At 48.5% G+C, this 56,931-nt stretch carries 57 protein-coding genes and 1 riboswitch (1 of these 58 only partly in view); of the genes, 43 read left to right on the plus strand and 14 right to left on the minus strand.

The window, feature by feature from the left end; all coding sequences use genetic code 11:
- Window positions 1–371: 371 nt before the first annotated feature.
- From GVJ32_RS09640 to GVJ32_RS09730, 19 genes are all read left to right on the plus strand, one after another.
- Window positions 372–764, plus strand: a complete 393-nt coding sequence (locus tag GVJ32_RS09640; RefSeq protein WP_435808077.1) for a flagellar basal body-associated FliL family protein — start codon at window positions 372–374, stop codon at window positions 762–764.
- 10 nt (window positions 765–774) lie between these two features.
- A complete protein-coding gene (locus GVJ32_RS09645; RefSeq protein ID WP_159239858.1) occupies window positions 775–1,722 on the plus strand; it encodes a flagellar motor switch protein FliM in 948 nt (315 codons plus the stop codon).
- A 9-nt stretch (window positions 1,723–1,731) separates the two neighbouring features.
- The gene (gene fliN / locus GVJ32_RS09650) at window positions 1,732–2,133 is read left to right on the plus strand and encodes a flagellar motor switch protein FliN (RefSeq protein WP_200841394.1); all 402 of its coding nucleotides are present in this window, start codon (window positions 1,732–1,734) and stop codon (window positions 2,131–2,133) included.
- Complete coding sequence (fliO, locus tag GVJ32_RS09655) at window positions 2,133–2,621, plus strand: flagellar biosynthetic protein FliO (RefSeq protein WP_159239859.1); 489 nt, start codon at window positions 2,133–2,135, stop codon at window positions 2,619–2,621. Before fliN ends, fliO begins: the two co-directional genes overlap by 1 nt.
- Window positions 2,618–3,364, plus strand: coding sequence for a flagellar type III secretion system pore protein FliP (gene fliP / locus GVJ32_RS09660; RefSeq protein WP_435808076.1), 747 nt, complete (start codon window positions 2,618–2,620; stop codon window positions 3,362–3,364). The genes fliO and fliP overlap by 4 nt, the downstream gene beginning before the upstream one ends.
- 55 nt (window positions 3,365–3,419) lie before the next feature.
- On the plus strand, window positions 3,420–3,689 hold the full coding sequence (gene fliQ, locus GVJ32_RS09665) for a flagellar biosynthesis protein FliQ (RefSeq protein ID WP_159239860.1): 270 nt from the start codon (window positions 3,420–3,422) through the stop codon (window positions 3,687–3,689).
- 7 nt (window positions 3,690–3,696) lie between these two features.
- Window positions 3,697–4,473: a flagellar biosynthetic protein FliR gene (gene fliR / locus GVJ32_RS09670; protein WP_159239861.1), complete on the plus strand. Its 777-nt coding sequence runs from the start codon at window positions 3,697–3,699 to the stop codon at window positions 4,471–4,473.
- Window positions 4,474–4,476: 3 nt separating this feature from the next.
- A complete protein-coding gene (gene flhB, locus GVJ32_RS09675) occupies window positions 4,477–5,604 on the plus strand; it encodes a flagellar biosynthesis protein FlhB (protein ID WP_159239862.1) in 1,128 nt (375 codons plus the stop codon).
- A 133-nt stretch (window positions 5,605–5,737) separates the two neighbouring features.
- Window positions 5,738–7,843, plus strand: a complete 2,106-nt coding sequence (gene flhA, locus GVJ32_RS09680) for a flagellar biosynthesis protein FlhA (protein ID WP_200841395.1) — start codon at window positions 5,738–5,740, stop codon at window positions 7,841–7,843.
- 81 nt (window positions 7,844–7,924) lie between these two features.
- Window positions 7,925–9,274, plus strand: coding sequence for a flagellar biosynthesis protein FlhF (flhF, locus tag GVJ32_RS09685; protein WP_159239863.1), 1,350 nt, complete (start codon window positions 7,925–7,927; stop codon window positions 9,272–9,274).
- A 140-nt stretch (window positions 9,275–9,414) separates the two neighbouring features.
- Complete coding sequence (locus GVJ32_RS09690) at window positions 9,415–10,242, plus strand: MinD/ParA family protein (RefSeq protein WP_159239864.1); 828 nt, start codon at window positions 9,415–9,417, stop codon at window positions 10,240–10,242.
- Window positions 10,239–10,970 carry an RNA polymerase sigma factor FliA gene (locus GVJ32_RS09695; RefSeq protein ID WP_159239865.1) on the plus strand — a complete coding sequence of 244 codons (732 nt, stop codon included), beginning with the start codon at window positions 10,239–10,241 and terminating at the stop codon, window positions 10,968–10,970. Before GVJ32_RS09690 ends, GVJ32_RS09695 begins: the two co-directional genes overlap by 4 nt.
- A 50-nt stretch (window positions 10,971–11,020) precedes the next feature.
- Entirely contained in the window at window positions 11,021–11,473 is a 453-nt protein-coding gene (locus GVJ32_RS09700; protein ID WP_159239866.1) for a DUF2802 domain-containing protein, read from the plus strand.
- 132 nt (window positions 11,474–11,605) lie between these two features.
- Window positions 11,606–11,941 (plus strand): DMT family transporter, encoded by a 336-nt coding sequence (locus tag GVJ32_RS09705; protein ID WP_159239867.1) that lies wholly within the window; start codon window positions 11,606–11,608, stop codon window positions 11,939–11,941.
- A gap of 75 nt (window positions 11,942–12,016) precedes the next feature.
- A riboswitch (TPP riboswitch) is annotated at window positions 12,017–12,132 on the plus strand.
- A gap of 53 nt (window positions 12,133–12,185) precedes the next feature.
- Entirely contained in the window at window positions 12,186–14,324 is a 2,139-nt protein-coding gene (locus GVJ32_RS09710; protein ID WP_159239868.1) for a TonB-dependent receptor, read from the plus strand.
- A 64-nt stretch (window positions 14,325–14,388) separates the two neighbouring features.
- Window positions 14,389–14,652 carry a YkoF family thiamine/hydroxymethylpyrimidine-binding protein gene (locus GVJ32_RS09715; protein ID WP_159239869.1) on the plus strand — a complete coding sequence of 88 codons (264 nt, stop codon included), beginning with the start codon at window positions 14,389–14,391 and terminating at the stop codon, window positions 14,650–14,652.
- Complete coding sequence (pnuC, locus tag GVJ32_RS09720) at window positions 14,645–15,265, plus strand: nicotinamide riboside transporter PnuC (RefSeq protein ID WP_159239870.1); 621 nt, start codon at window positions 14,645–14,647, stop codon at window positions 15,263–15,265. The genes GVJ32_RS09715 and pnuC overlap by 8 nt, the downstream gene beginning before the upstream one ends.
- Window positions 15,266–15,267: 2 nt before the next feature.
- Window positions 15,268–16,131, plus strand: coding sequence for a choline kinase family protein (locus tag GVJ32_RS09725; protein ID WP_159239871.1), 864 nt, complete (start codon window positions 15,268–15,270; stop codon window positions 16,129–16,131).
- A gap of 40 nt (window positions 16,132–16,171) precedes the next feature.
- The gene (locus GVJ32_RS09730) at window positions 16,172–16,705 is read left to right on the plus strand and encodes a protein tyrosine phosphatase family protein (RefSeq protein WP_200841396.1); all 534 of its coding nucleotides are present in this window, start codon (window positions 16,172–16,174) and stop codon (window positions 16,703–16,705) included.
- Here the strand turns inward: GVJ32_RS09730 and GVJ32_RS09735 are convergent.
- Together GVJ32_RS09735 and rimO are read right to left on the minus strand one after the other, a co-directional pair.
- Complete coding sequence (locus GVJ32_RS09735) at window positions 16,677–17,390, minus strand: 16S rRNA (uracil(1498)-N(3))-methyltransferase (protein WP_159239872.1); 714 nt, start codon at window positions 17,388–17,390, stop codon at window positions 16,677–16,679. The genes GVJ32_RS09730 and GVJ32_RS09735 overlap by 29 nt on opposite strands.
- On the minus strand, window positions 17,390–18,715 hold the full coding sequence (gene rimO / locus GVJ32_RS09740) for a 30S ribosomal protein S12 methylthiotransferase RimO (protein WP_159239873.1): 1,326 nt from the start codon (window positions 18,713–18,715) through the stop codon (window positions 17,390–17,392). The genes GVJ32_RS09735 and rimO overlap by 1 nt, the downstream gene beginning before the upstream one ends.
- A gap of 314 nt (window positions 18,716–19,029) precedes the next feature.
- On the opposite strand from rimO, the gene ybaK reads away from it, so the two are divergent.
- The 3 genes from ybaK to GVJ32_RS09755 are packed head-to-tail and all read left to right on the plus strand — an operon-like array spanning window position 19,030 to window position 21,133.
- Window positions 19,030–19,494: a Cys-tRNA(Pro) deacylase gene (gene ybaK / locus GVJ32_RS09745; RefSeq protein ID WP_159239874.1), complete on the plus strand. Its 465-nt coding sequence runs from the start codon at window positions 19,030–19,032 to the stop codon at window positions 19,492–19,494.
- A 58-nt stretch (window positions 19,495–19,552) separates the two neighbouring features.
- The gene (locus GVJ32_RS09750) at window positions 19,553–20,278 is read left to right on the plus strand and encodes an SIMPL domain-containing protein (RefSeq protein ID WP_159239875.1); all 726 of its coding nucleotides are present in this window, start codon (window positions 19,553–19,555) and stop codon (window positions 20,276–20,278) included.
- A 48-nt stretch (window positions 20,279–20,326) separates the two neighbouring features.
- Window positions 20,327–21,133 carry a 2-keto-4-pentenoate hydratase gene (locus tag GVJ32_RS09755; protein WP_159239876.1) on the plus strand — a complete coding sequence of 269 codons (807 nt, stop codon included), beginning with the start codon at window positions 20,327–20,329 and terminating at the stop codon, window positions 21,131–21,133.
- Between the two features lie 5 nt (window positions 21,134–21,138).
- On the opposite strand, the gene GVJ32_RS09760 is transcribed toward GVJ32_RS09755, so the two are convergent.
- A complete protein-coding gene (locus tag GVJ32_RS09760) occupies window positions 21,139–21,642 on the minus strand; it encodes a DUF2244 domain-containing protein (RefSeq protein ID WP_159239877.1) in 504 nt (167 codons plus the stop codon).
- A gap of 76 nt (window positions 21,643–21,718) precedes the next feature.
- Window positions 21,719–22,711 carry a dehydrogenase gene (locus tag GVJ32_RS09765; protein WP_159239878.1) on the minus strand — a complete coding sequence of 331 codons (993 nt, stop codon included), beginning with the start codon at window positions 22,709–22,711 and terminating at the stop codon, window positions 21,719–21,721.
- Between the two features lie 60 nt (window positions 22,712–22,771).
- Between GVJ32_RS09765 and GVJ32_RS09770 the strand changes: the two genes are divergently transcribed.
- The 3 genes from GVJ32_RS09770 to GVJ32_RS09785 all read left to right on the plus strand — a co-directional run bounded on the left by GVJ32_RS09770 (window position 22,772) and on the right by GVJ32_RS09785 (window position 27,763).
- A complete protein-coding gene (locus GVJ32_RS09770; RefSeq protein ID WP_235035106.1) occupies window positions 22,772–25,258 on the plus strand; it encodes an FAD-binding oxidoreductase in 2,487 nt (828 codons plus the stop codon).
- Window positions 25,259–25,489: 231 nt separating this feature from the next.
- Window positions 25,490–25,912 (plus strand): GreA/GreB family elongation factor, encoded by a 423-nt coding sequence (locus GVJ32_RS09775; RefSeq protein WP_159239879.1) that lies wholly within the window; start codon window positions 25,490–25,492, stop codon window positions 25,910–25,912.
- Window positions 25,913–27,310: 1,398 nt separating this feature from the next.
- Window positions 27,311–27,763, plus strand: coding sequence for a MarR family winged helix-turn-helix transcriptional regulator (locus GVJ32_RS09785; protein WP_159239881.1), 453 nt, complete (start codon window positions 27,311–27,313; stop codon window positions 27,761–27,763).
- Between the two features lie 38 nt (window positions 27,764–27,801).
- On the opposite strand, the gene GVJ32_RS09790 is transcribed toward GVJ32_RS09785, so the two are convergent.
- Entirely contained in the window at window positions 27,802–28,365 is a 564-nt protein-coding gene (locus tag GVJ32_RS09790) for a VOC family protein (RefSeq protein WP_159239882.1), read from the minus strand.
- 156 nt (window positions 28,366–28,521) lie between these two features.
- On the opposite strand from GVJ32_RS09790, the gene GVJ32_RS09795 reads away from it, so the two are divergent.
- Genes GVJ32_RS09795 through GVJ32_RS09805 form a run of 3 tightly spaced genes read left to right on the plus strand, consistent with a single transcriptional unit; the run spans window position 28,522 to window position 31,147 of the window.
- Window positions 28,522–29,736, plus strand: coding sequence for an acyl-CoA dehydrogenase family protein (locus tag GVJ32_RS09795; RefSeq protein ID WP_159239883.1), 1,215 nt, complete (start codon window positions 28,522–28,524; stop codon window positions 29,734–29,736).
- A complete protein-coding gene (locus GVJ32_RS09800; RefSeq protein ID WP_200841397.1) occupies window positions 29,733–30,752 on the plus strand; it encodes a phosphotransferase family protein in 1,020 nt (339 codons plus the stop codon). The genes GVJ32_RS09795 and GVJ32_RS09800 overlap by 4 nt, the downstream gene beginning before the upstream one ends.
- Window positions 30,753–30,754: 2 nt before the next feature.
- The gene (locus GVJ32_RS09805; RefSeq protein WP_159239884.1) at window positions 30,755–31,147 is read left to right on the plus strand and encodes a DUF6285 domain-containing protein; all 393 of its coding nucleotides are present in this window, start codon (window positions 30,755–30,757) and stop codon (window positions 31,145–31,147) included.
- A gap of 374 nt (window positions 31,148–31,521) precedes the next feature.
- On the opposite strand, the gene GVJ32_RS09810 is transcribed toward GVJ32_RS09805, so the two are convergent.
- On the minus strand, window positions 31,522–33,075 hold the full coding sequence (locus GVJ32_RS09810; protein ID WP_159239885.1) for an HNH endonuclease family protein: 1,554 nt from the start codon (window positions 33,073–33,075) through the stop codon (window positions 31,522–31,524).
- 240 nt (window positions 33,076–33,315) lie between these two features.
- Window positions 33,316–34,338 carry an AraC family transcriptional regulator gene (locus tag GVJ32_RS09815; RefSeq protein WP_159239886.1) on the minus strand — a complete coding sequence of 341 codons (1,023 nt, stop codon included), beginning with the start codon at window positions 34,336–34,338 and terminating at the stop codon, window positions 33,316–33,318.
- A gap of 193 nt (window positions 34,339–34,531) precedes the next feature.
- Here GVJ32_RS09815 and GVJ32_RS09820 point away from each other — a divergent pair, with 193 nt between their 5' ends.
- The 7 genes from GVJ32_RS09820 to GVJ32_RS09850 all read left to right on the plus strand — a co-directional run bounded on the left by GVJ32_RS09820 (window position 34,532) and on the right by GVJ32_RS09850 (window position 44,056).
- Window positions 34,532–35,740: an acetyl-CoA C-acetyltransferase gene (locus GVJ32_RS09820; protein WP_159239887.1), complete on the plus strand. Its 1,209-nt coding sequence runs from the start codon at window positions 34,532–34,534 to the stop codon at window positions 35,738–35,740.
- An 84-nt stretch (window positions 35,741–35,824) separates the two neighbouring features.
- Window positions 35,825–37,972, plus strand: a complete 2,148-nt coding sequence (locus tag GVJ32_RS09825) for a 3-hydroxyacyl-CoA dehydrogenase NAD-binding domain-containing protein (RefSeq protein ID WP_159239888.1) — start codon at window positions 35,825–35,827, stop codon at window positions 37,970–37,972.
- A gap of 119 nt (window positions 37,973–38,091) precedes the next feature.
- Window positions 38,092–39,258: an acyl-CoA dehydrogenase family protein gene (locus GVJ32_RS09830; RefSeq protein ID WP_159239889.1), complete on the plus strand. Its 1,167-nt coding sequence runs from the start codon at window positions 38,092–38,094 to the stop codon at window positions 39,256–39,258.
- Window positions 39,259–39,276: 18 nt separating this feature from the next.
- Window positions 39,277–40,050, plus strand: coding sequence for an SDR family NAD(P)-dependent oxidoreductase (locus GVJ32_RS09835; RefSeq protein WP_159239890.1), 774 nt, complete (start codon window positions 39,277–39,279; stop codon window positions 40,048–40,050).
- An 83-nt stretch (window positions 40,051–40,133) separates the two neighbouring features.
- The gene (locus GVJ32_RS09840; RefSeq protein ID WP_159239891.1) at window positions 40,134–41,306 is read left to right on the plus strand and encodes an acyl-CoA dehydrogenase family protein; all 1,173 of its coding nucleotides are present in this window, start codon (window positions 40,134–40,136) and stop codon (window positions 41,304–41,306) included.
- 19 nt (window positions 41,307–41,325) lie between these two features.
- Window positions 41,326–42,459 (plus strand): acyl-CoA dehydrogenase family protein, encoded by a 1,134-nt coding sequence (locus GVJ32_RS09845; protein WP_159239892.1) that lies wholly within the window; start codon window positions 41,326–41,328, stop codon window positions 42,457–42,459.
- A gap of 43 nt (window positions 42,460–42,502) precedes the next feature.
- Window positions 42,503–44,056: a long-chain-fatty-acid--CoA ligase gene (locus GVJ32_RS09850; protein ID WP_159239893.1), complete on the plus strand. Its 1,554-nt coding sequence runs from the start codon at window positions 42,503–42,505 to the stop codon at window positions 44,054–44,056.
- Here the strand turns inward: GVJ32_RS09850 and GVJ32_RS09855 are convergent.
- Window positions 44,053–44,934, minus strand: a complete 882-nt coding sequence (locus GVJ32_RS09855; RefSeq protein ID WP_159239894.1) for a LysR family transcriptional regulator — start codon at window positions 44,932–44,934, stop codon at window positions 44,053–44,055. The two genes, GVJ32_RS09850 and GVJ32_RS09855, sit on opposite strands and share 4 nt — an antisense overlap.
- A gap of 215 nt (window positions 44,935–45,149) precedes the next feature.
- Here GVJ32_RS09855 and cysC point away from each other — a divergent pair, with 215 nt between their 5' ends.
- The 3 genes from cysC to GVJ32_RS09870 all read left to right on the plus strand — a co-directional run bounded on the left by cysC (window position 45,150) and on the right by GVJ32_RS09870 (window position 49,495).
- Entirely contained in the window at window positions 45,150–45,761 is a 612-nt protein-coding gene (gene cysC, locus GVJ32_RS09860) for an adenylyl-sulfate kinase (protein WP_159239895.1), read from the plus strand.
- A gap of 109 nt (window positions 45,762–45,870) precedes the next feature.
- Entirely contained in the window at window positions 45,871–47,067 is a 1,197-nt protein-coding gene (gene sat / locus GVJ32_RS09865) for a sulfate adenylyltransferase (protein WP_159239896.1), read from the plus strand.
- Between the two features lie 268 nt (window positions 47,068–47,335).
- Window positions 47,336–49,495, plus strand: coding sequence for a molybdopterin oxidoreductase family protein (locus GVJ32_RS09870; protein WP_159239897.1), 2,160 nt, complete (start codon window positions 47,336–47,338; stop codon window positions 49,493–49,495).
- Window positions 49,496–49,498: 3 nt separating this feature from the next.
- Here the strand turns inward: GVJ32_RS09870 and GVJ32_RS09875 are convergent, their stop codons facing one another.
- Together GVJ32_RS09875 and GVJ32_RS09880 are read right to left on the minus strand one after the other, a co-directional pair.
- Window positions 49,499–49,783 (minus strand): VF530 family DNA-binding protein, encoded by a 285-nt coding sequence (locus GVJ32_RS09875; RefSeq protein WP_235035108.1) that lies wholly within the window; start codon window positions 49,781–49,783, stop codon window positions 49,499–49,501.
- The gene (locus tag GVJ32_RS09880) at window positions 49,767–50,060 is read right to left on the minus strand and encodes an RNA recognition motif domain-containing protein (protein ID WP_159239898.1); all 294 of its coding nucleotides are present in this window, start codon (window positions 50,058–50,060) and stop codon (window positions 49,767–49,769) included. Before GVJ32_RS09880 ends, GVJ32_RS09875 begins: the two co-directional genes overlap by 17 nt.
- 150 nt (window positions 50,061–50,210) lie before the next feature.
- On the opposite strand from GVJ32_RS09880, the gene GVJ32_RS09885 reads away from it, so the two are divergent.
- Window positions 50,211–50,969 (plus strand): class I SAM-dependent methyltransferase, encoded by a 759-nt coding sequence (locus GVJ32_RS09885; protein ID WP_200841398.1) that lies wholly within the window; start codon window positions 50,211–50,213, stop codon window positions 50,967–50,969.
- A 5-nt stretch (window positions 50,970–50,974) separates the two neighbouring features.
- Here the strand turns inward: GVJ32_RS09885 and dapE are convergent, their stop codons facing one another.
- A complete protein-coding gene (gene dapE, locus GVJ32_RS09890) occupies window positions 50,975–52,111 on the minus strand; it encodes a succinyl-diaminopimelate desuccinylase (protein WP_159239900.1) in 1,137 nt (378 codons plus the stop codon).
- Window positions 52,112–52,392: 281 nt separating this feature from the next.
- On the opposite strand from dapE, the gene GVJ32_RS09895 reads away from it, so the two are divergent.
- Complete coding sequence (locus GVJ32_RS09895) at window positions 52,393–54,003, plus strand: class I adenylate-forming enzyme family protein (RefSeq protein WP_159239901.1); 1,611 nt, start codon at window positions 52,393–52,395, stop codon at window positions 54,001–54,003.
- A gap of 186 nt (window positions 54,004–54,189) precedes the next feature.
- On the plus strand, window positions 54,190–54,378 hold the full coding sequence (locus GVJ32_RS09900; protein WP_159239902.1) for a hypothetical protein: 189 nt from the start codon (window positions 54,190–54,192) through the stop codon (window positions 54,376–54,378).
- A gap of 55 nt (window positions 54,379–54,433) precedes the next feature.
- Here GVJ32_RS09900 and GVJ32_RS09905 read toward each other — a convergent pair whose 3' ends face one another.
- Window positions 54,434–54,862, minus strand: a complete 429-nt coding sequence (locus GVJ32_RS09905; protein ID WP_159239903.1) for an MAPEG family protein — start codon at window positions 54,860–54,862, stop codon at window positions 54,434–54,436.
- 105 nt (window positions 54,863–54,967) lie between these two features.
- Window positions 54,968–55,252: a hypothetical protein gene (locus GVJ32_RS09910; RefSeq protein ID WP_159239904.1), complete on the minus strand. Its 285-nt coding sequence runs from the start codon at window positions 55,250–55,252 to the stop codon at window positions 54,968–54,970.
- Window positions 55,253–55,425: 173 nt separating this feature from the next.
- Here GVJ32_RS09910 and GVJ32_RS09915 point away from each other — a divergent pair, with 173 nt between their 5' ends.
- The gene (locus GVJ32_RS09915) at window positions 55,426–55,725 is read left to right on the plus strand and encodes a hypothetical protein (protein WP_159239905.1); all 300 of its coding nucleotides are present in this window, start codon (window positions 55,426–55,428) and stop codon (window positions 55,723–55,725) included.
- A 14-nt stretch (window positions 55,726–55,739) separates the two neighbouring features.
- The gene (locus GVJ32_RS09920; protein WP_159239906.1) at window positions 55,740–56,102 is read left to right on the plus strand and encodes a VOC family protein; all 363 of its coding nucleotides are present in this window, start codon (window positions 55,740–55,742) and stop codon (window positions 56,100–56,102) included.
- A 19-nt stretch (window positions 56,103–56,121) separates the two neighbouring features.
- Here the strand turns inward: GVJ32_RS09920 and GVJ32_RS09925 are convergent, their stop codons facing one another.
- Window positions 56,122–56,931 carry the 3' portion of a sterol desaturase family protein gene (locus GVJ32_RS09925; RefSeq protein ID WP_159239907.1) on the minus strand. It continues 87 nt past the right edge of the window, so only the last 810 of its 897 coding nucleotides appear in the window; its start codon lies off the right edge, out of view — the gene reads right to left on this strand; the stop codon is at window positions 56,122–56,124.

Here is a 56,931-nt window from a genome sequence, read left to right on the forward strand (position 1 = left end):
CCCGACACCCGACACCCGACACCCGACACCCGACACCCGACACTCACCATCCGCCATCCGCCATCCGCCATCCGCCATCCGACTAAACCTACACCCGCTGTGGTTATTACTAATGGTGCCAATTTTCTGTGTTGATACAGTGGCTCAGGGTTTTGCCAAGTCCGCCAAATTATTGTCGTTTTTATGTTCTGTATTAGTAAGCTACTGTTATTTAAAGATAATTTTGGTTGGCATAGGGCTTGCTCTAACTCTGTAGGAATGCTGATTTTGTGGCGGCTAAGGAATTTGGAAAAGCTATGAATAAGAAAATTATTATGATCGCAGTGCAGATCTTGGNCTTGGCCGGCGCAGTGGGGGGGACATGGTTTTTTATGAATGATCCCGCACCCGAGCCTGTGGCCGGTGACAGCGCCAGCGCTGAAGCTGCTGCAGCCAGTCAGAAAAAGGAGCCTGAGTATTACAGCCTGTCGCCTTCCTTTGTTATTAATTTACAGAATGAACGCAGCATTCGATTTTTAATGATTGAAATAGAATTAATGTCGCGCCGCGATGATGTGTTCTCTCGTATTGAACAATACGAACCCCGCATTCGAAACGACTTGCTAATGCTGTTTAGTAATTTAGACCGCGAAGCAGTCGCTACCGTCGAACAGCGTCAGAATCTTCAGGAACAAGCGCTAGTCACAATCAATGGCGTGCTGACTTCTGAATCTGGTAAGGGCGGTGTAGAGGCTGTCTACTTCACCAAGTTCGTGATTCAGTGAGGGTGACGACATGAGCGATATTCTCGACCCAGAAGAATTAGAAGCGCTGATGGCCGGTGAGGATGAAAACGATCCCAGCCGCGCGAAATATAATTTAGCTCGTCAAGACTATGCTATCCAACGTTTGATTCCCGCCCTGTCACTTATTCAGTCTCAATTTGCTACGGCGACCAGAGATCGCATGCGTGAGTTTGTATCGTCGGTTGATGCAGTGCGGGTCGATAAAATAACGGTAATGAAATTTGATGAAATGCTGAATACCTTGCCGGCGCCCTGCAGCATTTCGGTGGTGCGCGGATTACCCATGAATGCGAATATTTTATTGGCATTCGAATCTGATTTGGTTTTTCAGATGGTCGATCGCTACTTCGGTGGTTCCGGTAGCCTTCAAAAAGGTCAACGTGAACAGCTGTCGGTATCAGAGTTTAGCTTTATGGAAATGCTCAATGCTGCGCTGCTAAGTGACATCGGCACTGCCTGGAAATCGGTTATTAAAACTGAGCCAAGTATCGCCACCCAAGTTAGTGATCCGCGCATGTTGGACAGTATAGGCGAAGCAGATTCACTGGTCGCGACCCGCTTTATTGTTAACGTTGGTGAGTTCTCTGGTGGGCTGTGGTCGATAGTGCCGTGGAGTGCCATAGACGCGGTGCGCGATAGTTTAAGTGACCCCGCTAAACCGACAACAAAGGCTTCGAGCGCAGATTGGCGTGAACGCTTGAGGGAAGGTTTGGAGATGGCACCGATTGAACTGGTAGCCATTTTGGCGGAAACCCGTATGAGTTTAAAGCGAGTTTCATTATTGAAAATTGGTGATGTTATCGACATTCCGTCGGCAGAAGACGTTGTTCTTATGATCGATGACACGCCGTTTATGCATGGTCGATTTGGCAGCAATGACGAAAAGCTTGCTGTTCGTTTGACCGGCAGGTCGGAAACGAATCGACATCAGCACTGAGGACGAACGATGACTGATCAAATAAATGACGAGCAAATCAGTGGCGGTAGTGAGGCTCCACAACATCAAGCTGCCACAAAAGAAAGCGCTATTTTGACTGAAAAAAATGCCACACACACCAAAACGGAAAGAACAGGAAGCGGGCGCATGACCAAGGATATGAGTCTGGACATGATTATGGACGTCAACGTAAGTGTTGCCGTTGAAGTAGGTAGAACAAAAATGAGTATCCGTGATCTGCGGGATTTGAATCAGGGCGCGATTATTGAGTTAGATCGTGCAGCGGGCACACCATTGGACGTCCTAGTGAACGGCACGCTGGTCGCACGGGGTGAAATTGTTGTGGTGAAGGATAAGTACGGCATCATGCTGACCGAAGTAGTTGGTCAAGATGATCGCGAGCGTCACTAATGCCTAGTTTAGTTGCTTGCCTCATCCGCCGAGTAATTAGCTTGTCGCTCTGTGTTCCAGCCTTGCTGCTGTCGCAGCCATTGTGGGCAGAAGAGCAAGCGACTAGCGCAGTGGCATCGGCGAGCTTACCTACTGGGCCGTCTTTCGATGTTACTGGAATGATTGGCAGTTTACTGTTTGTGATTTTATGTATCGTTGGCTTAACGTGGATACTTAAACGCAGTCGTTTGGTGGCCGCAACAGGGCAGAGCGGTGTGAGCTTAGTGTCACAAATTCCGCTCAGTATGAAAGAAAAACTGATCGTAGTGCAGGTAGGTAATGAAAAATTGTTACTGGGTTGTACGGCGGCGGCAATCAATACATTGCACAGCTGGCCATCTGCGCCAGATGATGAAAACACCAAGCCCCCAGAGTCGGCCTTCGCAAAGTTATTGGCTAAGCGTCAACTGACGCCATCGGCCACAAAGAACACGGGAGAGCAGGTATGAAGCTCTCGCGTATTGCAATGTTGCTTTGCCTATGTGGATTTCCGCTGCTAGCCAATGCGGCGCCCTTAGCCTTGCCGGCGGTGACGTCGGTGCCGACACCGGCTGGTGGTCAAGAATATACTGTGTCGCTGCAATTATTGGCGGTGATGACGGCGCTGACCTTATTGCCAGCAATACTATTAGGCATGACGGCCTTCACTCGTATCATGATTGTATTGTCGATCTTGCGACAAGCACTAGGTACAGGCCAAACGCCATCTAACCAAATATTATTGAGCCTCGCACTGTTTCTTACCTTGTTCATTATGCATCCGGTGGCAGAAGTGGCTTATACCGATGCCATCAAACCGTATATTGCGGAAGAGATTAATTTTGACCAAGCACTTGAACGTGGCTTCCAACCCTTTCGAGAATTTATGTTGCGGCAAACCCGCGAAGAAGATATCGGCCGTTTTGCCGAGATCGCTGGTATGCAGCAGTTTGATAAACCAGAGGACGTGCCGTTCACTATTTTGATGGCGTCATTTCTTACAAGCGAATTAAAGACCGCATTCCAGATTGGCTTCTTATTATTCATTCCCTTTGTGGTTATCGACCTTGTTGTGGCTAGTGTATTGATGTCGATGGGTATGATGATGTTGTCCCCCATGATGATTTCGTTGCCCTTCAAGATTATGTTGTTTGTGTTAGTCGATGGCTGGGGCTTGGTTATGGGCTCATTGGCGGCGAGTTTCTATCAATGACGACTTCAACGGCAGTGGCAATACCCGCGATAAACCAATTCAATGAGGCCTTGCTATGAATGCAGACACGGTAATCGAAATCGGCCGTCAGGCTATGAACGTCACCGTCCTTTTAGCCGCGCCTTTGTTGTTGTCGGCACTGGCCGCAGGTTTGGCCATAGGTATGTTTCAGGCGGCAACTCAAATTCAAGACATGACCTTGAGTTTTATTCCTAAGCTAGTTGTGTTGATTGTTGTTATGGGGATCACCGGGCCATGGATGCTCGGACAGCTTATTGATTATACCCGCCAATTATTTGCCATGATTCCGAGCTTAGTCGGGTAAGCTTGACGTGATTGCGCCGACGCCAGACCAGCTCAGTATTATGCTCGCATCCGCGTGGTTGCCGTTTCTGCGTATTGGTGGGGCGATGCTAACCGCGCCATTGTTTAGCGCTGCGTATATTCCGCCACGGGCGCGTATCCTGCTTGCTGTGTTTATTACCGCCGCTATTTTACCGATGTTACCTGCGCCGCCGGTGATGAATTTAATTGGCTACGAGGCGATCTTACTCGCCGCTAATGAATTACTTATTGGGGTTTGCATTGGCTTTATTGTTCAATTGGTATTTGACGCTATTATCCTAGCCGGCCAGATTATTGCCATGGGGATGGGGCTCGGATTTGCGATGATGGTAGATCCACAGCGCGGAGCCCAAGTACCGGTTTTGTCGCAGTTTTTATTAATTTTTGTCATGCTTATTTTTGTCGCCATGAATGGCCACATCGACTTTTTGGCCTTGCTGGCACGTAGTTTTGAATATTGGCCAGTGGCTGGCGACGGCGTCTCGCCAGACCAACTTAACGTTGTATGGATGCGCGGCGCAGAGCTGTTTACGGGTGCCATTAGAGTCGCCATTCCCGCCGTTGTGGCTTTGTTGGTGGTGCAGCTTGCCGTTGGTATTGTGAGCCGCGCAGCGCCGACCTTAAATTTATTTGCGGTGGGTTTTCCTATTGCGATGTTAATCGGGTTTTTGGTGGTTGATCGCCTGCTGCCAAATTTATTGCCATTACTCACGTCTATGTTGGGCAGCGCGTTTATTGCTGTCGAACTGTTTCTTGGAGCCTGATCTGTGGCTGAGAACGAAGACGGTCAGGAACGCACAGAAGAGGCATCGGCCAAGAAATTGGCCGATGCCAAAAAGAAAGGCCAGGTAACACGCTCAAAAGAACTCACCACCATGATGGTGACAGTAGGCGGCGCTGCGATGCTGCTTTTTACGGGGGGAGAATTAGCCCTAGCGTTAAAGGACTTATTGGCGAGTAGTCTCTCGCCGGAGTTTTTATTGGTAGAGAGCGAAACACTTATCGTATCGCGTTTGTATAAAACGCTGGTGACTGGCCTACTTTCAATTTGGCCAATACTTGCTATAGCCTTGGCTGCAGTAATGGTGTCATCAACTATTCTGGGTGGTTGGACCTTTAGTCTAAGCGTGAAGCCAGAGCGAATGGATCCCATTAAAGGCATCGCCAAATTGTTTTCCTTGCGCAGTCTGGGGGAACTCGGTAAAGCCATCTTGAAAATGGTATTTATCGGTGTGGCTGCGGTGTGGCTACTGTCAGGTATGGCCGATGATATTCTTGCCTTGGGGCTGCAGTCTCCCAAAGATGCCATAGCTCATAGCGCGCGGCTATTGGTGTGGTTTTTCTTTGTGGTGAGTTTGCCGCTGGTCGCGATAGCGGCGGTGGATGTACCGTGGCAAATATGGAATTTTAATAAAGAATTAAAAATGACCCGCCAAGAAGTGCGCGACGAGCACAAGGAATCTGACGGTCGTCCAGAAGTAAAAGCCAAACTACGTGAAATGCAGCAAGCGGCTGCGAATAATCGCATGATGGAGAAGGTACCTACTGCGGATGTGATCATTACCAACCCCACCCATTTTGCCGTCGCCTTGAAATACGATGAAGCTCGCATGGGTGCACCTATGCTATTGGCTAAAGGTGCCGACAATATTGCCGCAAAAATTCGTGAGCTGGCGGCCGAGCATGATGTGCCGATTGTAGAGTCGCCGCGTTTGGCAAGGGCGGTTTTTGCCAGCACAGATTTAGACGCGGAAATTCCCGGCGGCTTGTATTTGGCTGTGGCACAAATTTTGACCTATGTATACCAATTACGGAGCTGGGAAACGATGGGCGGCGACTACCCCGAAGCACCAGAGCCTGAGATTGCGGATGAATACTTGGGCAATCTTCTGTAAGTACACCTAGCATCCGTATTTACCCTTATCTTTATTGGCCCCCTTGTTGCAACTCTATTCTATAACGACGAAATATTGGCGCATTAGTAGTGTGTCCATTACTGCGCAACACGTTATAGATAAGAGACCAAATATGGCGACACAAGCACTAGTAATGCCGGGATGGCTACAAAAGACCGCAGATAGCGGTATTGGTGTGTTGCTATTGTTAATTGCATGTTTGGGTATGCTCGTTATACCTATGCCGCCATTCCTACTGGATCTATTATTTACCTTCAATATTACTTTGTCGCTGGTCATTATTTTGGCGGTAATTTACGTCGAGCGACCCATCGATTTCTCGGTTTTTCCGACGGTTTTGCTATTGGCCACCTTGCTGCGCTTGGCCTTGAATGTAGCGTCAACCCGAGTTGTCTTATTAGAAGGTCATACTGGCCCGGGCGCGGCGGGTAAGGTAATTGAATCCTTCGGCGAGTTTGTTATCGGCGGTAATTATGTCGTCGGCATTGTGGTATTCATAATACTGGTTGTTATCAATTTTGTGGTAGTAACTAAGGGTGCAGGACGGGTGTCTGAGGTAACTGCGCGCTTCACTCTAGATGCCATGCCCGGCAAACAAATGGCAATAGATTCAGATTTAAACGCCGGTTTATTAAATCAGGAAGAGGCGAGCCGTCGCCGTGAGGAAGTGCGTACCGAGGCTGATTTTTACGGCTCTATGGATGGTGCTAGTAAATTTGTACGCGGCGATGCCGTGGCCGGCATTATGATTTTGTTCATTAATGTTATCGGTGGTCTTGGGGTCGGTATGGCCCAGCATGGGCTGTCGTTTGCGCAGGCCATGCATAACTATACGTTGCTCACCATCGGCGATGGTTTGGTGGCGCAGCTACCTTCTTTGCTACTGTCTACAGCGGTGGCGATTATTGTGACGCGGATCTCTCGCTCACAAAATATGGGCAAACAAATTGTTAGCCAAATGTTTGCCAACCCAAATGTCTTGTATATGTCGGCAACATTGCTAGGTCTTATCGGCATTATCCCGGGCATGCCTAACCTTGTGTTTTTATTGTTGGCCGCAGCCTGCGGTGGTAGTGGCTGGTGGATGCAAAACCAAAAGAAAAATACGCCAGAATTGCTCGATGAAGATGAAAATATTGAAGAATTGCCCGCCGCACGGGAACCCAGTGAGCTTAGCTGGGATGAAGTTACACCTATGGATGTGGTCAGTTTAGAAGTTGGTTACCGCTTAATTCCACTCGTAGATCGCAATCAAGGGGGCGAGCTGATTGCAAGAATTACCGGTGTGCGTAAAAAACTATCTAAGGATTTGGGCTTTTTAATTCAGCCGGTACATATACGCGATAACTTAGAATTGCAGCCAAGCAGCTACCGTATCCAGTTGTTGGGAGACACGATAGCGCAGGGCGATATTCAGGCCGGCAAAGAATTGGCGATTAATCCCGGCGGTGCGCACGGTACTTTGCGTGGCGCAGCGACTAAAGACCCGGCCTTTGGCATGGATGCAGTGTGGATAGATTCTAGCCAGCGAGATCAAGCGCAAACCCAGGGCTACACCGTGGTAGATCCTTGTACGGTTATTGCCACACACCTAAGTCAAATTATTAAACAACACGCTCATGAGTTATTAGGCCACGAAGAAGTTCAGCAACTATTAGATCGCCTAGCTAAAACAGATCCACGTTTAGTTGAAAACGTGGTGCCGAAACAATTGCCACTCAGTATTGTGGTTAGGGTTTTGCAAAACCTGCTAAAAGAAGGTGTGTCGATTAGAAGTATTCGCATGATCGCCGAAAGTTTGGCGGAGCAAGCACCGCGTAGCAAAAATCCTGACGAATTATTGGAGGGTGTTCGTGTTGCCTTGGGACGAATGATTGTTCAGGAAATCAATGGCTTAGAAGAAGAATTGCCGGTTTCTGCACTAGACCCTGATTTGGAACAGTTGTTGCAAGACATGTTGCGAGGCAATGCTGGCGCGGCGGGATTAGAACCGGGGATCGCAGAGCGTTTACAGAATGAATTGGCTGAATATAGTCAGCGCCAAGAAATTGCCGGACAGCCCGCTGTAGTATTGGTGTCACCGTCGATACGCTCTTGGGTGTCACGATTTACGCGGCGCAGCGTGCCAGGTTTAGCGGTGTTGTCGTACAACGAAGTACCAGACAGCAAGCAAGTAAGGTTGTTATCAACCATCGGTCAGCAAGGGCGCCTAAATTAGCATGTTTGAAATAGCGTTTAGGGCTGTGACGAAGATTAAGTTAATGCATTTCTTGAGAAATGAAATGTGCTGGAGAAGCTTATGCAAGTAAAAAAATATCAAGCCGCTGACACTCAGCAAGCGATGCGTCTGGTACGCGCAGCACATGGCCCCGACGCCGTTATATTAGATTGCCGCAGTATTGCCGGTGGTGTCGAAGTTGTGGTCAGCCTTGAAGAACTGATTGAAAGCAGCGCGCCAGCCACGCATTCCTCAACAATGTTTGCATCTGCTCAGGCCAATTTGGCATCTTCGCGCGATACCAGAAGTGAGCGCGAGCCAACGGCGTTGGATGCCTTGTTTAATCGTCGTAAGAAAGCGGAGGAGCAATCGGCACCGGTTGCTGCTAAGGAGACTGTTGCGCCTAATCGCGAAGCCGCCGCCGGCCCGCAAGTTGTTTGGTCGCAGAACGAAGAGCTGCTGACCATGAAGCACGAGTTGGCGTCGATGAAAACCATGCTCATGGATCAACTTAAAGGCCATAGCTGGCAGCAGGCCAGTCATCAAACTCCTGAATATGAAGAGTTGAATGCCTTTCTCTCGGCAATGGATATCGATCCGGCTTTAGGCAAGCAGTTGTGCGCTGAGATTCCCGCTGATGAAACGACGAGCTTGCAGCGTGAAATGCTCAAAATGTTATTGATAAAAAAATTGTCGGTAGCTACGCCTCCAGCTTCAGGTGCGATTTGTTTAGTCGGCCCACAGGGTGCCGGTAAAACCACAACAATCGCCAAAATTGCCGCGCAATATGTTCTTACTCATGGCCGCAGCGATATTGCAATCTTAACGACCGATACCGCCAGAGTTGGCGCTCAGGAGCAGTTGCGGGCTTACGGTCGTATTTTGCAAGTGNCGGTTCACGTTGCTGCAGATGAAGAAGAGGCGGTGAAAACCTATCGCTTACTTCGCAAAAAGAATTTAGTTCTGATCGACACAGCGGGTATTTCTTTCCGAGATAAACAGGGCATTAGCGAACTTCATCGCTTAGTCGCGGCGATGCAAGGTGTGCAGGTGTTTTTAACGTTGCCCGCAGATACTGAGAACTATGTGCAAAGTGAAATTATCGATGCCTACGCTGCGTTTAATGCCAGCGGGGCAGTACTGACTCGGATTGATGAAGCCATGCGTTTAGGTGGCGCGATGTCTAATTTAATTCAGCACCGTCTACCTTTGGTGTGGTGTGCGAATGGCCCTCGGGTTCCGCAAAATTTGTCCGCTGCGGATGCCTCAAAGTTAGTGAATATGGCTGTTCGTATGACCAAAGCCTTTGAGCATAAGCGCCAGCCGAGTACGGCGCCGCAAGAGCCTGAGAAACGTGCAGAATCTGCACCGGCGGAGGTGGCAATGGCTAGACAAACTCAGCGTGGATCGTCATTAAATGTGCGAGTTTAGCGCAATATAATCAATATGTTAGTGATAGTGCGTAGATCAATGTTAGGCCAAAGATCATAAGATAAAGGAACGATAGTTTAATAATCCGCTGCCATCGAAACTGGGGTGGTGAAAAATGTATCGGGAGAGTGATAAAAACAATGAGCGCAGTAAAAGTAATAGCTGTCAGCAGTGGTAAAGGTGGCGTTGGTAAAACCAATGTGTCGGTAAATTTGGCGTGCCAATTAGCGCGACGCGGTAATCGGGTATTGCTGATGGACGCTGACCTTGGTCTTGCCAACGTCGACATTATGTTGGGCCTCAAGCCGAAATGGAATTTGTCTCACGTACTGGATGGTAAGTGTTCAATTGAGGATGTTTTGGTTCCTGGCCCCGACGGCATATCAATCATTCCAGCCGCTTCTGGCATAAAGAAAATGGCGGAGTTGGGTAATGATCAGCACACGGCGATTGTTCGTTCTTTAAGTTCACTGAGTGGCGATTACGATGTGATGATTGTTGATACCGCAGCAGGTATATCTGACAGCGTTATTACTTTTAGTCGTGCTAGCCAATATGTGCTGGTGGTGGTGACTGACGAACTTACCTCGATGGCAGATGCCTATGCACTCATCAAAGTAATGAACCGCGATGCGGGCATAAAACGTTTTAAGGTGCTGCGCAATATGGTGAATAGCCATGATCAAGCGCGGGATGGTTTCGAGCGTTTAAATGAAGTGGCACAGAGATTTTTGGATGTCACCCTAGAGTACGCCGGATTTATTCCCCGCGATCCGTATTTAATTAAGGCCGATACTCGCCAAAAGGCGGTCAGTGATTTGTACCCTGGTGCAGAGTCCTCAATGGCGTTTAGACGTTTGGCAGAAGTCGTTGATAAATGGGATATGCCAACAGGCCCCAGTGGCAATATCGAATTCTTTGTAGATCGCATGTTTAGTAATGACGCGGTAGCAGGAGCGGCGATGTGAACGGGCACTCCGCTTACCTAAATGTGCAGTACGGCAGCCGCGAAGAGCTGGTGAGTCGTCATGCGCCTTTGGTTAAGCGAATTGCCTATCACTTGGTGAGTCGCTTACCGGCTAGTGTTGAAGTAGATGACCTAATTCAGGCGGGAATGATTGGTCTGCTAGAAGCGGGCAGCAATTACCAAATGGACAAAGGCGCCAGTTTTGAAACCTTTGCCAGTATTCGTATTCGCGGTGCCATGATCGATCAAATGCGTCATAGCGGCTGGGCGCCGCGCTCTGTTACTCGTCAATTGCGTGAAATGAGCGAAGCGGTGCGCAAGGTTGAGAGCCGCCTAGGGCGAGAGGCAACGGCGAATGATATTGCTGATGAAATGGATATTTCATTAGACGAATACCATGACATCTTGCGAGACACGAGTTCTGTGCGCTTATTTAGTCTCGATCAAATGAGTGATGGTGAAGGCGATACCATCGATATTGGTGGCGGAGATGATCGCTACGCACCCTTAGAGAATGTTTTAGAAGATGATTTTCAGCACGCGCTTGCCAGTCAGATTAATGGCTTACCAGAACGCGAAAAGTTGGTGATGGCCCTGTATTACGAAAACGGTTTGAACCTCAAAGAAATTGGCGAAGTTATGGAAGTGAGTGAATCGCGGGTGTGCCAAATTCACAGCCAAGCCATCGTTCGCCTTAAAGGGCGGCTCAGTGAGTGGACTGCGGCGTAGCATAGTGAGCCTCGGCGTGATGAACAGTGCGGTATTAAGGTGAGATAACAATGACTAAATATGAGTATTTGCAGTTCCCGATGAAATTCCTTGAGTGGTGCCAAAATTTAAGCGAGGCATCGCTATTAGGCTTGCTACTCAGCTTGGTCGGCATTGGCTTGCTGATGTTTATGTTAAAAGCTCGTCGGGTTGATGGCGGTGTGGCTGAGGTGAAGCAAGAGCCTGCAGGCAGTGCTTTGGTGGCGGCATTGGAACGTAAGATTGATGATCAAAGCTCCGCAATATCAATGTTAGGTGAGCGAATTTTGGCCTTAGAAGAATATTTAGAAATGCTAGGCGAGCGTCAGCAGCGCAGCGACGCCGATAAAAAGGACGCACGCTTTTATCAACAAGTTAGCACCATGGCTGGTCAGGGTATGGCTGCCCCGGAGTTGGCGCAGCGTTGTGGTATCTCTGCCAGCGAGGCAGATTTGATTATGGCGCTGTCTAAAAAGGCACATTGAGTGCGTAAGCAAGATGCGGCTCAAACAAACTGAGTCGCCTATTTCTTTTTCATTCCATATTTTTCTTGGCTTTCCCTTACACTCTTGCTTCCGGCATAGTTGTCATTAGCAGCATGGCATAGAGGGTAAGTTATGAACACGTATATATACTTGGCGATAGCAGTCATTTCTGAGGTCATCGCCACCAGTGCATTGAAGTCATCGGACGGTTTTTCAAAGTTGATGCCTAGTATCGCGGTTGTGCTTGGCTATGGCATTGCATTTTATTGCTTATCCATTGTGCTGCGCACCATGCCTGTTGGCATTACCTACGCTATTTGGTCGGGCTTGGGGGTGGTGCTAATAGCCATTGTCGGTCTGCTATATTACGGTCAGAGGTTGGATTTGCCCGCCTTGTTGGGAATGTGTTTAATCGTGGCCGGCGTCGTGGTGATTAATGTGTTCTCAAACAGTGTGACTCATCAATAGCTGGCTACGGCCTCAAAACGTCAGTTAGCTTAGCGATAATTCCCGCCACAAAGCAATTCTGCTATAGTCTCGCTCGAAAAACCTAAGGGGTGGCTGCGGCCTGAGATGCGGTAGATTTGAATGAGTCTACCTTGCAAACCCTTGAACCTGATCCGGTTAATACCGGCGTAGGAATAGGTGTAACGTCAAAAATCCTCTTCTAGCGCGTACCGGGTCTCTTAGTTTTGCTACTTATGAGAGAGCCATGAATCCATTTATTACATCAAAATCCCTAATTTGGTCTGCCTGCCTTGTGGCGGCTAATGTTAGTTATGCCGCCGGCGGCGCCAAATCGACCAATATGGAAGAAATGGTTGTGAGCAGCCAATTTCGTGACAGCAGCTTGCTTGATCTTGCCAGCACCGTAAGCGTATTTGACGGGGCAACGATTAGCGCGCGTGGCGCCAATAACATCGAGCAATTACTGAACTTAGCGCCCAATGTAAACTTTTCTGCTGGTGCCTCACGCGGTCGTTTTTTTCAGATTCGCGGCATTGGCGAGCGCAGCCAATTTATTGATCCCGTCAGCCCCTCGGTTGGTTTGATTATCGACGGTATGGATTTTAGTGGCTTGGGTTTGGCGGCGAGTACCTTGGATATTGCTCAAGTAGAAGTGCTGCGCGGGCCGCAAGGCACCGTTTACGGCGCGAATGCCTTAGCTGGCCTGATCAGTATGACTAGCCAAGCGCCGACCACAGAGCCCATGGTAAAAGTGTCGGCAGAAGTGGCTGAGTACAATAGTCAAACACTGGCGGTGGTTGCCAGTGGCCCCTTGAGTGAGCGGGTCGGCTATCGCGTTGCGGTGCAAAAGCAGCAATCCGACGGCTATATTGAAAACACCTATTTAGGGAAGGATGACGTTAACAATATTGATGAGTCGGTGCTGCGGGGCAAACTGAATTTCGCCGCCAGCGACGATTTGCAAATGGACTTCACCTTTCTTTACCTAGACGCTGACAATGGCTATGACGCGTTTTCTTTAACTAATAATCGCGAAACCCAGTCCGATCAACCCGGCACTGACGCCCAAGAAACCTTTGCTGCATCGATGATTACTCGCTGGTCGGGTAGTGAATTATTCAGTCTTGAAACCGTATTAAGTCTGGCCAATTCTGAGACCGAGTACGGCTACGACGAAGACTGGGTTTACGTCGGTTTCCATCCCGATGAATACAGTTCCGTCGATAATTATCAGCGCGATAAAGACAACATCAGTGCTGATGTGCGTTTTATTTCTACGGATGCATCTGCGCTGTTTAATGGCAGTAGCAGTTGGGTTGTTGGTGTGTATTTACGTCAAGAAGACGAAGACCTAGAGCGTAATGCTAGCTTTACTAGTCAGTTTGAAACCGAGAATGCGGCGGTTTATGGCCAGCTAAGAAGCAGCCTTAGTGACAAAGTAGATTTGGTGTCAGGTCTGCGCTTTGAAAAACGCGATGCCGATTACAGCGATTCTCTGCTGGTAAATTCAAATAAAGACGAAGATCTGTGGGGTGGAAACCTGACCCTAGAATACCGCTACGCTGAGAATAAGCTGGTGTACGGCACAATCTCCCGTGGCTATAAGGCGGGTGGCGTAAACGGCCGTATTATATCGGCGGCGGCAACAAACCCTGATATAAGCAGCGATATGTATGAGTTCGATACCGAACACATGATCAATTATGAGCTAGGTATGAAAGGTTCATGGCTGGATAGTCGTCTACAAGCCCAGGTGGCGGTGTTCTACCAAGATCGCAGTGAGGTTCAAGCCAAGCAATCTATATTTGATCCCAATGATTTTTCCTTTGACGATTTTCTCGTCAATGCTGCCGGCGGTAAAACCACTGGCGTAGAAGTGGAGCTTAATTATCTTGCTAGTGAGCGACTGCGCTTTTTCGCCGCCGCTGGTTTGCTAAATGCAGAGTTCGACGGCTTTAGCAGCCAGTCCCACGTTGACGCAAAAGACGATATTAATGGCGGTGCTTTGGCACCTGTAAGTCTAGATGGCCGCGAAGTTGCCCACGCACCTAAATATCAATTCTTTGTGGGTAGCGAAGTGTCGCTAATGGCGAACCTGATTTTGCGAGTGGAGCTGGAAGGCAAAGACGAATTTTACTTTTCCAATAGCCACAACCAAAAATCCACCGCCTATGAGCTAGTCAATACTCGCTTAACGTATATCGGTAGTAACTGGGATGTGTCTTTGTGGGGCCGTAATTTAACCGACGAAGATTACGAAACCAGAGGTTTTTATTTTAGCAATGCCTTCGGCAATAACCCCGCCAACGGCTATGCCCCAGAAACCTATACTCAGCTTGGCGAACCGCGTGTTATCGGTGTATCGGCTAGTTATACCTTTTAATTTATTCATTTTATAAGGCGGCTATGTAGCCGCCTGCTTTAATAATTCCATGGGAAGCGTATAAATGAAACTCTCTGTTGAAATCAGTATGTACCCTCTAAAAGACGAGTTTATTCCTGCCATTCAACACTTTATCGATCGCCTGAATACTCACCCAGACTTACAAGTAATTACCAATACCATGAGCACCCAAGTCTTTGGCGATTACGACGTTGTGATGGACGTGCTTAAAAAAGAGATACGCTTATCTTACGAGCAGTTTGGTCGCGCGATTTTTGTCTGCAAGTTTATTGACGGTGACTTAAGTCCCGTGGCAAGCAATGTTTAGCGAGCAAGTAGTCAGCGCGATTGCCGATGCCGTAGCGGCGATGTCGCTATGGGAGCTGAGCGCGGTCGTACTCGCCTTGGCGTACCTAATACTCGCCATGAAGGAGAATAGCCTGTGCTGGTATGCCGCATTTATTAGCACCGCAATCTACGTGTTTTTATTTTGGGACGTGAGCTTGCTAATGGAATCTGCCTTGCAGATTTTTTACCTTGTTATGGCCGTCTATGGTTGGTGGCAGTGGCGTAAACAGGGCGATACTCAAAGTGAACTGCGCATCCACCGCTGGACTTTGCGAACACACATCATAGTCGCTGTTGTGGTGGGCCTGCTAACCCTGAGTTTTGGCTATGTGCTAGATACCTCTACCCACGCTGAACTACCCTATTTAGATTCATTCACGACTTGGGGCGCGGTAGTCACAACCTATATGGTGACTCGCAAGGTGCTGGAGAATTGGATTTATTGGATCGTCATAGATGGCGCATCGGTCTATTTATACATAGATCGAGAGCTGTACTTAACCGCGCTATTGTTTGTTATGTATGTTGTGCTGGTGGTGATTGGCTTTTTTCAATGGAATGCCATTTATAAACGCGAGCAGCTTGAATCGTAAGTATGAACATATCCGCCGACATTATCCCAGTAGACTGGCCGAAGTGGAGTAAAACTAAACCCAACCTATTAAAGCCATTGCTCGGCGGTTTAACAAATAAGAGCTATTTAATATCCGCCGACAACACCGACATGGTATTGCGGAAAAATTCCACTATAAGCGCAGCATTAAATCTTGATCGGGTTACCGAGGCGCGGGTGTTGGTGCTTGCCGACGATGCCGGTTTGTGCGCCCCTCTTATTCACTACGACAGCGACTATCAATACGTGGTGAGTCGCTATGTAGAGGGTAAGCACTGGCGTGCAGACGAGCAGGGAATTCGCTCATTGGCAACGCTATTGCAGCGTATTCACCGCCTTCCCGCCATTGATAAATATTTAACTATTGCCGATAAAGCCGAGCGCTATTGGCAGGCAATAGCTAAAAACGCGCCGCACTTGGCAGATTTGAAAAAGGTGGCAAATAAAATGATGCCACTTATCGAAAGTGCAAAGCGTTTAGGCTCTGGCGCCTGTCTTTGCCATAATGACCTGCTGCGAGAGAATTTAATTAGTACGGAAGAGGGACGCTTATACGCAATTGATTGGGAATACGCCGCAATGGGCGACCCCTTCTATGAACTTGCAGTAATTGTTGAAGGCCAGGCACTGAATCAGTTGCAGCAAGAATTGCTATTAAGCGAATATTTTGCGAGACCCGTAAGTGAAAACGACAGGCAAGGCCTTAAAAATTGGCGCTTAATTTACTGCTATTTAACTGTGCTGTGGTACGCCGTGCAGTGGTCTAGCGGCGTGATGGCAACGCCAGAAACAAGCCGCCATATTGCTCAGCAGATACAGGACTTAAACGCTAGGCTTGGTGATTAGTGGTCGATATAGTCTGAGATATTCGCTTAAAGGATAATTTATGACGTTGAATACTTTCAAAACTATGTTCGGCTTTTTGGGGACTATGATTCGCAAATATACGCTATTCGATTTAAGTAAAAATACGCTTGAGGGAATTTATAATTATCATTTGATAAGCGGAAAAATAGCGACATCGGGTCAACCTACGGTGAAGCAGTTTTATTTAATTAAAGCGGCTGGCTATAAAAAAATAATTAATCTTGCCCCTCACGATGCCGAAAATTCATTGAGTGATGAAGCGGCACTAATAAATGATTTGGGGCTTGAGTATATTCATATTCCGGTAGATTTTAAAAAGCCGACGGCTGATAATTTCGCTGCGTTTGTAAGCACCATGGATGCTGCTGCTACGGAAAAAATCTGGGTTCATTGTGCTGCTAATATGAGAGTGTCTGCGTTTGTTTATAAATACAGATGCGAAGTATTGAATGAAAATGTCGAGGAGGCAAAATCTGATCTTAATCAGATATGGGAGCCTCTAGGTGTGTGGAAGGAATTTGTGTCTAAAAGAACAGGCGACCGATCAGCGTAGATACCGCTGTTTCTGTTTTTAAAATTCGCGGGCCGAGGCTGAAGCTTTGCATGCCGGCGGCGATGAGCTTTTCACATTCGTAGGGAATAAAGCCACCTTCTGGGCCTATGGCTAGTACGCAGTCTTGTTTTATATATTGCGGTGGGCATTTTGCGGCGTAGGGGTGGGCAAGTAAGCCTATTTTATTTTCTAGCAGGCTGGGTAATACGTCTTCTACAAAGGGCTTAAAGAGGTTTGCGCGGCGCAGCGTTGGCAAGACGGTATCTCCGGCTTGTTCTAAACCTTCCAGCATCGCCTTGTGCAAAGTGTCGTCGCTGACGAGGGGGCTTTGCCAGTAGCTTTTTTCGACTCTATAACTATTAAGTAGAATGATTTCTGCTGCGCCCAGTTCGGTTGCGGCGCGAATAATCCGTCTGGCCATTTTGGGACGAGGTAGAGCGAGGAGTATGGTTAGCGGTAATTTTGGCGGCGGTGGGGTGTGCAGTTCAAATTCTAGGCTAACACTGGTGGCGCTGATTGCGGTGATGGTCGCGTTACCAGTTAGCCCGTTTAGCAAACCCACTTTAAGCGTATCGCCAAGATTGGCGCGCAGTACATTGCGAATATGATCTGCGCGCGCATCGCTCAGTGTTATGTGGTCTTGGTTTGTGCCTAAGTCATCAGGCTGCAGTAGCAGCAGGTTCATTAGGCGGGTTCAGCCCACAGGTCGTAGTCGTCTGAGTCGATGATATTCACGACTAGAGCGTCGCCGGGTTTCACGTCGGTGAAGCCGTCTAAATACACTTTGCCGTCGATTTCGGGTGCGTCGGCGACGCTGCGGCCAATAGCGCCTTCTTCATCGACGGTGTCGATGAGGATTTCTTGCTGAGTGCCGATTTTTGCGCGTAGGCGTTGCGCAGAAATTTCCTGCGCGACCACCATAAACCGTTGCCAACGGTCTTTTTTAATGTCTTCTGGTACTTGGTCGGCTAGCTCGTTAGCGGTGGCACCGTCAACGGGTGAGTATTCAAAGCAACCGACGCGGTCGAGTTGGGCTTCTTGTAGCCAGTCTAGCAATATCTGGAAGTCTTCTTCGGTTTCACCGGGGAAGCCAACAATAAAGGTAGAGCGAATCACCAAATCTGGACAGATCTCACGCCATTTCTTAATGCGCTCCAAGGTTTTTTCTTGGTGGGCTGGGCGCTTCATGGCCTTCAACACTTTGGGGCTGGCGTGCTGAAAGGGGATGTCTAAATAGGGCAGTATTTTGCCTTTCGCCATTAACGGAATTACATTGTCGACATGGGGGTAGGGGTAAACATAGTGCAAACGCACCCACACACCCATTTCGCCCAACGCTTCGCACAGCTCTAGCATGCGGGTTTTAATGGGTTGGCCGTCCCAAAAGTCGAGTTTGTATTTTGTGTCTAAGCCGTAGGCGCTGGTGTCTTGCGATACCACTAAGATTTCGCGAACGCCGGCGTTCACTAAACGTTTGGCTTCTTCGAGTACGCTGCCAATGGGGCGGCTGACTAAATCGCCACGCATAGACGGGATAATGCAGAAGCTGCAGCGGTGATTACAGCCTTCAGATATTTTTAAGTAGGCGTAGTGGCGCGGTGTAAGTTTTACGCCTTGGGGCGGAACGAGGTCGGTAAAGGGATCGTGTTGTTTGTTGGCGGGCGCCCATTCGTGTACTGCGCCAACTACTTCTTCGTAGGCGGCGGGGCCGCTTACTGCGAGAACATTGGGGTGTACCGCGCGGATTTTTTCATCATCGCCCATGCAGCCCGTAACAATAACCTTGCCGTTTTCTTTTAGAGCTTCGCCGATGGCATCTAGCGATTCTTGTTTTGCGCTATCGATAAAGCCACAGGTGTTTACCACCACCACGTCGGCATCGTCGTAATTTGGCACAATGTCGTAGCCGTCGATTCGTAATTGGGTGAGGATGCGTTCAGAATCGACCAAGGCTTTGGGGCAGCCCAAGCTCACAAATCCAACCCGTTTTCTGGTTTCTGTCATACTCATATTGTGTTCATACCTTGCGGGTTGTTGTGAAAATGGGAAAGCGCGCAATTTTAGCACGACAGCCCCTTAAGCCATACATTGCTTAAGGGTATTTGCGCGATGGATAGCGTTAATAGTGCTCAATCACACACAGATGCTTGTAGTAGTGTCGAACACGCCTTGTATCAAATAGGAATGGTTATTACTTGGCGCTTCGCTATTGGTTGTCTGATTTGGCATGCGGCGCTACAGCCTTGTTTTGGAACTAGAAACCCCCATCGGGGTCAATTGCAGGTGTTTATGCTTATGGTTTGGCTTAGTGGTGTGGATCGATAATGACGCCGGCAATTAATTTACTTAAGAAGCAAAAGATAGCGCATATTGTTCATGAATATGCGCACAATCCTGCTAGCGCGTCTTACGGTTTGGAGGCGGCGGAAAAAATGGGTGTTGCGCCAGAGCGGGTTTTTAAAACACTAGTGGTGGCCTTAGATACCAAGGCACTCGCCGTTGCCGTACTCCCCGTGTCTGCCCAGTTAAATATGAAGCAGGCAGCCAAGGCCTTGGGCGTTAAGAAAGCTGCCATGGCGGCGCAGGCCGATGTTGAGCGCTCAACTGGCTATGTTTTGGGTGGGGTGAGTCCTCTGGGACAAAAGAAATTATTAGCGACAGTAATTGATGAATCTGCGCGGGAATTTTCAAGTATCTATATAAGTGCGGGCCGCCGTGGCTTAGAGCTTGAGTTGGCCGCCGAGGATTTGCGTGGGATGACGAGGGCGGTATTTGCCACTTTAATTTAAACAGCGCTGAGTGCTTTGGATAGCCGGCTTTGCTTCTATATAACAATGAGGAAAGGGAATGACGAACACTAAGAATTCACCAGCCAGTGCATTGATATTGGGTATTTCATTGGTGCTCGGACTTACCGTCTTGGGGATGCTATTAGGCACTGCTGTCACCCAGTACCGCCAATTTGAACGTAGTGTGACAGTCAAAGGTTTATCTGAGCGGGAGTTTACCGCTGACGTTGCCATTTGGCCGTTGCAGTTTACAGAGGCGAATAATGATCTGCCAAAACTGTATGTGCTCGTGGATGACCGGGTGGCGACCATCAAAGCCTTTTTACGGGATAAAGGTTTTTCTAGTGACGAAATTTCGATCTCGGCGCCTGCAATTACCGACAAGTCTGCGCAACAATATGGCAATAATGGTAATTCCCCTTTTCGTTATACCGCCGAGCAAACGGTCACCGTGTATTCAGAAAATATAGAGAAAGTCCGTGAAGTGAGTCGTGAGCTTTCTGAGCTGGGTAAAAAGGGTATTGCCTTTAACGGCAATAATTATCAGGCCCAGACTGAGTATATTTTCACCAAACTCAATCAGGTTAAGCCGCCGATGATTGAGGAAGCGACTCGTCAGGCCCGTGCGGTTGCCGAGAAGTTTGCGGAGGATTCCGATAGCGTACTCGGCAAGATAAAGCGGGCTTCGCAGGGCCAGTTTTCGATTAGTGATCGTGACAAAAATAACCCGCATATTAAAAAGGTTCGGGTGGTGTCCACGGTTGAATATTATTTATCAGACTGATTTTTGAGCAGTACGCCATCCCGGCGCTAGAGTTGAGTGTTAGTGAAAATGCAGTGGTTTAGTGTGGTTTTTAATTTGAATAGGGTGGTATTGGCGGCGGCGTTATTGAGTTGCTCTGTTGCGAGTTTTGCCCAAAGTGGCGACGAGGAAAGCGTCGAATCGCTTAAAACATTGCAGTGGCGTGGCGCTTATCAATCGCAGAAATTGAGTCTGGATAAAAAGCTCGGAGGGCGTTTGCCGGAAGGTTATAAGGCGGGTTTGACCTCTCTGGCATCTCAGCAGCAATTCCGCAGCGACCGTCCGATTATGGGGGTATTGTTGCCGGGGGCGAATTTAGATTCTAGCCAAGCCATTAAGCTCTCTGATTTTAAAAAAGGGATGTTTGAGGTTGAGCTGGCTTTTAGGCTGAGGCGGGTATTAAGGCATCCGGTTGCCGATGTAGAAAGCTTGAAAAAGTTGGTTGCTGTGGTCGCGCCAGCGGCAGAATTGCCGGATTTAGGGTTTAAAGCGCAGGGCGCGCCGACGGTGTTTGAAATTGTTCGCGCTAACGTCGCTGCGCGCAGCTTTGTGGTGGGTATGCCGGTAGCTGCAAATAGTGTGGATATAGAGGCCATTACCGTTGGCCTGCATATCGACGACGAGCCGGTATTTTCGGCGCAGAGTGGTTCGTTAATCGGCGGACAGTGGCAGATGTTGTTGAATTTAATTAATGATCGAATTCAGCAAGGCTGGGTGATTTATCCAGATCAGTGGCTACTAACCGGTGCGCTTGGTCAAATGCAGCCCTTGGTAAAAGGCCGCTATTATGTGTCCTTTGGTGATTTGGGTGAGTTGTCCTTACTGATCGAGCCCTAGAATACTTAGATGCTGATCACTGAGTCTTCGCAGTAATGCTTAATAGGTAAATGCCGGCGCAGCGCGGTGAGCAGTGCTTGGCTGTCGTCTTTACTTAAAAAGCCGCCGATGAGTACATGGTCGCCACAGTGGCTTAGGCTGATTTGCAGCGGGTCCCAAGGGTGGGGCTGAACGGTGACCAGCACACAGCTGTTTTGTCTGGGCCAGTGCCAGCTGCGCTCGCACTGCTGGTGCCCTTCGTCGATGCTGAGGGTTTGCGGATCTAGGCTGACAATTTGCTGTATTTGCAGTTTTTTGCATGTGCGACTGATGATGAGCCACATCATTAGCCATTCTAAACCCATAAACGGCAGTACCAACCACGCGCCAATGGCGATAAACCCCGCACTAAATACGGTATTCACTGCCATGACAGTCAGTATTAGGCGGCGATTTTGAACCCAGCTAGCGGAGCAGTTAGGGCGCAGAATAATCTCTGCGCGGTGCTCGTTGTCGCGAATATCAATCATGATGCACGCTCCTCGTTCTGCCTTGAAGTTTAGCTGAATCTACGCGGCCCGCTTGTTTGAGCTATGTTCGCGATGGCTAAATTTTTCGATATAGCATTAAGGCATTGTGAGTCGGGTCGCCAGCTTGGTAGAGCTTTTCGCCGCTGCCCTGAAAACCGGAGTTACTCAGCCATTCATCTAAAAATGCCAAGCTATAGAAATTGCGCAATTCCTTGGCGTTGTACTCCCAGCTTTCGTTGGTACCCATATTAAAGACGTCGTGGGCAAGGCCGACGAGGGCTTGCATGTCGTCGTTGTGGGCGTCGTGGTCGCGCACAATTAAGTAACCGCCGAGCTTCATGCTGTCGCGAATATCGCTAATAAACTGCTCCCGTAGCGGCAAGGGGCAATGGTGAAAGCCGATAAACACTGTTGCCAAATCGATGGAGTTGGCCGGAATGGTCTTGCCAAGCGTAGGGGCGTAGTCAGCTAAGGGGATGTAGTGGCCGGCTTGCATGATTTGGCCGCGATCGAGAATGTCCGGCAAAGAGTAGTTTGGTGCGTGCTCGGCGAGAAAATAACGCTCGCCGACGATCTCTAAAGGCTCTTCAAGCGCGTCGAGGTAGCGGCCGGTTGAGCCAATTTCTAAATAGCCTTCATAGCGGCGTGCTGTATCGAGTAATTCGCAGCTTTGGCTGCGCATATCGCGCTTTTGTTTGTTTAGGGCTGGTAGCGCAAATGTTAATTCCGACAGAAACGGCTTAATATTGCCAATATTCTGTTGAAGTTGTTTATAGACGTTTTCGTCTGCACTGTAGGATTCTGCAAAACTTTGGATAAGCGCGTGCAGTTCGTGTTCGGGGTAGAGGTGGAAGACGTTGATCAAAAAATTGAAGAATTGCTCGCGCAACTCATTATTGCGGTAAATATAGGAAAAGTTGCCGCCAAAATTGTCGTCAACTAATAGGGGCACCGTTGGAAAGGGCGCGCTGGTGTTGTCCGTACCGTTGCCCAGTGCGCGCTGCGCTACCAGGGCTGAAAATACTAGCGAAAGTGATTTTATAAATTGTCGTCGTGAAACATTATTCATTTTTGCGCTCACTGCGTTAACAGGAATTCTGCTGTTATACATTAAAAAGGGAGTTTGAGCTTGTCCGAATTTTTTAGATCGATATGGCGTCGTAGTCTTGGAGTATGCTGGACCTTGATTCGCCGTTTAAGCGTGCTGCTTATTTTCGTTGCTGTGGTAGCGGGAATTGCAACTACCGTTGTGGTGCTACGAGCTGGCGATAGTGATTTTGTGCCGCCACAAATACCGTTGGTCGTTAACGACGTTACTCATCTAAATGCTGTGCGGGTGGGAATAGTTGTTGCTCCACAGGCCGTTGAGGACATTCAGAAGGCTATTACCGAGAGTGAAGGGCGGGTGTCTATCGGCGGCGGTCGCTATAGTCAGGGTGGTCAAACGGCTTACCCAGACAGCCTACATATCGATATGCGCAGCTTTAATAAGGTATTGGCATTAGACACCGATACCAAGCAGGTTACGGTTCAGCCGGGTATCAGTTGGCGGCAATTGCAGGCGGAAATTGATCCCCATAATTTGTCGATTAAAATTATGCAAACCTATGCCAATTTCACTGTTGGCGGCTCGCTTAGCGTCAATGTGCATGGCCGCTACATTGGCGAAGGGCCGCTAGTGGGTTCGGTGTTAGGGCTTAAATTAGTTTTGGCGGATGGCTCGCTGATAGCTGCGTCGCCGCAGGAAAACGCCGAACTATTTTATGGTGTTATTGGTGGTTACGGCGGCTTGGGTGTAATTGTAGAGGCGACCTTACAGCTAGAAGACAATTTGCCGGTCGAGCGTAAAACAAGGACGATGCCGGTAGAGGAGTACGCAGGTTATTTTCATGATGCCATTCGTGACAACGGCGATGTAGTTTTTCACAACGCGGATATTTATCCTCCCGATTTTACTCATTTGCGCGATGTGAGCTGGTACGCCAGCGACAAGGCGGTGACCAAAACCGAGCGTCTTATTCCGGCAGATCAGGATTACCGCATAGAGGTGGCGCTGGAGAAGTTTGTTGCAGGGTCTGACCTTGGCAAGTGGTCTAGGCAGCATCTAATTGATCCACTGTTGTATTACCCCGAAAAGGTGGTGTGGCGCAATTACGAAGCGAGTTACGACGTGGCCGAATTAGAGCCTGAAGATCGCTCGGAATACACTTACGGCTTGCGTGAGTATTTTGTACCGGTTGAGCGTTTTGACGAATTTGTGCCTAAAATGCGCGAAATATTCCAGCGTAATGAAGCTAATATCCTCAATGTGAGTATTCGCCACGCCAAGGCAGATGCCAATACCTTGTTGTCTTGGGCGCGCTCGGAGGTGTTTGCCTTTGTGGTGTATTACCGTCAAGGCACTGATGCCGAGGCCAAGCAGGCGGTGAGTGTGTGGAGCGGCGAGATGATCGACGCGGCGATCGCCGTCGGTGGCGCCTATTATTTGCCCTACCAACTTCAGGCCAGCACAGAGCAATTCAAAGCGGCCTACCCGCGTGCTAAGGACTATTTTGGATTGAAATGGCGGCTAGATCCTAATAATCGCTTTGTGAATATGCTGTGGTCGAAATACTACCCGTTCAATACCGATTTAATGGCCGGCACCCGCGAAGATATCGGAGAATATTATCGCCCAGTTGAGCAAACTTTGCTGACGATTCCTGAGTGGTATTTAGTGTTCCAGCCCAAGGAATACGCCGACTATTTAGCAAATGGTGGTGACCCCAGTAGCTTCCCGTTCTTGGCGAGTATTGATGAATACTGGGCTTTGTACGACCGAGTGGTGGCGATGAGTGCGGAGAATTACCCCGCAAATTCAGAGTATCGCACCATGCTGCGGGTTATTGGTATTAGCACCAGTCTGGAATATGTAGTGAAAGGTGCTTATGAGGCTAGTCTTGGGCGTCTGAGCCGCTGGCTTGCCGATGGTGAGGACACGCCCGAGGATGTGATTATTCAGCAGGCACATCGGGCTTATAGTGAGCTGATATTTGATGAGCCTTGGTATGAGTTTGATTTTGCCGGCTGGCGAGACCGAATTTGGTCAGATACGCCGCTCTGGGGCGAACACGCCTTTCGTAAATGGGAGCGAAAGCTGTTTTTCAGCGCTGAGTTTGGCGTGAAATCGCTTTATGCCAAATTAATTAAATACGCCGCTCAGTCTACTTACGGTGAAACCGATAAACGGATTTACCTTACGGCGCAGCGCGTGCAAAGCAATAGTATTCGCTTGCCCAAAGAGCCTGAGGGTTCAGAAATCGTCGCAACCGGCGGTGACGACTATATTATGTCGGTGCCACGCTGGGGTGGTTTTACTGAGATTATGCCTAAGTTTTTAAATACCGAATGGAAGATCACCGATATCTCAGGTAATCATCAAATTGCGGTGTCTTTGTTGGCAGATAAAGACGCAGATATTTCGAATTTGGGGGCGCAAGAATTATTTCGATCAACTCTGGTATCAGATGAACTTCTTCAGCGCATTGTTGTCTTGGTAGCGGTGTCTGATTTGGCGCAATTAATACTTGATGCGCAGAGTGAAAATTTAAACTTGGAACATATATTCGACTACTAGATCTCTTGCTAAGTTTTTAAAAGCTGGTAGTCTCAAGCAAATGAATATGCCATCAGTTCTTACAATTAAAGGTTTTAATTTCGGCGCAGTCTGCGCCGGGATTTTTGCCGTCTTCCTCTCTTAGGGCGATTGAGTTTTACTCAGTCGCCAGCACCACTTCCAACCTAATCAATTTAATATTAATGGCTGATATTTTTTAAAATATCGCTGAGTTTTGCTATGGAGAAAATCGTGCAAGATTTGTCGCATATCCCTATTTTTATAAAGCAGTCTGATTACCAAGCTTTAACCGAGTTTATCCGTCGCAATCGCTCTGATGCAGCAAATGACCTGCAGTCGGAAGTTGATCGTGCAGATATTGTTGAAGACTGTGATTACAATAATGACTTTGTGTGCATAGATTCAGTCGTTACGTTTATGGATTTAGATTCGCTCACGCTAACTAAAGTGACCTTGGTGATGCCGTGGCAGGCAAACGTGACCTTATTGAAAGTATCTGTGTTGTCGCCGGTAGGTTGTGCATTGCTTGGCTTGCAAAAAGGCAGTGAAATTGAATGGCCCTTGTTGAACGGTAAAGTGCGGCGCTTATCTGTACAGAATATCGATATTCCAGTTTGTAAGAATAGGCGCCAGAGAGTGGCGAACGCAGGTTAGCCTGCTTTAGAGCAAATTTTTGCGTTGTAACCAGTTACCACACAGCTGGATGGCTTCATTTAACTGAGCCTCTTGCCCGAAATAGTAATGGGTAGCGCCTTTAATCTCATGCATTTCTTTATTGTTATGGGCAATAGCATCGAATATTCGCGTGGTATGGCTTGGCGTGCAGGCGTCGTCAGCGCTATTGCCAATAACCAGTGCCGGTACCGTAATGGTCTGCGCACAGCGTAGGCCGTCGGCATTGGAGTCGTCGTAACTCCACTGCGACAGCCAGCTGCGCAGGGTGCAGAAGCGAGCGAGACCTACCGGACCGTTATTCACCACCTCAGGATCACCCAAATAGCACCAGCGTGGCTGACGATCATTTGCATCGATGGTGGGGTCTAGCCAGCGCGGGTCGGCCATGGTGCCGTGAACCACAAAGGCGAATTCATCGTTTGCTCGGCCACTGTCTTTTAAACTTGCCAGTTTGTCTTTAACCCACGCGGTGATTTTGCGATTGCGGGCAATTTGCGCTGCGCGATACCGTTCTAAAAACGCGGCAGAATAGGGCGGTTGATTGGCATTTTGCGGGTTGTAAAGATCCAGTTCAGGGTCACGCTGACTGGGGTCTTGCTCATCAAGAACAGAGGCGTCTATCCACTCCGTTAACGTATGGGTGCGGCTAATGTGAGCTGCCAGCATCATAATGCCGTCGGCGGGAATAAGGCCTTGAACAGTTAGGTCTACCGCGTCGCCTGCTGGGGTTTCAGTGATGGTCGGGTTTTCTGCCTGACTTTGATAGAACATAGACAGCGAACCGCCGCCACTCCAGCCCGCTAAAATGACCTTATCAAAGCCAAATTTTTCCTTGGCGTGCCGAATGCAGTTGCCAAGATCGATGACCACTTTTTCCATAATCAGCGCGGTGNCATTGCCGGGGTATCGGCTTTGGCAATAAATCACCGGATAGCCCGCTTTAGCCAGCTCGGTAATCATTGGCAGGTATTCGCCGCCACCCACGGGGTGCATAAACACAATAACATTGTTAGTTTTGGGTTCGGCGGGGCGCAGCAGGTGCGACTTTAGCGCGCCAAAGTCCATGGGGCCGCCGTAGGTTTCTTTAAACGGACTTTTGTCCTGATAAAAAATTAAATAGGGTACGCGCTCGTAGGCTTTTTTCTTATTGGTCATGACGATACTCGCTGCTTATTCACAAGAAAAGTATGAATGGCAGTAGAGCAATTTACCGATAATATGTCAATTATCTTTACTAATATTGATATGGCTACGCTAGGTGTTTTGGGTAGATACCGAATACAATAGCGTGCTTACAATAAACATAGATGGAATCCATCGTTCTTACGGGATGTGAGTAGGGATGCTTTTGAATGCGGTATTTAGCTGGATAATGGAATGAAAAAAATAGCAGAGCATCAGGACTTTTTGATTGGCACACTTGCGTACGCCCTTTTCTGGATGGACGAGAGCCTGCAAGCCAGTCTTGAAGCCGCTGGCTGGGAGCGAATGAATCGAACCAAGTCGATGATCATGATCAGCGTGACGGTGGGCATTAATCGCCCCGCATTTCTGGCGCGTAATTTAGGCGTAAGTCGTCAGGCTATTCATCAATTATTACAGGGAATGCGTGACGATGGCTTGCTGGAGTTAGTGCCAGACCCCGCAGACCGTCGCGCAAAGATTGTTCAATTTAGCGCCACCGCCGATAAAATCCGCCAAGATGCCGAGAAAGCCGTTATCGGTATAGAAGATGAGCTTGGCAACCGCATTGGTAAAGCGCAGTTAAAACAATTGAAGCAAGCGCTCAGCAAAGGCTGGGGGCCGATAGTGGTGGTTCCCCCCGTCTAAAAATTGCAGCTCGTGAATGTTCTACTGCCTGCCTGTAGTTACCTCGCGCGCTTGTCTATTTTAGCGGCACCGAAGGTTTTCTCCTTTAATGGTCGGGTCTTCTGGGTCCACGCGGCTAATGATGTGCGGGCATCGTCGGTATGTTTTTGCAGTATTGAAGGATCTGTCGCGCGGCAGGTGATTTCGACTTGTATGCCGTTGGGGTCGTACATATAGACCGAATGCACAAAACCGTGGTCGACTGGGCCAAGACAGGTTTTGCCGGCGTCATTAATACGTTTGTGCCATGCAAGTAAGTCGTCCATGCTTTCTGCTTCTAATGCCAAATGCATGTCGAAGCTGTCTTTGCGGCCAAAGTCTTCTTCTTTAGATATACCGGGCTCGTCAAAGAAGGCGAGGTAGTTGCCATCGCCCATCTCAAAGAAGATGTGCAAAAAATTGCGATTGCGGCCAAGGCCTTCACCAAAGTCGATGTCTTCTTCAAAAGCGGCGGCCAGCTTTAAGCCCAGTATGTCTTCGTAAAACCAGCGGGTTTGTTCCGCGTCACGGCAGCGGTAGGCGGCGTGATGAATATTGTGTAATGGCTTTAGTGATACGTTCATACTTATCTCGCTACTTTTATGGTGGCTATCGTTGTTATTGTTGGTTTGCCGTGACGACATTTGTAGTTATCATATATAAAGTCAATTTACTTGACAATAAAAAGGCGTCTTGTTTGTATTGTCAGCAGTCATAATCATAAAAAATAGGAGTGTGCTGTGAGTGCGTCTGTATCGTGGTTTGAAATTCGCCAACGAACAAAGGAATTTTTGGAGCAGCGCATCTATCCTGCAGAATCAATTTTGCAGGGTGCAGATAAGGCCTCCTCTGAACTAAAACTCGCTGAGCTGATGCAGCAGGCAAAAGCCGAGGGGCTGTGGGCCTTAGGACACCCGAAGGAGATTGGCGGGCAGGGCATGCCGTTTCTTGACTACGTGTATATCAACGAGGTGATCGGTCGTTCTGAGTATGCGCAGCGGGTGTTCGGCACCTATTCCTTGCAAGATTCCTTAATGCTCAAACAGTACGCCTCGCCCCAGCAACAAGAGCAGTATTTACGCCCCCTAGTTGCGGGTGAAATCTGTCCTAGTTTCGCGATGACAGAACCCGCCTTGGCTAGCTCTGATCCTACCCAGCTACAAACAAGCGCGGTATTAGAAAGTGGGTATTGGCGAGTTAATGGCCATAAGTGGTTTACCACCGGCGCGGATATCGCCGCCTATACCACGATTATGTGCCGCACCGAGCCAGACGCGCCAGACCATAAAGCCTTCAGTATGATTCTGGTTCCCACCGACAGTGTCGGATACGAGATCGTGAGGGATACACCGTTATTGGGTCTTAATAGCGGCCACTTTGAAGTGAAATACCATGACATTCGCGTGCCTGAGCATCACCTCTTAGGCGGTCGTGGTGAGGGTTTTGTGATTGCCCAGCGGCGTTTAGGGCCGGGCCGAATCTTCCATTGTATGCGCTGGTTAGGTCAGGCCCAGCGAGCCTTCGATTTAATGTGTGAGCGTCTACACACCCGCAGTGCGTTTGGTTCTAGCCTCGCAGATAAACAACTCATGCAACAGCATGTGTTTGATAGTCTTGCCGAAATTCAGGCCTGCCGGCAGCTCACCCTGCATGCCGCCCGCTGCATAGATAGTGGCGATGCAGCGCGAGTCGAGATTGGTACGATTAAGGTGGTCGGCGCACGCATGCTTCACAATGTCGTAGACCGAGCGATTCAAGTTTATGGAGCCGCCGGCCTTACCGACGACACGCCACTTAGCCGTATGTACCGGCATGCCCGCGAGGCGCGAATTTATGATGGTCCAGACGAGGTGCATATCCAATCCGTTGCAAAGCAGGTATTAAAACGCTATCGCGACAATGGCCAGGGCTGGGATTTTGGTGAGCGCGATGCGGAATGGAGTGACAGTTTGTGAGCAATGCGTCGCTAATGGTCGCTGAAGCAAGCACTGCTGAGGAATTAAAAGCACCTTTAGAAAAAGTGCTTGCAAGACAGTGGGCAGAGTCGGTGAGTGTAAAGGGGCTGCGTCGATTAACCGGCGGAGCCGCAGCACAGACGTGGTCATTTATTGCGATTACCGCGGCAGGCGAGCAGGCGCTTATATTTCGCCGTGGTCATGACGCCAGTCAGTTTGGTGGGGCGCTTAGCAAATCGGCTGAAGCGAGTGTGCTAGGTGCTGCGGTTGCTGCGGGTGTGCCGGCGCCAGCAATAATTTTAGCATTGAGTGCAGGCGATGGTCTTGGTGAAGGCTTTATCATGCGGTATATCGAGGGTGAAACCCTGCCGCAGAAAATACTAAAAGATCCGCGTTATGCCACAGCTCGAGAGAAAATGGCTGAGCAGTGCAGTGATATTTTATCGGCAATTCACGCTGTACCTCTTAGCGCCTTGTCTGGTTTACACCGCGCTGTGGCGGCAGAGCAAATTGCATTTTATCGGCATGCCTATGACGGCTACCAGCAAGAACTACCGGTGTTTGAATATGCGTTTCGCTGGCTTGCTGAGCATATTCCGTCCTGCGCCGAGGAAACCTTGGTCCATGGCGATTTTCGTAATGGCAATTTAATGGTGGGCGAAGAAGGCATTCGCGCTGTACTGGATTGGGAGCTGTCTCATATCGGCGACCCCATGGAAGATTTGGGCTGGCTCTGTGTGAATTCTTGGCGCTTTGGCCGCATTGATAAACCAGTGGGCGGCTTCGGTGACCGGGCCAGTTTATACACAGCCTATGAGCGCGCCAGTGGCCGACATGTTGATGCTGCAGCAGTCAAATTTTGGGAATTGTTCGGTGTGCTTAAATGGGGCGTCATCTGCCTATACCAATGCGATATGCATATGAGTGGCCGTGAGCGCTCGCTGGAGCGGGTGGCTATAGGCCGCCGTGTTTCCGAATGCGAGCTAGATATACTTGATTTACTTAGGGGGCAGTAACCATGCCGATTAGTCAGCCAAATGTTAGCCAGTTGTGCGATGCCTTACAGGAATTTTTGACAACTGAGGTGGCGCCGGCAGTTGATGACGAAGCCATTAAATACAAATTAAAAATTGCGACTAATGTATTAGGGATCATCGCGCGCGAGTCTGAGCAGGGTGGGGATTTTAGACACTTAGAACACTCGGCATTAAATGAGTATCTAGGTACTGATTCTGAAAGCTCTGGCCCTGAATGGACAGATGTAAATCAGCGCCTGCTAGATCACATTCGCAGCGGTGATATAGCATCGCGAGAAGATGATTTACTTGCCACTTTAGAGCGCATTACCATCGCAAAGATGGCGATAGATAATCCGCGCTATGCCAGTTATTTAAAGCGCGTCGATGTTTAGGCTCTAGGTTTAGGGTGTGTTCCTGGTATCGCATCTATTTATAACTTAGAGAAGCTAACCAGGCTGTAGAAAAATCCAGCCACTCCAAAAATTAAATTACATTTGTACTCCTACTCCTACTCCTACTCGAAATCTGGAGGTTATTCGCATATCAAGTTGGCCATATTTCAAAAAACGCGCCTATTTTTAGCTCAAAATACGACAAAATAAATTCGCCAGAATTAAGCTTTAGTTTTTCTACAGCCTCAACGTTCTACACAGAGATGCGGCAAGGCAGGGCCTAGTTGTGTAGTCGTGTACGCAGCGAATTACAATTGGGCAGAGCATAGCCCCTTACTGCAACTTGCTACATGTTGATGATGCAAGTGCTACAACTAATTTTTATATGTGGAATTACAATAAGGATGTGCCAACTGACCATTATCTACAGAACCTAGCCCGCCATCTTCTTTCCTATGTGCATGGTCAACTGTTATCGAGTTCTTATGGAGAAGACCCCCGCAGATTGCACATTTAACGGCGCTATCAATAGCTTCCCTTATAAATACTTCTGATTTCCTTTCTCTAGAGAAATCCTTACTTGTGACTTCATCTCCGTCAACATTATTTAATGTTATAAATGAAAAATCTTTATCCTCTTTAATTTTCTTTGGAAGATCATCAACGGAGCAGTCGCTTCTTAATAGCGCAACAACGATGAAATAGAGCTTTGTTATGTATGGGTACGCAGCAGTGGCGCTCCTATACTTTCTAACAAGCTGTTGAATTATATAGTCATATGAAAGTAAAAAATCTTCGAATTTTGATCTCACATCTGTAAACCAAGAATATTTGTTCTGTTTATCTAGCTCCTGAATAAAATCTATAGCCGCCCAAAATGAAGCCGGTTTATGCCTGCCATCTTTTGAGTAGAAATATACAGCTGGATGAAGACCCAGGGAAGATGGGTGAACGCTGTTTAAGCGCCTAACGACTTTTAAGCATTTATTTAAATATTTAATTGTATTTTGACCATCCGTGTCATCACTGTCATCCGAATTTTTATCAATGCCGTTCGTTTTATTGACTAACTCCAAAATTAACGATTGACCTTGTGCCGAAAAGTTTTTTCCACCCATCGGTAGATCTAGTGTCTTTACGGGATTTTTTAATGACGGCTGAAAAATTATTTCGTTTATTTCTTCAGCTAAATCCTGGATTTTACTTTGTACTTCTTTTCCATATGAGGACCAGTATTTATGTCCCTTCCCGCTCCTCAAAATTGCTCTAGTCGCAATTCCAGAAGGCTTGCGCCTTGATTTAAGTAGCTTTAGCTCAGTTTTATCTATTGAAGCAGCTTGCTGATTTATCTTAAAAAATGAGCTTTCTGCCTTTTTGGCATCACCTTCAACCCATTGAACCTGTATCGGCAGTGCGCCTAATGACTTAGCTTTATCAACTATATGAGATTCGACTTTTTCGGGGCTGCGCAAAGCCAACTTATAGTCAGAATATAATCCGATTTGCTTTCTCACTGATTTTCTAGTGTTTTCAGCAGTTTCAATCTGTTCTTCCGGTATTACACCATCATAAAAACCTTTAGAGATATCACCATCACCAAAATCATTATTGATCCATGCCGCTAAAGCGCTGAGCCTGTGAGCTCCGTCGATAACAAATGTATAGCTAGCTGCACTACGCCAAAGAATTACTGCCGGAATTAAGTCGCCGGATATAAAACTTTCTATAAGCGATACAATCCGCTTTTCATCCCACTCGTTTGTTTCTCTTTGAAAGTCAGGCTTTCTTAATGCGCTAAAAAAGAATGAATCGTACTCAAGATCTCTGGCCCCAATAGTGGCTACATTTCTTGTAGTACCGCTAGCATCATCGTCAACCTCAAAGTCTTCCCGAGGTATAAGCGCATCAAGGACTATGTTTTTTGCCATTCTTTTTTCTCTACTATTTGATCGAGACTTATTTTAAGCATGCAGCGGTTCGTTATCGTGGCTCGCGTGGTCCCCTTATCCCCTTATCAAATTGGAGCTTCCGCATTGATTGAAAATATAGGGGGCAATGAGGTGGCGGCTTCGGTATTAGCAAGGGGTCGATTAATGATGACTTATTCCTTGTATTTATGCCTAACATCCCTTTTCTTGATCATATCGCGTTTTTGACTAATGCTCGATTTAAACTTTGAATGAATCAGCCCCTAAGCTGTGATTGTCGCGATACTGGTGCGGTGTCACGCCGGTCCATTTTTTGAAAGAGCGTATAAATGCGCTGGGTTCAGAGAAGCCGAGCTGATAGGAGATGGTCTTGATCTCTCTATTGTCGTGTAACAAATAGCCAATCGCGGTATCTCGAATAAGCTCATTTTTGATCAATCTGTAATCGCAGCCCTCTTGACGAAGTCGGCGACGGAGGGTTTGTGGCGTTAGTCCTAGCGATTGCGCCATGCCTTCGTAGCTCGGGATGTCCGGCAGTGAATTTCTAATAATCCGCCTAATTTGTTCGGTGTAACTGCTGCCTTGATTGGGGGTGTGCAGGAATTCGCTGGGCACGCGTGAAAGGTAGTCTTCTAGCTCGGCGGTTGAGCGAATGATTGGCAGGCTTAGGTATTGGCGATGAAACACAATTTCACTGTGGTCTTGGGCAAAGCGGGTGTCACTGAAAAATAGGTAGTGGTATTCGCCGCTGTGTGACGGTGCGTGGTAGTTGAAATTAACGCGATGAAGGGGGATGGAGCTACCAGTTAACCAGCATAAAAAGCGGTGGTTTATCATAAGGTGCTGTTCGTAAACCCAGTCCGTTAAGGTTAGGCCAAGATCGGCTTGCAGCCGGTAGCTTATATAGTCGCCGCTGCGAATCAGTGCCAAGCTAAAGCCAAAGTCGAATAAGTTATAAAACCTCACATTGCGCTCTATGGCTTGTTCTAAGTCTGCAGCGGTTTGCTGATAGTGAGCAAGAGCGTGGAATGTGCCGTGTTTTTGAGGCTGTCGATAATGCCCCATACCTTCATCGCCGGTGGCGTCGGTTATCCATTTGTTCAGTTGCGAAAGCTGGGTGGGTGTGACTCGGGCGCGCTCACTGGTCACGGTTTTCGGGTCTATACCCGCGCGCTCAAGCAATTCTTCGCAGTAGCGCTTTGGTAGCCCGCAGCCCGATACCATATTGCGTATAAAGGCGATGGAGATGGTTCTGTTTTCCATAAAACACCGAGTGAGTTTGGCCTATATGTTTCCCGGCAAACCAGTTTTTTGCCGCAGGCGCATGCTTGGGAGTTTTCAATGTTAACTTGTAACATAATGTCTATTGTATGTCATTGACGGTCATTGCGAAAAAGGCGCTCGGGGGCGACTCTCTTGTGCACGTAATAATCATGTCAGTCAGGGACAATACACTATGGCTAATACAGCTTTCATCTACGACGCAGTTCGTACACCCCGTGGTAAAGGTAAAAAGGACGGTTCACTACATGAAGTGAAGCCAGTCGACCTGCTTGCCGGCTTACTTAACGGTCTGCGTGATAGACATAATCTTGATACTAGCAAAGTCGATGACGTCATTATGGGTTGTGTTACACCCATCGGTGAACAGGGGTCTTGCATAGCGAAAACTGCTGTATTGAAGGCTGGCTGGGATGAACGCGTAGCCGGTTTTCAGTTGGATCGTTATTGTGCATCTGGATTAGAGGCGGTTAACCTCGCGGCGCAAAAAATCGCGTCGGGCTGGGAAGATCTCCTAGTTGCCGGTGGTGTTGAGTGTATGTCTCGGGTACCGATGGGCAGCAATGGTGGTGCATGGGGCGAAGATCCACAAACTGCATTTGATAGTTCGTTTGTACCGCAGGGTGTGGGCGCAGATTTAATTGCGAACTTAGCAGGATTTAGTCGTGAAGATGTTGATGCCTTTGCACTTAATTCTCAGAAAAAAGCAGCGGCCGCAAGAGACGCTGGTTATTTCGATAAATCGGTTATGCCGGTTAAAGATGAGAACGGTGTAACGATTCTTGAGCGCGATGAGTTTATAAAGCCCGACAGTACCCTAGAAGGTTTGGCGCGGTTAAAGCCTTCGTTTGAGTTCCATGGTTCTTTGGGCTACGACGACATCGCTCTGAGTAAATACCCGCAAGTTGTCAAAATTGACCATATTCATACGCCAGGTAATTCATCAGGTATTGTTGATGGTGCTTCTGCGGTATTGATCGGCAGCGAAAAAATCGGCGCAGAACTAGGCTTAAAAGCTCGCGGCCGTATTGTTGCCGGCGCAGTGACCAGCACTGAGCCAACCATTATGTTGACTGGGCCGGCACCAGCAACTTGGAAGGTCTTGGAAAAAGCCGGTATGTCCATCGACGACATCGACCTGTTTGAAGTCAACGAAGCGTTTGCCTCAGTGGTAATGCGTTTCCAAAAAGAAACCGGCGTACCGAGTGAGAAAATCAACGTCAATGGCGGTTCAATCGCCATGGGCCACCCCCTTGGCGCAACCGGCGCCATGTTAGTTGGCACCTGCCTAGATGAGCTTGAGCGTCGCAATTTGCGCTTTGGTTTGATCACGTTATGTGTCGGCGGCGGCATGGGTATTGCCACGATTATCGAGCGGCTGTAGAGCCAGAAATTTGTAATCAAATTGGCGGCTGATCTGGTGAGCCAGAATCGGCATTGACGACAAAATGAATGAATAGGTAGCGCAATGAGCGGAACATTTAATTATCAAAAAGACAGCAATAACATCGTTACAGTGACTATGGACATGAGTGGTCCAGTCAATGCGATGAACGACGAATATATTGAGTTAATGGGCGCAACAATCGAGCGCTTGGAAGCAGATCGCAATGATATTGCCGGTGTTATTTTAACGTCAGCAAAAAGCTCCTTCTTTGCCGGTGGCGACATTAAAAACATGCTTAAAGCCGTGCCGGGCGTAGATGAGCCAGCCTTGTTTGCACAAACCGAATCCATCAAGAGTTTATTGCGCCGCTTAGAAAAGCTCGGCAAACCAGTAGTTGCTGCCATTAATGGCGCGGCGTTGGGCGGTGGTTATGAAATTTGCTTGGCCTGTCATTATCGCGTGGCATTAAATTCGCCCGCAGTGGCCATTGGCTTACCCGAAGTGAGTTTGGGCTTGCTGCCTGGCGGTGGCGGTATCGTGCGTTTGGTTAGCAAGATGGGCGTTGAAAAAGCCATTATGCCATTGCTGGAAGGTACGCGTTTTACTGCTGAGAAAGCCGCAGCCTTCGGTTTGGTTGAAGAACTTGGTGCAGACACAGACGACATGATGGCCAAGGCGCAAGCGTGGATTTTGGCGAATCCAGAAGCTGCCAACCCTTGGGATGTGAAGGGCTTTAAAATTCCCGGCGGTGACTTACGCAAGCCGAATATTGCTCAGATGATTCAGGGCGCGGTGCCCATGCTAGCGCAGAAAACCAAAGGTTTGATGCCTGCGCCTGAGAAAATTTTAGATGTAATTGCAAATACCTTGCGGGTAGATTTTGACACTGCGCTACGTATTGAAAGCCGTGCGTTGACAAGTTTGGTTACCACGCCACAAGCCAAAAATATGATGACCTTCTTTTTGCAAATGAATCAGGTCAATGGTGGTGGTAGTCGTCCTAAAGACATCGCGAAAAGCAAAGTTAAAAAGGTGGGTATCTTGGGCGCGGGCATGATGGGGCAGGGTATTGCCTATGTGTCTGCGCGTGCAGGTATGGACGTAGTGCTCAAGGACATCAGCCAAGACGCTGCCGACAAAGGCAAAGCCTATAGCGACATGATTTTGAGTAAAGCGATTAGTCGTGGCCGCATGAGTGAAGAGAAAAAGGCCGATATTCTTGGCCGTATTACCGCGACGGTTGATGCCAGTGACCTACAAGGTTGTGACTTAATCATTGAGGCAGTGTTTGAAAGCGTTGATCTGAAACATAGTATGACCAAGGAACTTGAGCCCTTATTGGCCGAGGGTGGTGTGTGGGGTTCTAATACATCTACGCTACCGATTACGTTGTTAGCAGAAGCATCCGCTAAGCCTGAAAACTTTATTGGTATTCACTTTTTCTCGCCAGTAGACAAAATGCCTTTGGTTGAGATTATTGTTGGCGATAAAACCTCTGCAGAAACCTTGGCGAAGGCCTTTGATTATGCACAGCAAATTAAGAAAACCCCGATTGTTGTTAACGACTCTCGCGGCTTCTTTACCTCGCGGGTATTTGGCACCTTTGTTGATGAAGGCGCGGTACTGATCGAAGAAGGCGTTGAGCCAGTGTTGATCGAAAACCTCGCTAAATTAGTCGGCATGCCGGTTGGCCCATTGGCCGTGCACGATGAAGTGAGTCAGCAATTAACCACTAAGATCGTCGCCACTAATCGCGAGCTAAACGAGCGCCTTGGTGACAATATGAATGTTGATACCGCGACTGGCCGTATGTCTAAGGTGTTTGTAGATGAATACCAGCGCAACGGTAAAGCCTACGAAGGTGGTTATTACGATTACGCCGCTGACGGCAGCAAAACCATTTGGCCAACCATTCGCGAGCGTTTTGTGAAGGCGGATGTTGCTGTTTCTAACCATGATATTAAAGAGCGTATTTTATTTAGACAGGTTGTAGAGTCGGTTCGCTGCTTAGAAGAAGGCGTATTGAAATCGGTTGCAGACGGCAACATTGGTTCAATCATGGGTATTGGTTTTCCTCCTTATACTGGTGGTGTATTCCAATATATTAATACCTACGGCGTGCAGAAATTTGCTGATCGTGCCGCTGAGCTAAGCACGCTATATGGCGAGCGCTTTACACCACCCGCGTTGCTATTGAAAAAGGCCGCTGATGGGGACTTGTTTGTTTAACGCAGCTTTATCATAAAAAACAGCGGTGGGAGTTTCTCGCCGCTGATATAAAAAATACTTATTAAGATCTCGATGTTTTGCATCGAGATTTATTTCTTAAAATCCGGAGCACAATTCCTATGTTGCCACGTAATTTTACCGAAGAACAAAATATGTTCCGCTCGGCCTACCGCAAGTTTTTGGAGCAAGAAATTGCACCAAATATAGAGCGCTGGCGCGAGCAGGGTATTGTTGATCGCGAAGCGTTTACCAAGGCCGGTGCGCAAGGTTTTTTGATGATTTGGCCGGAAGAACAATACGGTGGCATGGGCGATAAAGATTTTCGCTTTGAACAAATTATCATCGAAGAAACTAGTCGTATCCACGGTGGTGATTGGGCAAATACCCTGCACAGCCGCTTGGTGGGCCCGTATATCGATCGCTTTGGTAATGACGAGCAGAAAGCGCGTTTCTTACCGAAATGTGCAACGGGCGAAACGATTCTTGCCATTGCAATGACGGAACCAGACGCCGGTTCAGACTTGGCGGGTATGCGTGCCAATGCGAAAGACATGGGCGATCATTGGCTGCTAAATGGCACCAAAACGTATATTACCAACGGTATTAATTCTGACGTGGTGATTGTGGCGGCGAAAACGGATCCTGAAAATAATCCCTATGCTGTGGGTTTGTTTTTAGTTGAGCGCGGTATGGAAGGTTTTGAGCGCGGCCGTAACCTTAAAAAAATGGGGATGAAGGCGCAAGATACTTCAGAACTGTTTTTCAAAGATGTGCGTATTCCAAAAGAAAACGTATTGGGCGATGCCACCAAGGGCTTTATCTATTTGATGGAAGGTTTGGCTGAAGAGCGTCTGATTGGTGCTTGCGGCTTTTTATCTGGCGCCCATCGTGCCTTTGAAGTCACACGGGAATTTACCATGGAGCGTAAAGTCTTCGGTAAGCCACTGTCTAAAATGCAGAATACTGAATTTAAAATGGCAGATTTACGTACCGAAATTGACGTTGCGCAGGCTTACGTGGACCAATGTGTTGCCGCTCACAATGCAGGTTTACTCACCTCTGAAGACGCAGCAAAAGCCAAGCTCTACACCAGTGAGTTGCTGTGCAAAATGGTTGATGAGGGCGTTCAACTTCACGGCGGTGCCGGCTTTATGGATGAATATCCAATTAGCCGCATGTATACCGATGCGCGTATTACACGGATTTTTGCCGGTAGTTCAGAAATCATGAAATTAATTATTGGACGCGATTTGTACTCAGACAAATTCGTTTCATTCTTCGAATAATTAAACGGGAAAGCAGTCATGGATATTAATGGAAAAATTGCTGTAGTTACCGGCGGTGCGTCGGGCTTAGGTGAAGCAACTGTGCGCGCTTATCTTGCCAAGGGCGGCAAGGTCGCGATTTTTGATATGAATGCAGAACGCGGCAATGCCATTGTGGCAGAGCTGGGTGCAGACAATGTGAGCTTTCATAACGTCAATGTTGCCGATGAAGCGTCGGTTGCTACTGCAATAGCAGAGGTAATGGCGAAATTTGGCGCCATTCATATCTGTAACAACTATGCGGGTATCGGCAATGCGATTAAAACCTTGGGTAAGCAAGGTGCTTTCCCATTGGATGCGTATAAAACCGTGATTAACGTGAACTTGGTAGGCACGTTTAACGTAGCGCGCTTGGTTGCCGAGCAAATGGCAAAGAACGCGCCATACGACGGTGCGAATGCGCGTGGTGTGATTATTAATACTGCGTCGGTTGCGGCTTACGAAGGTCAGGTAGGACAGGTTGCTTATAGTGCATCGAAAGGCGGTGTTGTGGGTATGACCTTGCCGATGGCGCGGGATTTAGCGTCTTATGGTATTCGGGTAAACACGATTGTGCCGGGGCTAATTCATACGCCGTTGTTTGAAACCCTATCTGAAGTGGCTTACAAATCTTTAGAGGCCAGCGTAGTAAACCCTCAGCGTCTTGGTCGCCCTGAAGAGATAGCGCACCTGTCTGTCATGATGGCAGAAAACGAATATTTGAACGGCGAATGTATCCGTCTGGATGGTGCAATTCGTATGCAGCCTCGTTAATAGCGGTGATCTTTATTGGCAGTGAGCTGTAAATAACTCGCTGCCAATTCCGTTTTTAGGTACCACGTCAAAAGAGAATTTGTATGCACGCTAAATTTAGCCCTGAGGAACTTGCTTTTCAGGAAGAAGTGCGCGGCTTTATGCGCGACAATTTCACAGCGGACCTTGCCGCCCGCATCCATCATCCAAACACCTTTAGTAAAGCTAGTGTGGAGTGGCAAAAGCTACTTGATGGCAAAGGTTGGGCGGCGAACGGTTGGCCGGTCGAACACGGTGGTACCGGCTGGAGCGCTACACAAAAGTATATTTATACCACCGAGTTAGCTGCAGCAGGTGCGCCTGATGTGGTGCCTATGGGTATAAAAATGGTGGCGCCTGTTTTATACAGCTTCGGCTCAGACGAGCAAAAAGCGCGCTTTCTTCCTAAAACAAAATCATCTGATATCTGGTGGTGCCAGGGATATTCCGAACCGGGCGCAGGCTCAGATCTGGCCGCTTTGCAAACCCGTGCGGTGCGCGATGGCGACGATTATATTATTGATGGTACAAAAATCTGGACGACGTTTGCGCAGTACGCCGATTGGATATTTTGCCTTGTCCGCACTGACAACACCGGCAAGCCGCAGCAGGGTATTTCATTTTTGCTAATAGACATGAAAACCCCCGGTATTACCGTGTCGCCTATTATTTCAGTGGACGATGAACACCACCTCAATGAAGTGAATTTTGAGAATGTTCGGGTGCCGGTAGCGAATCGTATTGGTGAGGAAAATCAGGGTTGGACCTACGCGAAAGCATTGCTGACCTACGAGCGTACTGCTTTATCCGGCGTTGGTTACTGTAAACGGATATTGACCAATATTCGCGGACTGGCTAGTCAGGTGTCAGCGAGTGGAAGTCGTTTAATTGATGATAGTGATTTTCGAGCCCGCCTAGCCGACGTAGAGATGGAGGTGATGGCGCTAGAGTTTTTAGAGCTCAGAGTATTAAGCGATTTAGATAGCGGTGGGGCGCCGGGTATGGAATCGTCCTTGTTGAAGCTTAAAGGTACTGAATTACAGCAAGCCGTTCAGTCTTTACAGTGGGATGTAGCCGCAGGCTTTGGCGGGGTGCTGCCAGATGCCGACAACGCGCTTTGGGAGAGTGACGGCAATAGAGCCAGACGCGAATACATGTTTGGTCGCGCTTGTACCATTTTCGGTGGCAGCAACGAAGTGCAGCGCAACATCATTGCTAAATTTGCGCTCGGTCTGTAAGCGCGCTAGGGGATAAATAATGGATTTTTCATTAACTGAAGAACAGGTCATGCTGAAAGACAGCGTGGCAAAATTTCTCGCTGATAATTATGCACCAGAGCAGCGGGAAGCAGTGATTAAAAACGAAGCGGGTTTTAGTGCTGAGCATTGGGCTACGTTTTCTGAGCTGGGCTGGTTAACCATTCCTTTTTCGGAAGCGCTTGGTGGTTTTGGCGGTAACGTCGCTGATGTGTCAGCGGTAATGGAAGAGTTTGGCAAAGTATTGGTGGTTGAGCCGTATTGGTCGTCAATTGTGTTAGCCGGCCAGCTGATGGCACGTTGTACAAACGACGAGCTTAAAAGCCGTTCAATGCCTCAGGTGATTTCTGGCGAGGCGCAATATAGCTTTGCATGGCTAGAGCCGCAGAGTCGTTTTTCACTCAGCCACCTCAGTGCTACGGCTATTAAACAGGGCGATAGCTACTGTCTCAATGGCGAAAAGAAATTAGTGCTTAACGCCAAGGCAAGCCACTTTATTATTGCTGCTCGTACGAGTGGTGATGTGGCTAGTGAGTCAGGCATTAGTTTATTTGTGGTAGATGCGGCTAACCCGGCTTTGAAAAAAGAGTCTGTTCGCTTAATGGATGGTCAGCTTGCCTGCAATATTCAATTCACCGATCTTTTGATTAGTCAGGATGACATGCTCACTGCAGAGGGTGAGGCATATCCATTAATCGCTGAGGTCGTCGATGAAGCATTGGTTGCGCTGTGCGCAGAGGCTGTCGGCGCAATGACCTATCTTTATAAAGCGACCGCAGAATACGCCAATACACGTAAGCAATTTGGTGTGGCTATTGGTAGCTTTCAGGCCTTACAACATCGTATGGTTGATATGTTCATGGCGACAGAGCAATGTCGTTCTTTATTAGTTAGAGCCCAGTGTGCGATCTTGGACAATAGCGCGGAGCGCAGCCAAGATGTTGCAGTACTGAAAGCGATGGTGGGCAAGTACGGTCGTAAGGTGGCAGAAGAAGCGGTGCAAATGCACGGCGGTATGGGGGTGACGAATGAGATGCCCATAGGTCATTATTTGAAGCGCCTAATGATGATTGATATGTATTTTGGTGGCTCAGACACCCATCGTCGCCGGTTTAGCGATATGCGGTATCTTTAAGTTATTTTGCGTTGAAAAATAAATATAACAGCAGAGGGATGTGATGAAACTATTTAATAATTTGAATGACCACACCAAATTTCATGCGCGTATTCGTGGCGACATGATGATGGCGAGTGACAGTAAAAAGACTCTGAATTATGCCGAGGCATGGGACTACATCAATGTAATTGCCGCACATATTCAGTCTAGCGGAATTTCTAAGGGTGATCGGGTGGCGATTTTAGCCAAGAACTCGGTTGATAATTTGTGTGTCTTCCTCGCTTGTGCTCGTATCGGTGCGGTAGTGGTGGGCTTGAATTATCGCTTAGCACCGGCCGAAGTTGAATTTATTGCCAGCAACGCCGATGTACAAATGCTGTTTTTTGATCAAGAGTTTGATGGTCTGCGCGGTGAGTATTTGCGCGCTAAAACCTGTGTATGTATTGATAGTGATAGCAGTGCTCCGCATCTGCCGAGCTGGTTACAAAGTCCAGCGACTTTGAATGAAGTCGAAATAAACGGCGACGACATACTGTTTCAAATGTATACCAGTGGCACCACAGGTTTGCCTAAGGGCGTGCTTGTTAGCCATTACAATGTGCTGGCCAATACCTACCAAGCCCCAATGACGACGGGCAAGGGCGGACGAGTTGGTGAGCGTGGCTTGGTCATCGCACCGACCTTCCATGCGGTGGGCTTAGTCGGTTCACTGTTAGGTGTAATCTATGGCGGCTCGATGATTATTCATAGTGATTATGATCCAGTCGGTATGATTGAAACCCTCGCCAAAGAGCACATCAGCACTGTGGCGGTTATTCCTGTGATGTTGCAGTTCTCATTGGCGATGGTGCCAAATATAAAGGACTACGACTTCTCTGAGTTACACACGATCAATTACGGCGCCTCGCCTATTTCTGAGTCTTTATTACAGCAATGTATGGACGCCTTTGGCTGCGACTTTGTGCAGGGTTATGGTCAGACCGAATCGACTATGGCGCTGACGTTCCTCACTGCAGATGACCATAAAAAAGCCCTTGCTGGCCGCCCTGAGTTATTGCGCTCCTGCGGGCGTGCTGTCTTTGGTACTGACATTAAAATTGTTGGCAATGACGGGCAGGAATTGCCCTTGGGTGAGATCGGTGAAATTGTCGCCAAAGGCCCACAAGTGATGCAGGGCTATTGGAAGAACCCAGAAGCAACGGCAAAAACCGTGGTTGATGGTTGGTTGCATACCGGCGATGCCGGACGCATGGATGAAGAGGGTTATATCTATATTCAAGACCGCGTGAAAGACATGATCATTTCCGGAGGCGAGAATATCTATCCCGCAGAAATTGAAAATCACTTAATGTCTCATGAGCAGATTCAGGATGTCGCCGTCATCGGCGTGCCGGATCAAAAGTGGGGAGAAGTGCCGCTTGCCGTCGTGGTGTCGGGTGGTCAACCAGAGCTTAGCGCAGAGGAACTTACCGAGTTTTGTCGCGGTAAATTGGCGGGATATAAAATCCCCCGCAAGGTGGAGTACGTTGCAGCATTGCCGCGTAACCCAACGGGCAAAGTCTTGAAGAAAGATATTCGGGTGATGATGGCGGAGAAGTATCCACCTATTGCTTAAGTCATTTTCCGGCAAAGCTCTACCCAAAATTCAACGGCAGCTTTCTTGTGTCGTTGTTTGGGTAGGGCGAAGTAAAACGTTCGCGTCATATCTCGATTTGCTAGGGTGAGCGGTACTAAATCGCCGTTGCGAAAGTCGTTTTGTAGTACAACCTTAGACAGACAGCCAATCCCCAATCCCGATTCTACTGCGCTTTTAATCGCTTCGTTGTGTTTGAATTCACGGTAAATTTCAATTTCTGGGAGTAGGCCGGCAAGGGCGCGGTCGAAGGTGTGACGGGCGCCAGAATCTGGTTCGCGTAAAATCCAGCGGGCTTCTTTAATATCCTTATCCTTTAGCACGCCTTTCTTTGCCAAAGGGTGTGAGGCGCTGCAAAACACCACGAGCTCGTCTTCTTTCCACGGGATCAGCTCTAGTTCGCGGTGCTGAACCTCCCGTTCAATCATGCCCACGTCTACCTCGTAATTGAGCACTTTGGCGACAATGTCGGGGGTGTTGGCGGTTTCAAATTGCACATCAGCGTCGGGGTAGTTCTCTAAATAGTCCGCGAGGTAGCGCACCACAAGGTGATTGCCGATGGTAAAGCTGGCGCCGACCCGCAAATGGCCAATATCAGCATGACGCTTTAAGGCGTCGTCGAATTGTTGGCAATGGGCGAATAAGGTTTCCGCCTCTTTGCGCAGAGTGTGGCCGATGGCATTAAGTTTGATTTTGTTACCTTGGCGATCAAATAGGCTGACACCGTAGGCCTTTTCTAAATTTTGTAATGAGGCGCTAGCTGCAGACTGGGACAGACATAGCTGGTCTGCCGCCTTGGATACACTCTGGTATTTGGCAACAGACAGGAATATTTCGAGTTGGCGAATGCTGAAGTTCATAGTGAGGTTCACTTCGTTTTTATAGTGCGGTGTTTAGTGTAGCTCAAGTCAGTTTTAGTATCGATAAAACCGATACTGACTATAATAATATCCCGTTTTACTTGTGATAAGAATGCTTTTAGTATGGCGACCTGTTATCGCAGTGGTGTTCAGAAGGTTTTAAAACACCTCAGCTGCCTAGGTTTTGATTTTTAATATCCAGTGGAGATAGATGAATGACCGACGTTAAAGCAACGAATGTGTATTGGCATGACGGCGAAGTAAGCCGCGAAGACCGCAACACGCTACTGAAGCAAAAGGGCGCAACCCTGTGGTTCACTGGTTTGTCTGGTAGTGGTAAAAGCACCGTCGCTGTTGCTTTGGAAAAGGCCTTGATGGAAAAAGGTCACCTTTGCTACCGTCTAGATGGCGATAACATCCGCTTGGGCATCAACAAAAACCTAGGTTTCAGTGCCGAAGATCGTACGGAAAACATCCGTCGTATTGGCGAAATCTCTAAACTGTTCGTCGACACTGGCGTTATCGTATTGTCGAGCTTCGTTAGCCCTTACCGCGCAGACCGCGACATCGTTCGCGATTTGCACGATGCCGGCGACATGGACTTCATCGAAGTTCACGTAGATGTGCCATTAGATGTTGCCGAGCAGCGCGACCCTAAAGGCTTGTACAAAAAAGCACGCGCTGGCGAGATCAAAAACTTTACCGGTATTTCTGATCCATACGAAGCGCCGCTGAAGGCTGAATTGGTATTGAATAGCCATGAGCAAAGTTTGGAAGAAGAAGTAGAAATCTTGCTGGCTCTGATGACCGAGCGCGGAATTATTTAAACCGTGACGGACGTCGGCGGTCTGACGTCTGACGCCCGCCCTGAATTTATGTTTTCGTCCGACGTCAGACACCCGACGTCCGACATTTTAACTAACGGAGTTACCCATAATGATCAAACCACATGGCGCCGACGCGCTTATCCCATTATTCGTATCTGATGCTGATCAGCACAAAGCCCTGACTGCAGAAGCAGAAACTCTGCCATCACTATTAGTTAGTTCTGCTGCCGCAGCTAACGCGGTTATGCTGGGTGCAGGTTATTTCACCCCCTTAAAAGGTTATATGAATCTTGCTGATTCTATGGCGGTTGCTAAAGACCTTTGCACAACTGACGGTTTGTTCTGGCCCGTACCTATTGTGAACCTGAGCAAAGATGCTCAAGGTATTACTGCTGGTCAGCGTATCGCTCTGCGTGATCCCAATGTTGAAGGCAATCCTGTTCTTGCGATTATGGATGTTGAAGCGGTAGAGACTGTTAGCGCTGAGCAAATCGATTTCATGGCCGAGAATATCTTTGGCACATTGGATGAGAAGCATCCCGGTGTACAAACCTTTAAAGGACAGGGCAACACCTTGTTGTCTGGCCCTATTCAGGTTCTGAACTTCTCTTACTTCCAAGCTGATTTCCCAGAGACTTTCCGTACCGCGGTTGAGATTCGCAATGAAATCGCTGAGCGCGGTTGGAACAAAGTCGTTGCTTTCCAAACCCGTAACCCAATGCACCGTGCCCACGAAGAACTTTGCCGCATGGCAATGGACGACCTAGGTACGGATGGTATTCTGATCCACATGTTGTTGGGCCAATTGAAGCCAGGTGATATTCCAGCTCACGTACGTGACGCGTCTATCCGTAAAATGGTTGATGTTTACTTCCCTAAAAACACCGTGATGATTACCGGCTACGGCTTCGACATGCTATACGCTGGCCCACGCGAAGCAGTATTACACGCCTTGTTCCGTCAAAATTGTGGTTGTACTCACCTGATCGTTGGTCGTGATCACGCCGGTGTGGGTGATTACTACGGCGGATTTGATGCGCAAACTATCTTCGACGAAAAAGTGCCAGCGGGCGCAATGGACATCGAAATCTACCGTGCAGACCACACTGCTTACTCGAAGAAACTTGATAAAGTTGTGATGATGCGCGATGCGCCAGACCATGAAAAAGAAGACTTCGTATTACTGTCAGGTACCAAAGTACGTGAAATGCTGGGTGCGGGTATTGCGCCACCACCAGAATTCTCACGCCCTGAAGTGGCTAAGATTTTGATGGATTACTATCAAATCGAAGACGCAAAAGGCTAAGCTTAGATCGCCGTGTAATTTTGCGGCGAGCCTTTAAAAACCGGAGCTAAGTGGCTCCGGTTTTTTTTTGCTCTGAAAAAAGTAATGGGGTGCTCTTTGTTTTTAGTGCAATTCAAATAGCTGCTCGTTGGATTTGTTAGTAGGGCATAGAGAAATTGTGGCTGCTATTGGCAGCAATGCGATGTGATCAGTGATAGCATCGATCTAATTCCGGCGCAGATAGCGCTGCCTAAAATGATAATAATGGGTCTATGTCGAGGGAGTCAGTATGAGTCTCAATACGCAGCATTACCGCACATGTAATCTATGTGAAGCCATGTGCGGCGTTGAAATTACCGTCGAAAATGAACAGATCACCAGTATTAAGGGCGATGCCGAGGACAGCTTTAGTCGCGGCCACATCTGCCCCAAAGCCCTAGCCTTAAAAGATTTATACGAAGACCCAGACCGCATTCGTGTGCCAATGGAAAAGGTAAACGGTGAATGGCGTGAACTGAGCTGGAAAGAGGCTTTCGACAAGGTCGCGGCACGTATTAAAGCGCTGCAGGCTGAGCACGGCAATGATTCCTTGGGTGCATACCTAGGCAACCCCAATGTGCATAACACCGGCTCACTGTTAATGAGCGGCGGGCTGCTGCGGGCCTTAAAAACCAAGAATAAGTTTTCGGCCACCTCGGTAGATCAGCTTCCCCATCATATTGTGTCGTGGAAGTTGTTTGGCCATCAGTTGAAAATTCCAGTACCCGATATAGATAACACCGATCACTTTCTGATCTTCGGCGCCAACCCGCTGGCCTCGAATGGCAGCATTATGAGTGTGGCCGATGTTAAGCAACGACTCAAAGATGTTCGCACGCGCGGTAAAGTCGTGGTGGTTGATCCTCGCCGCACCGCGACGGCGGAGCTTGCCGACGCGCATCATTTTGTGCGGCCCGGTACAGATGTTTTAGTCTTGCTGGCAATGCTGCATGTGCTGTTTGAAGAGGGGCTAGTCAACACGGCAAATGTGGCTAAGTATTTAGACCAAGGCCCAATGAGTTTGGTCGATAAATTCAGCGCGTATAGCCCAGAAAAAGTGGCGCCGCTAACGGGGATGTCTGCAGAGGTGATTCGTGGCTTGGTTCGAGATTTCTGCGCGGCAAAAGCGCCGGTCATGTATGGACGTTTGGGGGTGTCAGTGCAGGAATTCGGCACCCTTAGTCAGTATCTCATCATGTTGTTTAATATTCTCACTGGTCGTCTGGATAGTGTTGGCGGCCTAATGTTCACTAAACCTGCAGTCGATATTTTGGCTCAAAGCGGCAAGGGAAATATGGGCCGCTTTCATAGTCGCGTACGGGGCTTGCCGGAGTTTAATGGTGAGTTGCCGGTTGCGGTGTTAGCGGAAGAAATAAGCACACCGGGAGACGGACAGATTAAGGGCATGCTGCTGATGGCCGGCAATCCAGTGCTGTCTACGCCCAATGGTGAGCAATTGGATCGGGCGTTTAAGGGCTTAGATTTACTGGTTGCTGTCGACTTTTACATTAATGAAAGTAGCCGTCATGCCGACTTTATCTTGCCGCCGGTGAGCCCCTTAGAGCGTGAACATTACGATGTGATATTTAATGTCTTGGCGGTGCGAAATAATGCCCGCTACGCCAAAGCATTATTTCCGCGCAAGGCGAATGCCCGGCACGATTGGGAAATTCTGTTGAGCTTGCGAGATCGCCTGCAGCCAGCGCGAGACTTTAAAGAAAAGCTCGGCCGCCAATTAATGCGACGTGCTGGGCCATCAGGCCTGCTCACCTTACTTTTACGGCAGGGGCCGTATGGCGGCGGCTTAAATCCCTTTAAAGGTTTATCTTTGACTAAGCTGAAGAAGACGCCACACGGTGTTGATTTGGGTGCACTAAAACCCGCCTTGCCAAAGGGCTTATATCATCGCGACCGGAAAATTCATTTAGAGGCGGAGTTCTTTCTAAGTGATTTGGCGCGGGTGGATGCTAAATTCTTTAATCAAGACACTGCGCCAGATAAGTTCTTACTTATTGGCCGCCGCGATGTGCGCAGTAATAATTCTTGGCTGCACAATAGTCACCGCTTGGTAAAAGGAAAATCTCGCTGTACCGCTCTGATAAACCCGCTAGATGCACAGGCGCTGGCTATTGCCGATGGCGATTTAGTGAGGGTGAGTTCACGGGTGGGTAGTGTTGAATTGGCGGCTCAACTCAGCGATGAAATGATGGCGGGGGTGATTAGTATTCCCCACGGCTGGGGGCACAAGCTTAGCGGTACGCAATGGCAAACCGCGCAGGATCATGCCGGTGTGAGCGTGAACGATCTCACTGACGAAATGCATATCGATGCGCTGTCTGGTAACGCGGTGTTAAACGGTGTGCCGGTGACGCTGGCGGCAGTTGCAGATACCGCCGCGATTAGCGCGTAATACTTAAGACTTGCGAGCGGGGCGTTGGCTGCGAATATACAGCGCTTCTACTTTTTGCCGCGCCCACGGTGTGCGGCGCAAAAATTTAAGGCTAGATGACACGCTGGGGTCGTCGGTAAAGCATTTAATTTTTATACGGCGTCCCAGCTCTTCCCAGCCGAACTGGGCTTCCAGCCGAGTGATTACCATCTCTAGCGTCAGACCGTGTAGTGGATCTTTAGAGCCGGAACTTGAACCTGAATTTACAGCAGCGGCGGGCGGCGTCGAGTCTTTAGACTTCATCGTCATCGCTAGCTTCTACGTCATCACTGGTAGTTGACTCTACGGTAGGCTCTGCTTTCTTAACGCGAATTTTAAAGCCGGCAATGATCTTGCCGTTCAGATTTTGCATGGCGACTTTTGCTTCACCGGCCTTGGGCATGTTCACAAAGCCAAAACCCTTGGACAGATTCGCGTCTTCGTCTCTGACTAAGGTAAGTGACTGCACACTGCCGAATTCTTCAAACAGATCTAAAAGCTCTGCTTCGGTGGTGGTGCGGTTTAAATTGCGGATCAATAATTTCATGGGGCTGCCGTCGTTGTAATATGGCGTGGATTATAGCTGGTATGGATATTATCTTCGCCTGCTATCTTTGTAGGAAAAGGCCTTGGCGGCTGTTCGCGCCGCGCTAAATATCCTAACATCATGCCCTTACTCATTGCAGACAGAATTTTTGTGACCGCATCGTCAATCCCTCTTGTCTTGAATACCGCCAGCAGCAGCGCAGATTTAGCGCAAAGGCTGGGTCTGCGCTTGGTTGATGATTGGAGCGAACAGGCAGATCAAGTGCATGTGTTTTTTGATGGCGAACGCTTGGTTGTCGGCCTGCCGCCGGTGAATCGGGAACACCCTGTGGCGGTGGATTTCGAATTGGCGCTGCGCAACCGTCATCCGGGCAAAGAGTTATTAATAAAGGCAGTGGGCGGCAGTCGCAACCGTGCCAGCGTCGTAGACGCAACAGCAGGTCTTGGCCGCGATAGTTTTTTAATGGCGAGTTATGGCTGCACCGTCACGCTGTGTGAGCGTATGCCGGTGGTGGCTGCCTTGCTGGCCGATGGTTTACGTCGCGCCGAAGGGTCTTACGAGTGCGTTGAGATTGCGCGACGAATGCGTTTGCACGAAGGCAGTGCGATGGATTATCTGGCGAACTTGGCAGAGGAAGCCTGTCCCGATGTGGTGTATTTAGATCCGATGTTTCCGGTGTCGGGAAAGTCGGCGCTGGTGAAAAAAGAAATGCGCTTATTCCATTCTTTGGTGGGCTTAGATGAAGACAGTGATGCGTTGCTGGATTTGGCCTTGCAGCGCGCCCGCCACCGTGTGGTGGTCAAGCGCCCGCCAAAAGCACCGTATTTAGCCGAGCGCAAACCGCAGTTATCGGTTGCGGGTAAGGCGGTGCGCTTTGATATTTATCCTCTAAAGGCCTTCGCTAAATAGCGCGCTTAGGCCAGTAGTTCTTTCAGTATCCCTTCGTACATCAGCGACAATTTATCTAAATCCTCGGCTTTAACGCATTCATCTACTTTGTGAATGGTGGCGTTAACCGGCCCAAGCTCTACAACCTGGGCGCCGGTGGGGGCAATAAAGCGACCATCAGAGGTGCCACCTGCGGTAGATAAAATTGTGTCAGTGCCCGTTACCGCTTTAATTGCGGCTTGCGCGGCTTCTACCAGTGGGCCCTCGGCGGTTAAAAAGGGCTGACCACTTAAATTCCATTCAATACTGCAATCGAGTTCGTGTTTATCGAGTATGGCTTGGGTGCGGGCTTTTAATATGTCGGCAGTTAATTCGGTGGAAAAGCGAAAGTTAAACACCACCTCTAGCTCACCGGGAATCACATTTGTTGCGCCGGTACCGCCATTGATATTAGAGATTTGGAAGGAGGTTGCGGGAAAGAAGTCGTTCCCCTCGTCCCATACTTCAGCCGCCAGTGCCGCCAGTGCCGGCGCAGCGGCGTGAATAGGGTTGTTTGCCAAATGCGGATAGGCGACGTGACCTTGTATGCCACGCACTGTCATGACTGCGCCTAGAGAGCCACGGCGACCATTTTTGATCACGTCACCTACGCTATCTGTTGACGAGGGTTCACCGACTAAGCACCAGGTGATTTTTTCGTTTTGCTGCTCTAACCACTCCACGACTTTGACGGTGCCATTAATGGCGGGGCCTTCTTCGTCACTGGTAATTAAAAAGGCGATGCGGCCACTGTGGTCGGGGTGGGCTGCAACAAAATTCTCGCAGGCGGTAATCATAGCCGCCAGGCTGCCCTTCATATCTGCCGCGCCGCGCCCGCGCAACATACCGTCTTGAATGACGGCTTCAAAGGGTTGGGTTTGCCAATTGGCGGCGGGGCCGGTAGGTACCACATCGGTATGGCCGGCAAAACAGAATATCGGGCCGCTGCTGCCGTGGACCGCCCAAAAGTTGTCAACATCGCCAAAACGCAGTGACTGGCATTGGAAGCCAATCTTCTCTAAACGCGCCATCATCATGGCCTGACAATCGGCATCGGCGGGAGTAACTGAAGGCCGTTCAATGAGGTCACAAGCGAGCTGCAGGGTAGGAGAGAGTGCTGTCATAGGGGCTGATTTCGGCTTTTGTATATTGGGTCTAAGGAGTCGAGGCGTGGGCCTGCGTATAAGCGCGCCATTCTAACAGAATCTAAGCACGCTGACAGGCACCGCCGGCGGCGACGGCAAGGACTGACCGAAACACTCAATGCCACCCCAAATGAGTGGAAATGTCATAGAGGGTGGGGCTTAGCTTGGCTATGATCATATTCATACTGTTAACGCTGCCCTTACATCTGTCATCTAGGCGGCGCGCTTTAAACATCATAATGATAATCAGGGGAAGAGCTATGAGTACGGATTTGGACATCGCGGTGGCTGCCGTTGAATTTGATTTTGCAGATCAGGATATTCCACAGCGCCTGCGCCATTGGGCGCGGGTCAAGCCCGATCATCCCTTTATGATTTGGGAGCCACGCTCAGGAGAAGATCGCCGCTGGAGCTACCAAGACTTCGATGACGAAACCGGAAAAATCGCTGCGGGTTTGTACGCCAAGGGTGTGCGCAAACACGACAAGATAATGATTCACGCTGAGAATTGTCCAGAAATGGTATTGGCGTGGTATGCCTGCGCCAAAATCGGTGCGGTGGGCGTTACTACCAATACCCGTAGCGTGGGCGGAGAAATTGAATATTTTGCCCGCCACACAGAAGCGGTCGGTGCGATTACCCAGCCTAAATTTTTTGAAGAAGTTCGTAAAAGTGCGACCAGTCTTAAATGGATTGTGAGCACCGATAATAATTCCGGCGAAGTCGCTGAAGAATCAATTGACGGCGCGGATGCGTTCAGCAGCTTGTACGGCGATGCCGCTTCACTGCCAGCGCGCCCAGCGGAACCGATGTTGCCAGCGGGCATTATGTTTACCTCAGGTACAACCTCATTGCCTAAAGCGGTAGTGCATACCCATGCCAATGCCTTGTGGTCTGGCAATATGGGTTCGCAAAGTATGGGCATGGATACCGATAGCGTGTATTTGGGCTTTTTGCCCTTTTTCCATGTTAACTGCCAAAGCTGGGCATTTTGGGGATCTTTGGGTGTCGGTGCGACGGCGGTGTTGTTGCCCAAGTTTTCGGCAAGCCGGTTTTGGGAAATTATTGAAAAACACCAAGTCAGCCACTGCTCAATGATTCCCTTTGTCTTTAAAGCGATTGGTATGCAAGCGGTGCCGGAAAAGCACAGCTTGAAAGTGATGCCGATGGGCATTATTTGGAAAGAGATAGAAGGCTGGCTCAAGGCCAAGCCCTTTGCCAGTTGGGGCATGACGGAAACGGTTACCCATGCCACACGATCAGACTTTGTTAGCGATTGGCCACAGGGCTCTATCGGCAAACCCACACCGGGTTACCACTTGGCGGTGGTGAATCCAGACACTGGCGCGATGTGTAAAAAAGGTGAAATTGGTGAGTTGTGGGTGCAGGGCACGCGCGGCGTAAATATCTTCCTTGAGTATTATAAAAACGAAGAGGCCATGGCCAAATCATTCACACCTAATGGCTGGTTCAAGACGGGAGATATGGTCAGCGTTGGCGACGAAGGTAATTTCTATTTTACCGACCGCGACAAAGACGCCCTCAAAGTTGGCGGGGAGAACGTCTCAGCCCGCCAAGTAGAAGAGGTCTGCATGCAGGTGCCGGGCGGCGGTGTGGGCGAAGTCGCGATCGTTGCAAAATCTCATGACATGCTAGACATGGTGCCGGTGGCATTTGTAATCAAAGGCTGGGGAGCACCAGAAGACGAAGCCGCTTTTGGGCAGGCGATCATTGATCACTGCAAAGCTAATCTTGCAGATTTTAAAGTGCCCCGTGCGGTGTATTTTGTTGAGGACTTTCCGCGCGCAACCTTAGAAAAAGTGGCTAAAAATAAGCTGCGGGAAATGGCAGACGAGATGCCGGAGGTATAAGGTTTGGCTATTTTGACGGAGGTCGCGAAAGCGGCCTTTTTTGTGTCTGCTCGATATTTTTGTGGTGTTGCTGACTTGTCATAAAACCATCCTAATTTTGTCATCTGCGAGGTATAGCATTCGTGGTGCTGAAAAGCGCTATGCGCTAAGGCTTCCGAATATTAGATGAGCTAGAAGGGTTGTGATATGGATCGGTATATTAAGCAACATGGCACTTACTCCAACTTACATCAGCAGCATGTTAGAGCTGAAATCTCTCGGCAGATCGATGATTTTTTAAATAATGGTGGCAAAATAGAGCAGCTGAACGGCCCCCAGTTTCAACCGCATCGCGCAGTACGTATTACTAATGCGATGATTACCGAAGCACTATAAATGACATTGAAGTGGCATATCGCTAAAACGGGATATGCCACTTGTTACGATTTAATTACATTAAAATAATCATTGCTGCATTGATCGCCATAATGAGCAGGGCGATAGATGTTAGCAAAAAGATGGTAAATCGTAGCATTACCTTATTCACGGTTGCGTGTACTAGGCTATGTAAAATACGCCCCCCCACATAAATCCACGCAAGTGTTAAATTAAGACCGTCTCCGCTGCCAATAAGCGCCAGTAAAAACGCAGTTGCATAAAAAATTGTGGGCTGTTCTAGCAGGTGATTGTAGTTGTCTGCCTTCCACTGGGTTTTTGCTGGTAGTTTCAGTGCAAGTTCACTAGTGCGCTCACCGGCTTCTGGTTTTAATTTTAGTTTTGCTATCATCGGTAGACGAACCAGCGCCATCCAAAATAACATCACGAAAGTCCATAAAATAAGAACGATGATTGGTGTAAATATGGGGGAGTGTTGTAGCATCTCAAAACCTCATTATTGTTGTTAATTCTATATTATCGTTGTTGTTTGATAATTTCTCTACAGCTTATTGTTGGGTGCTTCTCGCGTCTATTTCGAATTGACGGCTTAGTTAATTTTTTCTGGCGTGTACTGAATCTGCGTAACTTGTATGTTGATACCGGCGGCACCTAATTTGTCCTTGATCAATTGATTTAACGGCGTGTCTTGAATAGCCGCGGCCAGCGAGTCGGCGGTGAATACACAGCGAATTGCTAGGCTGCTGGGAAAGCGCTTGTAGTCGACGGTGTGAGTCAGCCATAAAAATCCCTGAGTGTGGTCTAAGGCGTAGTCACAGACTTCGGTGAGCTGTATTCGAATGCTATTGTCTAATTTTTTATCGTTTTTCCGCATGGCTACTCGAGAGGTTCAGTCGACATAAGTTTCGAATACTACGTGTGGCCTGCGACAGCAGCAATCGTTCATATCACTTTCGGTCTCAAACGAGAATCAATTGCACTTTTAGCGTGTAAAAAGGTCATATTGAATTGGAAGCTATACACATAAATTGAAACTAAGGGCGAATAATGAAAACGACAATAGTGATGTTAGCGATTGTATTGCTGTTTGGTACCGTTGGTGTGTTCGCCAAGCCTCCCAATGGTGAGTTGCCGCGAGGTTTGCAGAAAAAAGTTGCTGAAGGTCAGCAATTGCCCCCAGGCTGGCAAAAGAAGTTGATGGTTGGTCATCGCCTAGAGCCTAATATTTACGCTCATGGTCGTGTTATTGTGCCAGTGGATGATCGCGGTCATATTATTGTTATGGTCGAGGACCGCCGCTTGCGATTAATACAAGCTACATTAGAAATTATCGAAATACTGAATTAGGCGGAGGTTTATTTATGAATATTCATGGAAAGATAAATTATATTGAATTACCCGCCGCCGATATCGAAGCGGTAAAAGCGTTTTTTACAAAGGCTTTCGGTTGGTCATTTACTGACTACGGCCCAGATTACACCGCGTTTGCTGATGAAGGTTTAGATGGCGGATTTTATCGCGCCGACTTGTCTGCCAGTACCGCGAATGGCAGCGCCCTAGTTGTATTCTATAGTGAGACCCTTGAAGAAACGCGGAACACAGTTGTGTTGTCTGGCGGCACAATCTTGAAAGAAATTTTTGATTTCCCCGGTGGTCGCCGTTTTCATTTCGCAGACCCCAACGGCAATGAATTTGCGGTGTGGTCAGAGCCTGCAGAAAAATAACTGCTGTAGGTTTTCTGCGCTAAACTTTCTCTACAGACGGTGATTCGATCTGCGCCTGTTGGCGATCACCGTACTGCTCATCTGCCCATTCAGGGTGTTTGTAAAGAATACGTAAATCCTTATAGCGCCAAACGTCTTGGGCCATTTCTGCCCAGCCGTGCACCTGTAAATAGAAGGGGTTATAGGGCTTTGCGGGCATGTGAGTGACACCGTATTTGATTTCGCCAGCATGATCTTCATCCCGAAATGTACCAAATAGCTTGTCCCAGAAAATGAAAATTCCTCCAAAGTTGCGATCAATCTGCGCGGCGTTACTGCCGTGGTGAACGCGGTGATGGGATGGCGTGTTCATGACTTTTTCTAATACACCTAGCTTGCGTATTTGTTCTGTGTGCAAGAAGAACTGATAGACCAGATTGCCTTCTATAGCGAGTAATACCCAATTTTTGTCGAAGCCGACCAGCGCGGCGGGAATCCACCAAAGCACCCAGCTGCCAGAAAATGCAAAGGTGAAGTTTTGTCGCAAGGCGGTGGAAAAATTCATGTGCTCCGATGAGTGGTGGGTGATATGGCCGCTCCAGAACCAGCGGACCTTGTGCATCATGTAATGGTTTATGTAAAAGCAAAAATCAATGAAGACGATTAAGGCTAATACGCTGAGTACCGACGCGCCGGGATTCCATTGCAGGCCGTACTGATAAACCCAGAGGTAAAAGGCTTGAATAAATAATGCGACGGCGATGCCATCCACTATTTTGTAGGAGAAGCCTGCGGCTAAATTCGCTACGGTCTCGCGGGGGTGGTAAACCCCAGTTTTGCCACTGCGACG

It is taken from the genome of Zhongshania aliphaticivorans (genome assembly GCF_902705855.1).
Lineage (GTDB): Bacteria > Pseudomonadota > Gammaproteobacteria > Pseudomonadales > Spongiibacteraceae > Spongiibacter > Spongiibacter aliphaticivorans_B.

Bases quoted from the DNA above. Each gene is read 5' to 3' on its own strand.
- pnuC (WP_159239870.1), top strand. From the start codon at position 14,645: ATGTTTAGCGAGCAAGTAGTCAGCGCGATTGCCGATGCCGTAGCGGCG.
- fliO (WP_159239859.1), top strand. From the start codon at position 2,133: ATGCCTAGTTTAGTTGCTTGCCTCATCCGCCGAGTAATTAGCTTGTCG.
- GVJ32_RS09920 (WP_159239906.1), top strand. From the start codon at position 55,740: ATGAATATTCATGGAAAGATAAATTATATTGAATTACCCGCCGCCGAT.
- GVJ32_RS09850 (WP_159239893.1), top strand. From the start codon at position 42,503: ATGAAACTATTTAATAATTTGAATGACCACACCAAATTTCATGCGCGT.
- fliQ (WP_159239860.1), top strand. From the start codon at position 3,420: ATGAATGCAGACACGGTAATCGAAATCGGCCGTCAGGCTATGAACGTC.
- GVJ32_RS09710 (WP_159239868.1), top strand. From the start codon at position 12,186: ATGAATCCATTTATTACATCAAAATCCCTAATTTGGTCTGCCTGCCTT.
- GVJ32_RS09725 (WP_159239871.1), top strand. From the start codon at position 15,268: ATGAACATATCCGCCGACATTATCCCAGTAGACTGGCCGAAGTGGAGT.
- GVJ32_RS09705 (WP_159239867.1), top strand. From the start codon at position 11,606: ATGAACACGTATATATACTTGGCGATAGCAGTCATTTCTGAGGTCATC.
- GVJ32_RS09815 (WP_159239886.1), bottom strand. From the start codon at position 34,338: ATGGAAAACAGAACCATCTCCATCGCCTTTATACGCAATATGGTATCG.
- GVJ32_RS09835 (WP_159239890.1), top strand. From the start codon at position 39,277: ATGGATATTAATGGAAAAATTGCTGTAGTTACCGGCGGTGCGTCGGGC.
- fliP (WP_435808076.1), top strand. From the start codon at position 2,618: ATGAAGCTCTCGCGTATTGCAATGTTGCTTTGCCTATGTGGATTTCCG.
- GVJ32_RS09845 (WP_159239892.1), top strand. From the start codon at position 41,326: ATGGATTTTTCATTAACTGAAGAACAGGTCATGCTGAAAGACAGCGTG.
- GVJ32_RS09640 (WP_435808077.1), top strand. From the start codon at position 372: ATGAATGATCCCGCACCCGAGCCTGTGGCCGGTGACAGCGCCAGCGCT.
- GVJ32_RS09825 (WP_159239888.1), top strand. From the start codon at position 35,825: ATGAGCGGAACATTTAATTATCAAAAAGACAGCAATAACATCGTTACA.
- ybaK (WP_159239874.1), top strand. From the start codon at position 19,030: ATGACGCCGGCAATTAATTTACTTAAGAAGCAAAAGATAGCGCATATT.
- GVJ32_RS09730 (WP_200841396.1), top strand. From the start codon at position 16,172: ATGACGTTGAATACTTTCAAAACTATGTTCGGCTTTTTGGGGACTATG.
- GVJ32_RS09805 (WP_159239884.1), top strand. From the start codon at position 30,755: ATGCCGATTAGTCAGCCAAATGTTAGCCAGTTGTGCGATGCCTTACAG.
- GVJ32_RS09715 (WP_159239869.1), top strand. From the start codon at position 14,389: ATGAAACTCTCTGTTGAAATCAGTATGTACCCTCTAAAAGACGAGTTT.
- GVJ32_RS09810 (WP_159239885.1), bottom strand. From the start codon at position 33,075: ATGGCAAAAAACATAGTCCTTGATGCGCTTATACCTCGGGAAGACTTT.
- GVJ32_RS09755 (WP_159239876.1), top strand. From the start codon at position 20,327: ATGCAGTGGTTTAGTGTGGTTTTTAATTTGAATAGGGTGGTATTGGCG.
- GVJ32_RS09785 (WP_159239881.1), top strand. From the start codon at position 27,311: ATGAAAAAAATAGCAGAGCATCAGGACTTTTTGATTGGCACACTTGCG.
- GVJ32_RS09870 (WP_159239897.1), top strand. From the start codon at position 47,336: ATGAGTCTCAATACGCAGCATTACCGCACATGTAATCTATGTGAAGCC.
- GVJ32_RS09820 (WP_159239887.1), top strand. From the start codon at position 34,532: ATGGCTAATACAGCTTTCATCTACGACGCAGTTCGTACACCCCGTGGT.
- GVJ32_RS09830 (WP_159239889.1), top strand. From the start codon at position 38,092: ATGTTGCCACGTAATTTTACCGAAGAACAAAATATGTTCCGCTCGGCC.
- flhA (WP_200841395.1), top strand. From the start codon at position 5,738: ATGGCGACACAAGCACTAGTAATGCCGGGATGGCTACAAAAGACCGCA.
- fliN (WP_200841394.1), top strand. From the start codon at position 1,732: ATGACTGATCAAATAAATGACGAGCAAATCAGTGGCGGTAGTGAGGCT.
- cysC (WP_159239895.1), top strand. From the start codon at position 45,150: ATGACCGACGTTAAAGCAACGAATGTGTATTGGCATGACGGCGAAGTA.
- GVJ32_RS09880 (WP_159239898.1), bottom strand. From the start codon at position 50,060: ATGAAATTATTGATCCGCAATTTAAACCGCACCACCACCGAAGCAGAG.
- GVJ32_RS09690 (WP_159239864.1), top strand. From the start codon at position 9,415: ATGAGCGCAGTAAAAGTAATAGCTGTCAGCAGTGGTAAAGGTGGCGTT.
- GVJ32_RS09855 (WP_159239894.1), bottom strand. From the start codon at position 44,934: ATGAACTTCAGCATTCGCCAACTCGAAATATTCCTGTCTGTTGCCAAA.
- GVJ32_RS09910 (WP_159239904.1), bottom strand. From the start codon at position 55,252: ATGCGGAAAAACGATAAAAAATTAGACAATAGCATTCGAATACAGCTC.
- GVJ32_RS09790 (WP_159239882.1), bottom strand. From the start codon at position 28,365: ATGAACGTATCACTAAAGCCATTACACAATATTCATCACGCCGCCTAC.
- rimO (WP_159239873.1), bottom strand. From the start codon at position 18,715: ATGAGTATGACAGAAACCAGAAAACGGGTTGGATTTGTGAGCTTGGGC.
- GVJ32_RS09645 (WP_159239858.1), top strand. From the start codon at position 775: ATGAGCGATATTCTCGACCCAGAAGAATTAGAAGCGCTGATGGCCGGT.
- GVJ32_RS09700 (WP_159239866.1), top strand. From the start codon at position 11,021: ATGACTAAATATGAGTATTTGCAGTTCCCGATGAAATTCCTTGAGTGG.
- GVJ32_RS09905 (WP_159239903.1), bottom strand. From the start codon at position 54,862: ATGCTACAACACTCCCCCATATTTACACCAATCATCGTTCTTATTTTA.
- GVJ32_RS09750 (WP_159239875.1), top strand. From the start codon at position 19,553: ATGACGAACACTAAGAATTCACCAGCCAGTGCATTGATATTGGGTATT.
- GVJ32_RS09875 (WP_235035108.1), bottom strand. From the start codon at position 49,783: ATGACGATGAAGTCTAAAGACTCGACGCCGCCCGCCGCTGCTGTAAAT.
- sat (WP_159239896.1), top strand. From the start codon at position 45,871: ATGATCAAACCACATGGCGCCGACGCGCTTATCCCATTATTCGTATCT.
- GVJ32_RS09900 (WP_159239902.1), top strand. From the start codon at position 54,190: ATGGATCGGTATATTAAGCAACATGGCACTTACTCCAACTTACATCAG.
- dapE (WP_159239900.1), bottom strand. From the start codon at position 52,111: ATGACAGCACTCTCTCCTACCCTGCAGCTCGCTTGTGACCTCATTGAA.
- GVJ32_RS09765 (WP_159239878.1), bottom strand. From the start codon at position 22,711: ATGAATAATGTTTCACGACGACAATTTATAAAATCACTTTCGCTAGTA.
- GVJ32_RS09895 (WP_159239901.1), top strand. From the start codon at position 52,393: ATGAGTACGGATTTGGACATCGCGGTGGCTGCCGTTGAATTTGATTTT.
- GVJ32_RS09840 (WP_159239891.1), top strand. From the start codon at position 40,134: ATGCACGCTAAATTTAGCCCTGAGGAACTTGCTTTTCAGGAAGAAGTG.
- GVJ32_RS09915 (WP_159239905.1), top strand. From the start codon at position 55,426: ATGAAAACGACAATAGTGATGTTAGCGATTGTATTGCTGTTTGGTACC.
- GVJ32_RS09760 (WP_159239877.1), bottom strand. From the start codon at position 21,642: ATGATTGATATTCGCGACAACGAGCACCGCGCAGAGATTATTCTGCGC.
- GVJ32_RS09735 (WP_159239872.1), bottom strand. From the start codon at position 17,390: ATGAACCTGCTGCTACTGCAGCCTGATGACTTAGGCACAAACCAAGAC.